Genomic DNA, 55641 nt, shown 5'->3' with positions numbered 1-55641 from the left:
CGCACCGCTTCGAGCCCGTCCTCCCAGACCCGCTTGCCGCCAAGGATGCGCACGATCACCAGATCGGCGCCGTCGAGCAGTGCGGGCAGGTCCTCGACCAGCAGCCGAGCCGGATTCCCCCACCGATACTCGGCACCGCTCGCACGTGCGCTCAACAGATCGGTGTCGGACGTCGACAGCAGCAAAATCACAGGTGGCAGCCTTCCTCGGGTGACGCGCCCATCGGGTACGGTGCTCGCCGGAGAGGGTCTGGCTGTTGACAGTGGCGCGACCGCACCGGAGTTCCACCGGTTTCCTCATCGCCCGTCGAGCACCCAGATGCTATCTGGTGCCGAATCGCGGTCCGGGCGACGCACCCATACGAAGCCCTAACCGCACCTGCGGACCGATAACAGTCCAGCCGGTTTCGCTCAGATCAGGTCAGCGTTTCCGTCGATGACCTTCAGGTGGTAGTGGAATTTGTCGACGCGCCAGCCCGCATCGGTGCGCTCCGCGCCGATGGTGTAGCTGCCGACAAAGGTGCGGGTCTTGCCATTGGCCGCATCGTTCTTCACATGGACGGCGATGGCGTCGGCGTGGATCTCGGCGTGGTCGCCCTGGATATCGACCAGATAGTTGCCCGCTTGGTGATGGACGCCGTCGAGGTCGTCGAGACCTGCGCGCCAATCGCCGACGATATCGGCCGTGGGACGCACCGCCACCGGCCCACCGAAGCCGCCATCGAAATCGACCTTGCCGGTGAACACCTCCGAGAGCAGGTCATCCCACCGTTTCTGGTCGGTATAGACGAACATCCTGGTGACCACGTCGATAATCGCGAGTCGGTCGGCAACGGTGGAGATTTCAGTCATGCGCTCACCCTAGAGCGCCGACCGAGATCGGCGCAGAGCACGCTGATTCGACCGCAACGCGCCGGGCAATGGCGCCGTCGCATTCGCCGCCCGATGAGTCCGGTGTCGCCTGGTCACTTAGGCTGGATGGGTCATGACGCGTACGAATCCCGATTCCTGCCCCGGCGTGCTCCGGCTGCATCAGGCAGCCGATGGGCCACTGGCTCGGATTCGGCTGCCCGGTGGGCGGCTGGAGCCTGGACAATTGCAGGTGTTGGCCCAGGCGGCCGAACTCGGCGATGGAAATATCGAGCTGACCTCACGGGGCAATGTGCAGTTGCGGCAGATGCATGATGCGGCGGCGCTGAGCGAGCGATTGGCGGGTGCCGGGCTGCTGCCGAGTCGGACCCATGAGCGGGTGCGCAATATCGTCGCCTCGCCGCTTTCGGGCCGGATCGGTGGACTGTCGGATGTGCACGGGCTCGTTCCGGTGCTCGACACGGGTTTGCAGGCCGCCGCGCAGCTGGCCGAACTGCCCGGCCGGGTGCTTTTCACCCTCGACGACGGTCGTGGCGATATCAGCGGACTGGCTGGCGATATCGGCGTACACGCCACTGGCGCAGACGAATTCGCGCTGGTGCTGGCCGGTCGCGATACCGGCATTCGCATCTCCCCGGCCGATGCGGTGCCGGTGATGCTGGCCGCCGCACACGGCTTTCTCGACCTCGGCTCCGGCCAGTGGCGGTTGCACGAGGTGGATGACGGTGTGCGGCGAGTGATCGAGATACTCGGCCTGTCCCCCGGCCCCGACCGCCTGGAATTCGGTGCCGCCCAGGACCTTCCGATCGGCTGGCTCGGCCAGGACAACGGTCTGGTCAGCCTCGGCGCGGCCGTTCGCCTCGGTTCCCTGCCCGCCCGGACCGCCGAATTCATCGCCGCCATCGAACATCCCATCTTCATCACCCCGTGGCGCAGCCTGGTGATCACCGATCTGGAGGAATGGCCCGCCGAACAGGTCGTCCGTGTACTCGCCCCCATGGGCCTCATCTTCGATGCCAACTCCCCCTGGCTCCAGGTCAGCGCCTGCGCGGGCCGACCCGGCTGCGCAAAGTCCAATACCGACGTCCGCGCCGACGCAGCGGCCGCTGTCGAATCGGGCCGCGTGCTGTCTCCCACAGCCGCGAACCCGCCCGCCGGAGACACCGAGATCGGCGGCCACCCGCTCGACTCGACGGCCACCGACCTCGCGGACTCCGGTGCGGCGATAGATCCTGCTCGGACCATCGAAATCCGCAGCGCCGAGGATGTCACGGTGGCGGGCCGTCAGCACTGGTCCGGCTGCGAACGCCGCTGTGGCCGCCCCCGCGGACCGGTCACCGACGTCGTAGCCACCGAGAACGGCTACCGCATCGACTGAGGTGCGATCACCTGACCATGGGGCATCGCATCGATGCGTCGATAGCGTTCTCGGCTTCGAGCAGCCGTCCCCGAGGATGAGCGATAGGCGGGCCGTCCAGCACCCGACGCCATCCGGATCTCTGGCTCGCACCCCCTGCCCACCGCACCCGTGAACGCAGTGGCCAACTCACATGTTCCGATGACAATTGGATCGCGTCGCCCGTGTCAACGCGGTATGCCGACCGCGCCCTTCACAACTCCCGCGCCCATCCGGTCCAGCACCGATGCCACTCGGGTCGCTGGATCTCTGGCTCCGCCCGTGGCACGGTGAGCTCAGCGGCTGACTCACGGAGGGAGTATTCCGATGACGATTTGGCGGCTCAGTGATGAGGAGATCGACGCGATGTCCGCCGACGAGCGGCGAGCATTGATTCGGCGGCTGCAGTTGCCGCCGGAGCGGGTGCTGCCGCGGCCGGAGATCGTGCGGATCCATCGGCGAGTGCGGTTGACCTTGATGGTGGGCGGATCGATCGTATTGATCCCGTGGATCGCGTACCTCGCAGTGTCGCTGCCGCCCGACTATCAGGCCCACAACTGGCCGCTCACCTGGGTCGGATTCGACAGTCTGCTGGTCATCATGATGGCGATGACCGCCTACCTCGGCTGGCAGCGCAGGCAACTGCTGCTATTACCCGCATTCGGCACCGGCCTGCTACTGCTCGTCGATGCCTGGTTCGACATCACGACCGCGAACCCCCGCGACGTCTGGCTCTCCATCGCCATCGCCTGCGTCGGCGAAATCCCCCTCGCTATCCTGCAGATCACCGGCGCGCTCCTGCTGTTCAAGTTCGTCACCGAGGCCCACCCCTTGGCCGATCCCGAAGTCAGCGCCTGGCGCACCAAACTCCCGTTCTGACACCGCTTCGAGGCATGCAGCCGCTTGGACCGCCTCGAATGTTCCGGTCAGCCGAGCCGCCACCACTTGATGCGCAGCGCCGGTCCTCGAGCCCAGGAGCAATCGTGCGTCATTGCACGAAAGGCCCTTCGCGCTGAATATTTCAGGAAGCAACCGCGGTCGGCGCGCGGCGCGGATCATCATGGATCTCCAAGGTGCAGCACTTCACGCCACCGCCGGCCTTGAGCAGTTCCGACAGGTCCACACCGACCGGGTTGTAACCCTGTCCGCGCAACTCCGACGCCAGATTGTCGGCGCGGCTGCTGATGAAGACGTTCAGACCGTCGGAGACGCCATTCAGACCGAGGACCACCGCGTCGGCGTCGGTCGCGCGGATGGCGTCGGGAAACAGACCAGCGAGGATGACCTGGCTCTCGGCGCTGAACGCGGGCGGGAAGTAGGCGACATTGGTGTCATCGAGCACCATCAGCGCCGTATCCAGGTGGTAGAAGCGCGGATCGACGAGTTGGAGCGAAACGACCGGAAGGTCGAAGTAGTGCTCGACCTCGCGGTGCGCGGCAATCGAACTCCGGAATCCGGTCGCGGCCAGCATGCGGTCACCTACGAGCAAGAAGTCGCCCTCACCCTCGTTGACTTCCTGCGCACCGACCAACTCCGTCAGACCCCGCTGGGCGAACCAGCGGTGATACGCGGGACCTTCGGCAGCCCGCTCGGGATGGGTGAATCGCGCCGACATCGCCCGATCCCCCACGATCAGGCCGCTGTTCGCGGCGAAGACCATATCGGGCAGCCCCGGCTCACCCGGCACCACCTCGATGCGGTGACCGTACTGCTCGAAGGTCGCACGCAGCACCTCCCATTGCGATAGCGCGAGTGCGCGATCGACGGGTTCCTGTGGATTCATCCACGGATTGATCGAGTAGAAGACGTCGAAATGGTCCGGACGGCACATCACGAACTGCCGTTGGGTCGGCTGTCGTGCGGGCTCGATGCGGAGCGTGGTTACAGAGGTCAACGTGTCTCCCGGAGGTAGCGCGGATCGTTCCGCTGCCACGAAGGTAATTCGCCTACTATTGCGTCAGAAACAACGATTCATTGCGCATGATCGACCGAATTCAGCGAATCATTGTGCGACGAGAGAGCGAGTGTGGCATGGACGACATCGATCGGCGAATCCTCGCCCATCTGCTCAAGTCCGCGCGCGCCTCCTTCCAGGAGATCGGCGCGAGGGTCGGACTCTCAGCCCCCGCGGCCAAGCGCCGCGTAGACAAGATGGTCGCCAGCCGCCAGATCACCGGCTTCACCGCACTCGTCAACCCCGCCGCACTGGGCTGGACCACCGAGGCCTACGTCGAGGTCTACTACCGCGACAACATCACCCCCGCCGAACTCCGCCGCACCCTAGAACCCATCCCCCAGGTAATAGGCGTCTGGACCATCGCAGGCGAGGCAGACGCCCTGGTCCACGTAATGGCCACCGACATGGCCGAAATCGAATCCACAGTAGAACGAATCCGCGAAAACACCCGAGTAGGCCGCACCCGCTCCTCCATAGTCATGTCCCGAATCCTCGAACGCCCGAGAACCTGAGAATGCGCTCATGCAGGTACCGACTCGACGTTTACCTGCGTCAGCGCGTTCTCGCTGGATGTGCCCCGGGGGTTTGGGGGAGGTGGGGGGCTTTTAGGGTGGGGCGCATGGGTGGTTGGTACCTGAGTGATGGGGCCGAGATTTATCGGCGGTCGTTTGCGACGATTCGGGCGGAGGCGGATCTTGGTGGGTTTCCGCGGGATGTGGCGCAGGTGGTGGTGCGGATGATCCATGGGTGTGGGCAGGTGGATCTGGCGGGGGATGTGGCGTTTTCGAGTGGGGTGGTGGCGGCGGCGCGGAAGGCGTTGCGGGGTGGGGCTCCGATTCTTTGTGATGCGCAGATGGTTGCGTCTGGGGTGACGCGTAAGCGGCTGCCTGCTGAGAATGATGTGATCTGTATGCTTGCCGATCCGCGGGTGCCGGAATTGGCTGCGACGATGGGAAATACGCGCTCTGCGGCGGCGGTGGAGTTGTGGCGGGATCGGCTCGATGGCGCGGTGGTCGCGATCGGGAATGCGCCGACCGCGCTGTTCCATCTGCTCGACATGATCGATGCGGGGGCGCCGCGGCCTGCCGCGATCCTCGGGATTCCGGTCGGATTCATCGGGGCCGCGGAATCGAAGGACGCGCTGATCGAATTCGGCGGGGTCGAGTATCTGACCGTGCGTGGACGGCGTGGTGGCAGTGCCATTACCGCGTCGGCACTGAATGCGATTGCGAGCGAACAGGAATGAGCAGCGGGAAGTTGTGGGGTGTCGGGCTCGGCCCTGGCGATCCCGAGCTGGTGACGGTGAAGGCGGCGCGGGTGATCGCGGCGGCCGATGTCATCGCCTTCCATAGCGCGCGGCACGGTCGCAGCATCTCGCGCGCCATCGCCGCGCCCTATATGCGTGCGGACCAACTCGAGGAACACCTGGTCTACCCGGTGACCACCGAGACGACCGATCACCCCGGCGGCTATCAGGGGGCCATCGACGAGTTCTATGCACAAGCGGCCGAACGCCTTGCCGTACATCTGGCGGCGGGCCGGTCGGTCGCGCTGCTCGCCGCGGGCGATCCGCTCTTCTACAGCTCCTATATGCATATGCACCGCCGGTTGGCCGACCGGTTCGAGGCCGAGATCATCCCCGGCATCACCTCGGTGAGCGCAGCCTCGGCCGCCCTCGGCACACCGCTGGTCGAGGGCGAACAGGTACTGACCGTCCTGCCCGGCACCATGCCCACCGATGAACTCACCCGCCGCCTTCGCGATACCGACGCCGCCGCCATCATGAAGCTCGGCCGCACCTATCCCGCTGTGCGCCAGGCTCTCTCGGACTCCGGCCGCCTCGCCGACGCCTACTACATCGAGCGCGCGAGCAGCACTCGCGAACGCGTCCTCACCGCCGCCGAGGTCGACGATGCGGACGTACCCTATTTCGCCATCACCCTCGTCCCCGGCCCCCAGCCGACAACCCCACTGCGCCTTAAGAATTCAGGACGCGATCAGCGGCACACGACCGAAGCAGTGGACGCGTCCGGGCTCAGCGCGCCGGGCACCACCGCACTGACCATTCCCGCTCCAACGCATGCAGCCACGCCCGACCAACCCCTCATTGCCGAACCTCAGACGCCCACTACGGATGCATCGACGCCGTTGGCGCGCGCAGGCACCGTCACGAACACACCACGCGTGGTCTCGCACGATCGGTCCCGAGTCTCGGATGTCTATTCGGCGGCACACGTTTTCAGTCGGGAGGATGTCACCGATTCGGGATCCGGCGCAGCGGGCGGCGGCGTAACTGCCACCGACCCCGCCTCGGGGCTCGGCGAGGTCGTGGTGGTCGGGCTCGGTCCGGGGTCGCCCGAGTGGACCACGCCCGAGGTCGAACGCGCACTTGCCGAGGCAACCGATCTGGTCGGTTACACGACCTACATCAATCGGGTGCCGTCGCGTCCTGGGCAGCGCAGGCATGCCAGTGACAACCGGGTGGAATCCGAACGTGCCGCCATGGCATTGGATCTCGCGAAGCAGGGAGCCAAGGTCGTCGTCGTGTCCTCGGGTGATCCCGGGGTGTTCGCGATGGCGGCTGCGGTGCTGGAGGAATCCGCCGATCCGCAGTGGCGCGAGGTGCCGGTGCGGGTGTTGCCGGGACTTACCGCGGCCAATGCCGTCGCCAGTCGAGTCGGCGCGCCACTCGGTCACGACTACGCGATGATCTCGCTTTCGGATCGGCTCAAGCCGTGGGACGTCGTCGCGCGACGGCTTTCGGCGGTTGCCGAGGCGGATATGGCGATCGCGATCTACAACCCGGCCTCCAGCCAGCGCACCTGGCAGGTCGCCGCGATGCGTGACGTACTGCTCGAGCATCGCAAGCCCGACACCCCGGTGGTACTCGGCCGCGATGTCGGCGGGCCCACCGAATCCGTCCGCGTCGTGACTCTCGCCGAGCTGGATCCGGCCGAGGTCGATATGCGCACCCTGCTGATCATCGGAGCGTCCACCACCGCCGTCATCGAGTCCGAGCAGGGCACCCGGGTATACACCTCGCGCCGCTATCAGCGCTGATTCCGGTCCCGGAGTGAAACCGTAAACATTCCGAAAACGGTTTCGGCCAAGCTGAACGCACAAACAACAGCGGGCCGCACGGACCCGCGACAACCGGAAGGCAGTACCGCCCATGCGCAAGCTCAAGCTCCAGGTTCAGACCACCATCAACGGGTACATGTCCGGCCCGAACGGCGAGATGGACTGGATGACCTTCCCGTGGTCCGATGACTTCGCCGCCCGCGTCGCCGCCATCACCGCCGAATTCGACACCATCGTGCTCGGCCGCAAGCTTGCCGAGGGCTTCATCCCGCACTGGGCCGCCAAGCCGGAACACGAGCCCCAGGAGGCCATCGACAAGATGAACAACACACCCAAGGTCGTGATCTCCAACAGCCTGACCGAATCGCCGTGGGAGAACACCGTCGTCGCGGGCGGTGACCTCGCCGCGACCATCAATGGACTCAAGGCGCAGCCGGGTGGGGACATCATCGTCTACGGCGGTGGCACACTCGTCGCGAACCTGATCGCCGAGGACCTGATCGACGACCTGCACCTATTCGTCAACCCGACCGCGATCGCCGCTGGCCTGCCGGTCTTCCGCGGCACCACCCGGCTCGACCTCGTGTCCGCCACCGGATTCGAGTGCGGTGTGACCGAACTGCACTACCGGCCGAAGAGCGCCTGATCGCGCTCGCGGACTTGCCGAAGATGCCGATCAATACATTGATCGGCATCTTCCACGTTTGTGGCGGTCCTGCTGACTTCCCCGCGGCCTACCGCGTGACCCGCCTACTGGTCCACGACATCCCGCCACCGGGCTGAACCGCTCGACCACGCCGAACGGCTCGACATCAACCCCTTCGAGCGCGCGATATCGATCAACTGTGTGAGAACTTCAACCGCGCCAGTCCAGAATGCCGTGCCTCCACCGACCACGCCGAGCTGAACGACCACTCGGACACCAGACCAAACGACTACTCAGGACCCGCCAACCGCGCCGATCCGTTGGCCCAGCAAGTCCTACGGCAACCGGAGCTCTTATCGGGAGCGATAGTTCCGGGCCACGAGCGCCATGCATCCGGCCGCACCTACGGCGGCGACCGCGAACATCGTCGGATAGCCAACACCGAACGACTGGTGCAGGAACGCCAGCAGCGCGGGGACACCGAAGCCGAGATAGCTGCCGGAGTAGAAAACCGCGGTCAGCCCGGCCAAGTCGTCGGGGCGGGCGATGCGTTCGATCTCCTGTAGTCCGGCCACCAGCCCGATCCCATAGCCAGCGCCGAGCACGACGGCGGTGACAATCGTGAGCGGCATGGCCAATGTGGCGCAAGCCCATGCGGCCGTGCCCATTCCGCAGGCCACCAGTGCCAGCGCAACCACTGCGGCACGGGCAGTGCCGGGCCGATCGATCCGGCGGGCCGCCGATTGGATGGCGAAACCGCAGCCGAGGGTGACCACCGTGATGAACGCGGAGAACGCGATGGGAGCATCGTGCACCTGCGGCGCCATCAGTGTGGGCATGACCGCGTAAGCCGTTGCGGCAGAGGTGAACAGCCACAGCGCGACCGGCAATGCAACACAGCGGAATCGGCGATGCACGGCCGCCGGAATCTTCAGATCATCGATCAATCGACCCGAATTACGCTGCGACGATAACGTTTCCGGTGCCCGAGCCACCCAGGCCGCTGCGACCAGACACAGCACGGCATTGATCAGATACGCCAGCGTATTCGGCAGCGGAGCCCATTGCGCAAGCACACCCGCCACACCGGCACCGACGGCGAACCCGCCGGTCACGCTCATCGCCGAACGTCGCGCCCCGGTCCCGGCCGGCAGCTGTGGCCCGAACGGCTGCTGCGAAAGTTCCTTGAGCCAACTGCTTCCCACCGCCATTGCCGATCCGAGCGCGACCCCGCAGAGCACCCGTCCGGCCGACAGCAGCGGCACCGACGCGGATCCGAAGGCCAGCAGCAGCGAACCGGCCGCGGCGATCAGCGGTGCTGGGCGCATCAGCATGCGGCGGCCGTAGCGGTCCGAGAGGGGGCCGCCGATCAGCAGGGCGGGCACAATACCGAGCACATAGTCGAACAGCAGTAGATCCACCGTGGTGACCGGCAGTCCATTGCCCTTGTACATCACCAGCAGCGGTGTGAATTCGTTTCCGCCCCAGGCGATCGCGAACATCGCGGCCGCGACACCCCACCACTGTCTCGCGCCCCGGCCCTGCTCCGACCTGGCGTCGACGGCGAGGAGCGTTGCCATTACAGGCCTCGCATTTCGAGTTGGTGCACGCCGGACATATGGTCGACGAGCGCGGTGGCGAATCCGGCCACATCGCCGGTCTCGATCAGCTCGGCCAGGCGCGTGTGCTGCTCGATGATGCGGGCGGTATCGGTCGAACCGCGATGCAGCGCAGCGCTGTTCATGCGGCGCTGCCGTTCGCGCAGCGAGTCGTAGAACCCGGTGAGCAGTGGATTGCCCGCGGCGACCACATAGGTGCGGTGAAAGTCGGTGTCCGCGACGGCGAACCGCTCGAAGTCCGCGGCGGCGGCCAGCTCGCGCTGGCGATCCAGCGACGCGTGCAGTTCGGCGATCAGTGCCGCGCGATCTGCGGTAACCACCGCGCGGACCGCCGCAGTCTCCACGACGTAGCGGGCGTGTACGACGTGTTCGGCCTCGGCGGGCGGAATCGGCACCACCAGCGCACCGCGTTTGGGGTAGAGCTTCATCCATCCCTCGACCTCGAGTCGCAGAAATGCCTCCCGCACCGGGGTACGGGACATGCCGAGGTCAGTGGCGATCTCCCCCTCGCTGATCAGCTCACCACCCGGCAACGCGCCGGTCAGGATGCGTTCCTTGACCTCGCGATAGGCGAGTTCGGCGGATGAATACGTCTTAGACACAAGTTGCATCTTAGCGACGCGACATGGGAGCCGATGCAGTGCCCGGCGGCACACGTCGTATAACATTCCACTATGGAACGTTAAGGGAAGGAGCAGTCTGTTGGCGAATACCTCGACACAACGCAAATCGCTGAACTCCACGGCGGCGTCGCTGCTCGGATTTCTGCACGACGGTCCGATGTCGGGCTGGGATCTGGTGACCGAGGCCCAGGACCGGATCGGCGACTTCTGGACCATTACCCAAAGCCAGGTCTATCGAGAGCTGGCCACCATGGACGCGGCCGGACTCGTCGAAAAGGGTGCGATCGGCGCGCGCGACCGCACGCCGTATCAGATCACCGACGCGGGGCGCGAAGCGTTCCTCGAGTGGGTGGCTCGCGATCCGGGTGCGGAGACCATTCGTGTGCCGCTGCTACTGACCCTATCGTTCGGCAAGCACGTCGATCCCGATCACCTCGATCGAATCATCGCCGCCAACAGGGAGATTCACCAGCAACGTCTGGACCACTACCTCGCCGACGAGCACACCGGCATGTCCCCCTACCAACGTGCCACCCTCGAATTCGGCATCGGCTATGAGCGCACGGTGCTGGCCTGGTTCGACAAGCTGCCGGAACTCCTCGGCCGGTGAGCAGAGCCCCCGCAGGCTTCTACGGGACTGCACGCTGGAACCGATCCCCTGGACATGTCGCGACAACCACGGCGGCGCGGCCTCGGTGATCACCGCAACCGTCGCACTGTGCCGTCCACACAAGAACGGGAAGGACTCCGGCTTCACATCAAGCGGATCGAGTCGATTACGAACGACCGGATGCGATATCCCGCAACCATTTCCACGCCTCCGAGACCGTCTCGGCGACAATCGCCGCGGCTGGCAACTCGGGTCGGTCCACGACGACGACGGGAATGTCCGCCGAGCGAGCGGCGGCGAGTTTGGCGCCGGTCTGATCGCCGCCGCTGTCCTTGGTGACCAGCACATCGATCCGGTAGTGGATGAGCAGGCGCAACTCATCCGCGGGCGAGAAAGGCCCACGCGCGAGGAGTAATTCGTGTTGCGGCGGCAGCGCGCCGGCGGGCGGGTCGATAGCGCGAATCAGGAACCACCGGTCCGTCAGCCCCGCGAAGGCGGCGACGCCCTGGCGGCCGATTGTCAGGAAGACGCGCTCCCCCAGTCCGGAAACCGCCTGCGCGGCCGCGTCGAGGTCGGGCACCCGGTGCCACCGATCGCCGGACTGCTCGCGCCATCCGGGCCGCCGCACATGCAGTAGCGGCAGGCCGAGATCCGTTGCGGCACTGGCCGCATTCGTGCTGATCGTGCTCGCGAACGGATGTGTGGCATCGATGACGACCGCGATCTCGTTGGCCACCAACCACTTCCGTAAACCATCGACTCCGCCGAAGCCGCCGATCCGCACCGGCCCCTCCGGCAGCAGCGGATCACGAACACGACCGGCGAGCGAGGAAACGATCTCGAATCCTCGCTCGCCGGAAGCGATGTGGGCGAGTTCCCTGGCTTCCCCGGTACCGCCCAGAATCAGAGTTTTCAGGGTTGCCCGCTGAAGTAGGCGATGCCCGCGTTGATCAGGTTCGGGCCGCCCGCGATGAGCAGGCCGATGAGCGCGCCCACCGGCAGACCGATGCCGAAGAAGAAGAAACCGATAATGCCGCCGATGACCGCACCGAGCGACGCGCGCTGCAGTTCGCTGAAGAACCACTCCTGCGAGGAGATGGCCTCGGCGGAGGCCGTTGCCGCGGCAGCGGTCGGCTTGACATCGGGGGTCAGCGTCAGCTTCTGGGCCGACGGGTCGATGGTGGCGGCGATCGGGATCAGCTGGTCACCGACCTTCGCCTGCAGCGGGATCGAGGTGACGACCGCGCCCTCGGTGTTCTTCACCGTGACGTACTTCTGGTCGGCGTCGAGACTGAACGCACCGCCGGTGACGGCCGCGACGATCGACTTGTCGACCAACTGCACCGCGTAGTTCACGCCATGGTCCTCGCCCTGCACCGCGGGCGCGGCCTGGTTCTGCACGGCCGGAGCGGGTGCCGCCGGAGCGGCGCCGGACGTACCAGCCGCAATACCGGTGGCGGCAACGGCCATCATCGCGGTGGCGGCAAACTTCTTGTACTTCATATATCTCCCCAATAGGACACGGATCCGGCGATAACGTCCGGATCTCGGGCACCGACCCTACCGCCGGATGGAATCCGTTTCACCTACCAAGTGAGGTTTTCAGAGCGAGCCGCCTTTCACGACGACCCACTGAGTGACGGGCAGCTGCGGTCGCCAGGTCGTGAACCTGCCGAGGGCTTCGGCCCGGTAGATCTGAAACTTCCGCAGTTCACCGCCGTGCGCGGCGGACCAGTTCAGCAGCACCGCTTCGGATTCCGCGGTGACCGCATTCGCCACCAAGCGACCGCCCTGGCGTAGATGGGACCAGCATGTCTCGAGTACGCCATCTCGAGTGAGGCCGCCGCCGACAAAAATGGCATCAGGAGGCGCGGATTCGGTAGATTTTCCTACCTCGGTGAGCACCTCTGCGCGCACACCGACGTGCGGAACACCCAGGGCGGCGGCATTGTCGGCGATCTGCCGCCGCCTGTGTTCGAGTCGCTCGAAGGTGACTGCCCGACAGCTCGGATGGGTGCGGCACCATTCGATCGCGATACTGCCCGAACCTCCGCCGACATCCCAGAGCAATTCCCCGGGCGCGGGTGCCAGCGCGGCCAGCGTCAATGCTCTGACCTCGGACTTGGTGAGCTGACCATCGCCGCCGTATAGCTCGTCCGGTAGGCCGGGCACGCGGGTGGCCCGCGGGTATTTCGGATCGGCGACGCAGTCGATCGCGACGATATTGAGCGGATCACCCGCCGCAAGCTCCCACGTCGCCGCGCGATCGCGCACCACCCGTTCGCGCGGACCGCCCAACTGTTCGAGCACGGTCAGCGTCGATTCCCCGAAACCATTGCCCCGCAACAGTTCCGCGATCCGTCCGGGGGTGTGCTCGTCGGCACTCAACACCAGGACGCGCCGTCGATCCACCAACTCGGGCAATACCGTCTCCACCGACCGCCCGACCGCACTGACCACCGGCACCTCCGCCAACGCCCACCCCAGCCGCGCACAGGCCAGCGATGCGGATGACGCCTGCGGAAACACCCGCAGCCGCTGCGCCCCGAACAGCCGCGCCAATGTTACCCCGATGCCATAGAACATCGGATCCCCGCTTGCCAGCACGCACAGTTGCCGCCCGGCGTGGCCATCGAACAACGTGGGCAGCGCGGGCAGCAGAGGCGAAGGCCACTCCCGTGTGTCCGCAGCAATGGTCTCCGGCAGCAACTCCAACTGGCGCGCCGACCCGAATACCACCGCGGCTCCCGAGATCGCCTCCCGCGCAACCGATCCGAGCCCGGACCACCCATCGGCGCCGATCCCGACAACTGAGATCGGCGGTCCATCCCGGTCCGCGAGATTCTGTGCGCCGTTCACCGGGGCATCCGGCGCCAGACGGGTTGGGGCAGTAACCGGATCGCGAAGATGACCGGTCGCAGGATGCCGGGAACCCAGACGCGGCCTGCGCCGCGGCGCAGGCCGCGCACGACCGCGTCCGCCACTTGGTCGGGAGTACTCGACATCGGGGCAGGTTCCATGCCCTCGGTCATCCGGCCGATGACGAAACCACAGCGAAGCAGCAGCAGGTGAACACCGCTGCCGTGCAACGCATCCGCGAGACCGCTGGCGAAACCGTCGAGCCCCGCCTTCGCCGAACCATAGACGTAGTTGGCGCGCCGCACCCGCGCGCCAGCGAACGAACTGAAGACGACGATCTGTCCACTGCCCTGCGCGCGAAGCAGATTCGCGAGAATGGTGAGCACACTGATCTGCGCGACGTAATCGATGTGCACCACCGCGATCGCATGTGCCGGATCACGTTCGGCCCGTGCCTGATCACCGAGCACCCCGAATGCGACCACCGCAACGCCGATCCCGCCGTACTCCGCCGCGATCTTCTCCAATAGCGCCGGATGACTCACCGTATCGTCGGCATCGAACTCGACGGCATGCACCGCCCGCGCCCCTGCCGCCGCAATCGCCGCACTCTCCTCGACCAACTCCCCACTGCGCCGCGCCGCCAACACCACCACCCGCCCCGGTGCCAGCCGCCGCGCCACCTCGAGCCCGATCTCACTGCGCCCCCCGAGCACCACCACCGCCCCGTCGGCAATCCCACGCAATCCCATACCCCCAGTCTTTCACCCCACCCCCGCCCACCCCGACCGACCCACAGCCCTCAGTCCTAGGTCCAGCCCGCTCCGCCCACCCCCTCGCTGTTGCACCGCCCTCGCGGCACACCCGTCGTTGGCCCACGCCATCCTCGCGGCGCCACGCGCTCGGACCAAGCGCTGTCGCCCAAACGCAGCACCTTCGTTGCGAACCCGGCCGCAGCGACTCCTCCTGGGTCCATTCGCGCCCGAGGTCCGCGCCCCTCGTACGCCTAATGGGTGCGGAGCCCAACAAAGAGTGCGGCCGTTTGATCGGCGGCTTGCTCTGGCACGGCATTGGCTGTGGGCAGCGACTAGGGCACCGCTACTGTCGGGGGATGCCGATCAGCACTGCACAGTTGTCTCCTGCCGCGCTCGAGTTCGTTGCCGAGCGGCATCTTGCCACCTTGACCACGCTGCGCGCCGATGGGACGCCACATGTGGTGGCGGTGGGGTTCACCTGGGATGCGGAGGCGGGGATCGCGCGCGTGATCACCAATGACGGGTCGGTGAAGGTGCGCAATGTGCGGCGCTCCGGGTATGCGGCGGTGAGCCAGGTGGATGGGATCCGTTGGCTCACCCTGGAAGGACCGGCCACCGTGCTCGACGATCCGGCCAATGTCAGCGAGGCGGTCGACCGGTACGCGGGCCGGTATCGGGTGCCCCGCGAGAACCCGACCCGCGTCGTCATCGCCATTCAAGTCCAGCGCGTACTCTCCAGCAGCACCCTCGCGCACGCGCCAGCCTGAATCGACTCCTGCAGAACTCTCAGAGCACCGTCAACCCGTGCGGCCGCTGGTTCATCGACTCGCAGCCGTCTTCGGTGACCACCACGATGTCCTCGATGCGCGCACCCCAGTCGCCGCGGAAGTAGATGCCGGGTTCGATGCTGAAGGCCATACCGGGTTGCAGGGGCAGGGTGTTGCCTACCACGATGTAGGGCTCCTCGTGGACCGAGAGTCCGATGCCGTGGCCGGTGCGATGGACGAAGGCGGATCCGAGACCGGCCGCGGTCAACAGGTTTCGAGCGGCGGCGTCCACCGACTCCGCGGTGACGCCGGGACGAACGGCCGCAACGGCGGCGGCGTGGGCGCGTTCCAGTTCGGCAAATTGCGCGGCCACGGTGGGCTCGGGCTCGCCGAGGACGTAGGTGCGGGTCGAATCCGAGTAGTAGCCGGGTTCGACGGGGCCGCCGATATCGATGACGACCACATCACCGGATTCGATGCGCCGGTCGGAAACGCCGTGGTGCGGATCCGCGCCGTGCGGTCCACTGCCGACGATGACGAAGGCCGCCTCGGTATGCCCCTCCTCGACGATCGCGGCCGCGATATCGGCGCCGACCTCGGCCTCGGTGCGCCCGACCCGCAGGAATTCGCCCATCCGCGCGTGCACCCGGTCGATGGCCGCACCCGCGCGGCGCAATGCCTCGATCTCGGCCTGATCCTTGATCATTCGCAATTCCCGCAGCACCGGGGTGGCGGAAACCGGCAGGCCGCTGACGGATTCGGCCAGTGGCAGCAGATGCAGCGCGGGCATGACATCGGTGACCGCGACCCGGGATCCGACGTGCAGCGCCGACTTCACCAGCTGGTACGGATCGACGCCGTCGACCCAATCCAGCACCTGCAGACCGAGATCACCCGCGGCCGAACCCTCCAGCGAGGCCAACTCGAGCTTCGGGATGATCACCGCCGGAGTGGCGCCGTCGGCCGGGATCACCAGACAGGTCAGCCGCTCGAAGGATTCCGCCGCCGAGCCGATCAGATAACGCAGATCCGGGCCCGGCGTGATCAATAAGGCATCCAGATGGGCGGAGCGCATCAACTGCACCGCCCGCTCGAGTCGATCACCATAGACATCCGCCGCGAATCGGGATTCCGTGTGCGAGCTCATACCGCCGACGTTACCCGCCACCCCGATCACGCCGGACGCGAACGCCGATCGCATCAGGGTTGTCGGATCGGGCAGGTAGCCTCAGCGGCGTGAACGCTACGTCCGGTGGGCCCCTGCTGTTGCTCGATGGCGCGAGCCTGTGGTTCCGCGCATTCCACGCGATTCCGGAGAAGATCACCGCACCCGACGGCCGCTCGGTGAATGCGCTGCGCGGCTTCACCGACATGGTGGCCTCGCTGATCACCAAGCACAGGCCGAGCAGGGTGGTCGTATGCCTGGATCTGGAATGGCGACCCGCCTTTCGGGTAGCGCTGGTGCCGACCTACAAAACCCACCGCCTCGACACAGCGGCCGATGCCGCACCCGGCGCCGAGGATGTGCCGGACACACTGACCCCACAGGTCGAGATGATCCTCGACGTCCTCGCCGCGGCCGGGATCGCCACCGGCGGCGCGGCCGGTCTGGAGGCCGATGACGTGCTCGGCACCCTGGCCACCCGCGAGCGCACCGATCCCGTGGTGGTCGTCAGCGGGGACCGCGATCTGCTCCAGCTCGTCCGCGATGAACCGGCACCCCCGGTCCGCGTGCTCTACGCCGGACGCGGCCTGGCCAAGGCCGAACTGTTCGGCCCCGCCGAGGTATCCGCGAAATACGGTGTGCCACTGGAGAATGCGGGCCCGGCCTACGCGGATATGGCGACCCTGCGTGGCGACTCCTCCGACGGTCTGCCGGGCGTGGCCGGTATCGGTGAGAAGTCCGCCGCGACCCTGATCTGCCGATTCGGCTCGCTCGATGCGCTCACCGCCGCCGTCGCGGATCCGACCTCTGACCTGGCCCAGGGCGTCCGCGCCAAATTACGAGCCGCCGAGGCCTATTTGAAGGCCGCCGCGCCGGTCACCCGCGTGGTGCGCGACGCCGATGTGGAACTGTCCCGCCCCGACACTCTCCCCATTACCCCCGCCGATCCGGATCGCCTGCGCGAACTGGCCACCGCCTACAACGCCGAAAGCCCGATCACTCGGCTGATCATGGCACTGACTGCCGCGCGCTCGGCGTGACCGCCAGGCCACCGCACCGGTGGTCACACATAAGAATTAGGGCCCCACATGCCCGGTAACGACCTCGCAGAGGTTGCAGCTTGTGCGAGGCGTTTACAGCATGTGCATCAGCAGAGCCCACTGAAGGTTTGAGCAGCGGGGCCGCCCCACCGGCACCCGCTCGCCAACCTGTCGGCCGCAGGCTCGAACCGTCAGTTCGGGCGGCCGACCTCGTAGGTGCCGTCGTCCTTGGTGATCTTGACGGTGACCTTCTTCTGCTCGCCGCTGACCTTCAGATCACAGGTGAACGTCGCGTCGACCTTGACCTGCTGACCGGACGGGCAGGACACATCGGCGACGTCCTGGATCCCGTAGGAATCCGAGAGCACCTTCTTGACACCATCCTGGACGGCGGCCTGATCGAGTTCGTCCTTGCTGGTCAGCACGAGCACCAGCACCACGATGGCACCGATCACGGCGACCGCGAGCACACCCAGGCCGATGAACAGGCCCTTGCTCTTGCCACCACTGCTGGGCTGCGGCGCCTGCTGCTGCCATGGCTGCTGCTGGCCCTGCTGCCATGGCTGCTGGACCTGCTGCGCCGACCAGTCCTGCGTCGGCTGCTGACCCCACTGCGGCTGACTCGGCTGACCGGGCTGAGGCTGACCCCACTGCGGCTGACTCGGCTGACTGGGCTGGGGGGGCTGACCCCACTGTGGCTGACTCGGCTGGCTCTGCGGGTTCGGCTGACCCCAAGGCTGCTGCTGCGCGTTCGGATCCCCCCACTGCTGGGTCGGCTGCGCCGCGGGCGTAGCACCCCACTGCTGAGTAGGCCCGGCTGCACCGGGTGCCTGCTGTCCGCCCCATTGCTGGGTGGGATCGTTGCGTCCCTCATTGGGACCAGGGGCGTCGTTCGGTCCGTACGGGCCGCTCATCTAGTTGCCTCCACTCGCATCGTTATACACACGGTAGCCCCCCGCGTGAGACTCGTCGCACAACAGGACCAATCCGGTATGAGGCGCGATCCTGTCCGACTCCTCCGCCACGGTCGGTACGCGAAAGAAATCAAATCACAATCGAATCGGCTACGCGGCGTCCACGGCTACGACACCCCGTCGGATCGCCCGGACGGCTTTGGCCGCGGTCGCCGCGATCTCCACATCGTCTGCGGTCCCGTGGATCTGATCGAGCAGATCGATCACCTGTCGGCACCACCGCACGAAATCACCCGCCGACAGTGGCGTGTTCTGATCACCGCTGGCCAGCAACGAATCGGCCAACCCATCGCCGCGCGCCCATTTATAAACACCGGTCACAAAACCGAGGTCCGGTTCGCGGGTCGGCGGCAGCTTGTGCCGCGACTCATCGGAGCGCAACTCGCTCCACACACCGACGGTCACACCGACCGCACGCCGGATCGGCTCGGTCGGCCCGCTGGCGCCGAGATATCCACCCTCCTGGCGGGATTCGTACACCAGGATGGAGACCACGGCGGCCAATTCGGCCGGTCCGAGCCCGCGCCAGAGTCCCTGCCGCAGGCATTCGGCGACCAGCAGATCGCTTTCGGCGTAGATCCGCGCCAACCGGCGACCCTCCGAGGTCACCTCGCCCTCGTGTACGAAGCCACGCTCCTCCAGCAGGCCGAGGATTCGATCGAAGGTGCGCGCCAGCGAATTGGTGGTCGCGGCAACCTTCTGGCGCATCGTCTCGGTCTCGCGCAGCAGCCGGTTGTAGCGCTCGCCGACCCGGCTCATCTGCTCGCGATCGGGTCGGGTGTGCGCCGGATGCGAACGCAGACTGCGTCGCAGCGTCGACAGTTCGCGGTCATCGCCCGCCTTCGACCGATCGCCGCGCCGCTGCCGCCCCGGCGCCGAGATCCCGGTACTGCGCAATGCCGATGCCAGATCCCGCCGGGTGCGCGCGGTCCGGTGATCGATCTTGCGCGGCAACCGCATATGCCCCAATGTCTTCGCGGGCACCGGGAAATCGGCGACCGACACCCGCCCAGCCCATTTGTCCTCGGTGAGCACCAACGGCCGCGGATCTCCAGGCGTGGCATCGGGTTCCAGGATCACCGCGAGCCCGGCTCGCCGCCCGGACGGAATCGCCACCACATCCCCGCGCCGCAGCGATACCAGCGCATCGACCGCGGCACCGCGCCGATCCGCGCGACCCTGCTGTTCGATCTGACGTTCCCGCTGCTTGATCCGCTCCCGCAGCGAAATATATTCCAGGAAGCCGCCGTCCTCGCCGCCGAGCTGATCGCGCAACTTGCGCAACTGCCCCTCATTGCGTTCGATGCCACGCACCAGCCCTACCACCGACCGGTCCGCCTGGAACTGTGCAAAGGACCGTTCGAGCAGCGCACGCGACTCGTCTGCGCCCATCCGGTCGATCAGGTTGATGGACATGTTGTAGCCGGGGCGGAACGAACTGCGCAGCGGGTAGGTCCGCGTCGAGGCCAGACCGGCGACCGCACTGGTGTCGACCTCCGGCTGCCACAGCACCACCGCATGGCCCTCGACATCGATGCCACGGCGCCCGGCACGGCCCGTGAGCTGGGTGTATTCCCCTGGCGTCAGCTCGGCGTGTGATTCGCCATTGAACTTCACCAACCGCTCGAGCACCACCGTGCGCGCGGGCATATTGATGCCCAATGCCAGTGTCTCGGTAGCGAATACGGCCCGCACCAGACCGCGCACGAACAGTTCCTCGACGGTATGCCGGAACGCGGGCAGCATGCCCGCGTGATGCGCGGCCAGCCCGCGGTGCAGCGCCTCGCGCCACTCCCAGTATCCGAGCACCTCGAGATCACCCTTGGGCAGATCCCCGGTGTGCTTCTCGATGATCGCGTCGATCTCTTCGGCCTCGTCCGCCCTGCTGAGATCCAGCCGCGAACGCAGGCACTGCGCGAGCGCACCGTCGCATCCGGCCCGGCTGAAGATGAAGGTGATGGCGGGCAGCAGCCCTTCCTCATCCAGTTTGGCCAGCACCTCCGGCCGTGGCAGCGGCCGGAAACTGCGGTTCCCGCCGCGACCGCCGCGCGGTCCGCCCCAGCCGTTCATCCGGTCGGCGGCCTCGCGATGGCGGATATAGCGGACGAGATCCTCGTCGACGAGCACCTTCTGCTCGCTGGAATTGGTGTCGAACAGGTCGAACATCCGCCGCCCGACCATCACGTGCTGCCACAGCGGCACCGGACGGGTCTCATCGACCACCACCGCGGTATCGCCGCGCACGGTCTCCATCCACGCGCCGAACTCCTCGGCATTGCTGACCGTCGCCGACAGGCTGACCAGCCGCACATCCGGCGGCAGATGCAGGATGACCTCCTCCCACACCGCACCACGGAACCGGTCGGCGAGGTAGTGCACCTCATCCATCACCACATACGACAGTCCGCGCAACGCGTCCGAGGAGGCGTAGAGCATATTGCGCAGCACCTCGGTGGTCATCACGACCACCGGCGCGTCCGGATTGATGGACTGGTCCCCGGTGAGCAATCCGACCTGGTCGCGTCCGTGCCGCTCGGTCAGATCGGCGAACTTCTGATTCGACAGCGCCTTGATCGGCGTGGTGTAGAAACACTTTCCGCCCGCGGCCAGCGCGAGGTGCACCGCAAATTCGCCGACGACGGTCTTACCCGCGCCGGTCGGGGCACAGACCAGTACACTGTGCCCACCCTCGAGGGCCACACAGGCATTGCGCTGGAAGGGGTCCAACCCGAAAGTCAGCTCGGCGGAGAACTTGGCCAGCTCGCCCGCCTGCGACAGGTGATATGTCACCGTCAGAGGGTATCGGAGTAGTCCGACATGGGGCGCGCCGATTTCTCGGCCGGATCCATGATCGACTCGGCCGCGCTGATCGGCTCGGGTCCGGCGATCGAGGAGGCCTCCTCATCCGAGAGCGCCGCCAGGGCTTCGGCCTCCCGGCGCGCGCGGCGCCGGTCGTTGATCCGGGAGAACTGGATGGCGACCTCGAACAGCACCGTCAGCGCGAAGGCCAGCGCGAGCATCGAGAACGGATCCTGCGGGGTCACGATCGCGGCAAAGACGAAGAGCCCGAACACGATTCCGCGCCGCCACTTGGCGAGCTTCTCGTACTTGAGCAACCCGACCAGGTTCAATCCGACTACCAGCAGCGGGATTTCGAAGCTGACACCGAAGATCACCAGCAGATTGATGATGAAGCTGAAGTACTGCGAACCGCTCAGGGCCGTGATCTGCGCATTGTTGCCGATATTGAGCAGGAAGCTCAACGCATGCGCGACAACCCAATACGCCAGTACGGCACCGGTCGCGAACAGCGCACTGCCCGAGGTGACGAACCCGACCGCGTACTTGCGTTCCTTCGCGTACAGGCCCGGCGTGATGAACGCCCAGATCTGATACAGCCATACCGGGGCGGCGAGCACGACACCCGCGGTCATGCCGACCTTCAACCGCAGCATGAACTGTTCGAACGGCGCGGTCGCCAACAGGCGGCAGGCGCCGTCGGCGGTCAACACGGCCCGCGACGAGGCGGGCAGCGAACAGTACGGTCCGGTCAGCACCGATCCGAGGCTTTCGATGCCGAAGATCGTATGCGCGTACCAGAAGAAGCCGAACAGCGTGGTGACGACGACCGCGGCGATCGAAATCAGCAGCCGACGACGCAGCTCCTGCAGATGCTCGACCAACGACATGGTGCCGTCGGGATTCGTCCTGCGCTTACTGCGCCGGGGATCGAACGGGATTCGCATGGTGGTGTGTTGGCCCCTGGGGTCGAAGGTGCCCGCGGCGGTCGGCGGGCAACAGCACTACACCCGGAGCGAGTTCGCACTCACCCCGGCGGCAACGCTGGGCTCAGAGCGATTTCGGCTGTGCCTGGGGCTCTGCTTGCGGCTGGGTCACCGTCGGCTGGACGACCGGAGCCTGCGGAAGCTCGGCGGCCGGTTGCTGGGCCGGTGCTGCACTCGCCTGTGCGCTGCTCTCGTTCTGCATCTGGCTGACTTCGCTCTTGAAGATGCGCAGCGAGCGGCCCAGGCTACGGGCAGCATCGGGCATACGCTTCGCGCCGAAGAACATCACGAAGACCGCGGCGATGATCAGCCAGTGCCAGATGCTCAGACTGCCCATAATTAACCTCCAAAGAATGTGGTAGCTCTGATGCTACCGGACTATGACATGGGAGAACTCCGGCGTTGATGTGCGTTTACTCCCCCGTCTCCCCGAGCCTTTTTGCCGGTCGTAGGTGCCTCGACAGCACCGTCGCGGACCGGCGGTGGAATGGTCCGCTCAGTGCTGGGCGAACCCGACGAGTTACCCATGTGCTCACGAAATCAGTCGTTCCTTGGGTCAGCCGCCGCGCGCAGCTGATCCAGCAATTCCGGTCCGGTCCAGGTGCGCCGGTCGCCGTGTTCGGCGGCCACGATCAGTTCGATAAGGCGCTGGTTCACCGGTGTCGGCAGTCCGACCATCGCCCCGAGGCTCACGATCTCCCCGCACAACCAGGAGATTTCGGTCTTACGCCCGAGCGCGAGGTCATCGGCCATGGACGAGCGGGCCTCCGGATCAACGGCGAGGACCTTGGCGGCGACCCGGCGGAAGATCGCGTCCGGAACGGTGAGCACCCGGGCCATCAACTCCGGCGGCAGCGGTGTCAGCCGGGCCGGGCGAATACGCGCCCGCTTCATCGCGGCGAGCGCCTCGCCCTGGGTCAGGGCCAGGCAGCGGCGATAGTCGCGGTCGGCCAGCTCCTCCCGCAAGGGGCGACCCGACAGCGCATTGATGGGGTTGTTGAGGTTGAGCAGCAGCTTCGCCCATTGCACCGGTAGCAGGTCCGGATGGCGACGCAACGTCAGACCGGCCCGCGCGAAGACGTCGGTGAACGCGGCGAGCGCCGGATCGTCCGCCACCGCGAGCCCGCCGTCGGTGCCTCGATGGAATCGGCCCTCGGACTGGTGCACGACATTGAACATCACCATGCCCGCCAGCACCACGCAGGTGGGCAGGACCTCGCGGATCACCGCATCGTTGCCGATCCCGTTCTGCAGGCTCAGCACCACGGTGCCGGGACGGATCTTGCCATCGAGATCGCGCACGGCCGTCGCGGTCGCCGCCGACTTCACCGTTACCAGCACCAAGTCGGCGGATCCGGCATCCTCGGGGGTGGTCGCGACCCGGACCGCATCCCCGGCCACCGAGACATCGCCGCCGTCCAGATCGGTGAGCCGCAGCCCGGACGCGCTGATCTCGTCCACTGCCCGCTGCCGACCGACGAAGGTCACATCGGCCCCGGCCGCCGCGAGCTTCCCGCCGACGAACGATCCGATGCTGCCGGCGCCGAGGACCAGCACCCGAGCGGGCACCATCATGTCACTCACGCCGATCCAGCCTCCGTGCGTTCATCTGGTCTCCAGGAAGCCGGCCGCCTCATAGGCGGCAAGGGCGGCATTCGAGCGCTCACGTACCGCGGCGATCAATTCCGGCGGACCGAGCACGGTGACTCCGGAACCGAAGCCGAGCAGCAGCCGCGCCATCCAGTCCAGGGTTGCGAAACGCATGGTCGCCTCGATGCTGCCGTCCGGATGCACCGCCATCCGGTGCATCGGATACTGGTCGAGTACCCAGCCGTAGTCGCCGCGAATACGCAAGCGCGCCAATGGAACCGCGGGATCGTCCTGGAACAGGTCGAGCGCCGCGGACTCTTCGGTCGCATGGCTCGGCGGACGGGCGGGCTCATCGAGTTCGGTGGCCGCCTCGATCCGGTCGAAACGGAACAGCCGCACTCCCTCGGCCTGCCTGCACCAGGCCTGCAAATAGCTGTTGTTGTCCACTAGGACAATACGAATGGGATCGACGACACGTTCGGAGACCACATCGCGACTCGCCGAGTAATAGACCAGCCGCAGCGCACGCTGGCGGGCCAGCGCGGAACGCACCGTCGCAACGGCCGGTGCCTCGGTCGGCGGCAGTTGCTCGCGGGATTCGGCGTCATCGATGGTCTTGCCGCCGACAATGGCGGATTCGAGTTTGGCGATCGCCGCATGCGCCGCGGTCGGATCGACCATGCCCGGCATGTCCACGATCGACCGGAGCGCCACCAGTAGCGCGGTCGCCTCGGTGGAGGTCAGGCGCAGCGGGCGGTCGATACCCGCCGAGAAGGTGACCTCGATACTCTCCTCGGAGAACGACAGGTCGATCAGATCGCCGGGACCATAGCCGGGCAGACCGCACATCCACAGCTGGTTGAGATCGCTCATCAACTGCTTGGTCGTAACCCCCAGGTCGGCCGCGGCCTCGGCGGCGCTGATGCCCGGATTGGCGATGAAGTACGGAATCATGTTCAGCAGCCGCGAGAGCCGAACCGAGAGCCGACTGCGCTCACTCATGACTGCACCTCGCCGGCGCTCGGCTCCGTCATCAGCGAAGGATGCTCGGCTGTGCTCATCGTTCGCTCGCTGCGCTCGCTCATGCGGTGACCTCCGTATGGTCGAACACCGAACGCAGGCGCTCGACCACATCCGCGCGCAGTTCCGGTGGTGCCAGCACCACGGCGTCGGGTCCGAGCCCGGTGATCAAGCGCGCCAACCAGTCTCGGGATCGGATCGGGAGTTCGACGACAACACCGGTGCGGTCGCCGATGGACCGCTGCTCCAGTATCGGTCCGAGCCTGCGGATTTCGCGTCCGTGGCCATCGGCCACCCACACCGTCGCGGTGCCACTGACCGGGGCGCTGCCGGTGACCGTGCCGACGATCTCCCGCAGGTCGACGCCCTCGGGCTTGCCGACCGCATTCGGCGGGCCATAGGCGGTCACATCGTCGCCGATGCGCGATAGCCGGAAGCTGCGGATCGCCTCCCGGTTCCGATCGTGCCCGACCAGATACCAGCGGCCGTTATGGGTCACCACGCCCCAGGGCTCGACATCGCGCATGACGTAGGGCTCGTTGATCGCACCCCGATGTTCGAAGCGCACCGCCTGACCGGCGTCGATGGCGGCGAGCAGTTTGCCGAGCACCGCATCCGATCCGCGGGTGCGCGCTGGAACCGCGGGCACCGACGCCACCGCGGCATCGGTCTCCACATGAATCCCGGCCGCGCGCAATTTCAACAGCGCGCCCTCGGCCGCAGCGGCCAGTTCCGGCGACTCCCACATCTGCACCGCGACCGCGACCGCCGCCGCTTCCTCACTGGTCAGATCGATCTCGGGCAGCTCATAGGCATCCCGGTTGATCCGGTAGCCCTCCACTGTCGAATATCGGCTCACCTGCCCGACCTCCAGGGGAATGCCCAGGTCACGCAGTTCGTTCTTATCCCGCTCGAACATTCGACTGAACGCTTCGTCGCTGGCCGAATCCTCGTACCCCGCGACGCTGTCCCGAATCCGCTCCGCGGTCAGGAATTGCCGGGTCGACAACAGCGCGATGACCAGATTCATCAGCCGCTCGACCTTGGATATCGCCACTCGACACAGGGTAATCGGCCCGCCGCCACGACCGCGCGTCGGCGCGCGATTCCCCCCATTCCGGTTACCGCGCCGCCATCATGGACTCATGATCATCGCGTTCTCTGTGACACCACTGGGTGATGGTGTCGATGTCGGCCGCGCCGTCGCCGAAGCGGTCCGAGTGGTGCGAGCCAGCGGCCTCCCGAACCGCACCGACGCCATGTTCACCACCATCGAGGGTGAATGGGACGAGGTGATGGCCGTGGTCAAGTCCGCCACCGATGCCATCCTCGCCGTGGCACCGCGCTGCAGTCTCGTGCTCAAGGCCGATATCCGCCCGGGTGTCACGGGCGCGATCACCTCGAAGGTGGAGACCGTCGAGCGCTATCTGGCGCAGGGCTAGCCGCGCCCGTGCCTGCCCCACCTGGGTACGGCCGAACCGCCTACATCGAGGCGATCAAGCGATCCACCCGCTCGTCGACCGAGCGGAACGGGTCCTTGCACAGCACCGTTCGTTGCGCTTGGTCGTTGAGCTTGAGGTGCACCCAGTCGACCGTGAAGTCGCGGCCCGCCTCCTGAGCCGCGGTGATGAAGTCACCGCGGAGTTTGGCGCGGGTGGTCTGCGGTGGGGTGTCCACCGCGGCGTCGACAGCATCGTCCTCGGTGACGCGCTTGGCCAGGCCCTTGCGCTGTAGCAGGTCGAAGACGCCGCGACCGCGCTTGATGTCGTGGTAGGCCAGATCCAGCTGGGCGATCTTGGGGTCGGACAGCTCCATGCCGTAGCGGTCCTGGTAGCGCTGGAAGAGTTTGCGCTTGATCACCCAGTCCACCTCGGTATCGACCTTGGCGAAGTCCTGTGCCTCGACCGCGTCCAGGGTGCGGCCCCACAGGTCGACAACCTGGTCGATATTCGGGTCGCGGTCCCGGTTGCGCAGGTGCTCGACGGCGCGGGCGTAGTACTCGCGCTGGATTTCGAGTGCGCTGGCCTGCCGTCCACCGGCGAGCCGGACCGGACGACGGCCGGTCAGGTCATGGCTGACCTCGCGGATAGCGCGGATCGGATTGTCCAGGGCGAAATCGCGGAACGAGACGCCCGCCTCGATCATCTCCAGCACCAGTGCCGCGGTGCCGACCTTGAGCATGGTGGTGGTCTCGGACATATTCGAATCGCCGACGATGACGTGCAGGCGGCGGTACTTCTCCGCATCCGCGTGCGGCTCGTCGCGGGTATTGATGATGGGCCGCGAGCGGGTGGTCGCCGAGGAGACGCCCTCCCAGATGTGCTCGGCGCGCTGCGAGAGGCAGAAGGTGGCGGCCTTCGGCGTCTGGAGCACCTTGCCCGCGCCGCAGATCAGCTGGCGGGTGACCAGGAACGGCAGCAATACGTCCGAAATGCGGGAGAACTCCCCAGCACGCACAACAAGGAAGTTCTCGTGGCAGCCGTAGGAGTTGCCCGCGGAGTCCGTGTTGTTTTTGAACAGGTAGATATCGCCGCCGATGCCTTCCTCCGCGAGGCGCTGTTCGGCGTCGATCAGCAATTCCTCCAGCACGCGCTCACCGGCCCGGTCGTGGGTGACCAGCTGCGCCAAGTTGTCGCACTCTGCGGTGGCGTACTCCGGATGCGACCCGACATCGAGGTAGAGCCGAGCACCGTTGCGGAGGAACACGTTAGAGCTACGGCCCCAGGAAACTACCCGGCGGAACAAATACCGGGCCACCTCGTCGGGGCTGAGCCGACGGTGTCCGTGGAAGGTGCACGTCACACCGAATTCGGTCTCGATCCCCATGATTCGTCGCTGCACACTATCGACATTACAGCCATGTCATGCACTCGCGTGGGGCTGCGGACAACCCCGATGCATACGTCTTCACAACAATTTCGCACGTGAGCGAAACGTTCAACCGAAAACCATCGCCCATGACAAAGGCCCTCCCGATAAATCGAGAGGGCCTTCGCAGTCGCACGAACCCGGTGAACTACTCCGACTTCGGAGCGTCCTTCGACTCCTCCTCGGCCTCGGCCGCGGCCGTCGCTGCCGCCGCCTTGGCCTTACTGCCCGACTTACCGCTGGTCAGCAACTGCTCCAAGGTCGGACCGGCGACCCGCCGGAAGGCACGCCGCGGCCGGGCCTGCTCCAGGGTGGCGACCTCGAGTGAGCTCACGCCCAGGACGCGCTTGTCCTTGTCCGCGGTGCCCTCGGGCACTCCCGCCTGTAGCGCCTTGACCGCCACGGCGACGGCATTGGCCAGGTCGAGGCCGGACTTGTAGGACGCCTTCAACGCGGTCAGGATCGGCTCGGTCGTGCCGCCCATCACCACGTATTCGCGCTCGTCCACGATCGAACCGTCGAAGGTGATCCGGTACAGCACCGATTCCGGTGACTGCTCCGGATAGCCCACCTCGGCCACGCAGATCTCGACCTCGTAGGGCTTGAGCTGATCGGTGAAGATCGTGCCGAGAGTTTGCGCGTAGGCGTTGGCCAGTCCGCGACCGGTGACATCGCGCCGGTCGTACTGGTAGCCCTTCAGGTCGGCCTGCAGGATGCCGCCGCGGCGCAGTGCCTCGAACTCGTTGTACTTGCCGACGGCCGCGAACCCGACCCGGTCGTACAGCTCACTCACCTTGTGCAGCGTTGCCGACGGATTCTCCGCGACGAACAGCACACCCTTGTCGTAGGTCAGCACGATCACACTGCGACCGCGGGCGATACCCTTGCGCGCGAGTTCGGTCTTATCGCGCATGATCTGTTCGGCCGACGCGTAATACGGCAGTGTCATGCTGAGGCACTCCCCTCTTCCGCGGCCTCGCGATCGGCGACGATCGCCCGCGTGATCTCCTCCAACCGTGATTCGGTCACCTCATCGGCGCCCTCATCGTTGATCGCGATCGCCGTCGGGTAGATGCCGCGCACCAGATCCGGACCGCCGGTGGCGGTATCGTCGTCGGCCGCGTCGAACAGCGATTCGACGGCGATCCGCAACGCGCGGTCCTCATCGATTCCCTTGGCGTACAGCTTCTTCAACGACGATTTCGCGAACATCGAACCCGAGCCGACCGCGGTATAGCCGAACCGCTCCTCGCTGCGCCCGCCGACCACGTCGTAGGACACGATGCGACCCGCCTTATCCGGATCGGTGGCGTGCTGGTCGTAGCCGACCAGCACCGGAACCACCGCAAGACCCTGGAGTGCGGCAGGGAGGTTGTCGCGGACCATCTTCGACAGCTTGTTGGCCTTGCCGTCGAAGGTCAGCGAGACGCCCTCGATCTTCTCGTAGTACTCCAACTCCACCGCGAACAACCGCACCATCTCGATGGCCATACCCGCGGTGCCCGCGATACCGGCCGCCGAATAGGTGTCAGTGATGTAGACCTTCTCGATATCCCTGCTGGCCAACAGGTTTCCCTGGGTGGCCCGCCGGTCACCGGCGATCAGCACGCCGCCGCGGAACGAGACCGCCACGATGGTGGTTCCATGCGGAGCCAGATCCTTCGCGGCGGTGCCACCGGAAGTTCCGGTGGCACCCTCGATCGCGCCGAATCGGTTGGCTGGCAACAGTTCCGGTGCGTGCATGCGCAGGTGCTCGGTGAACGACGAGAGAGCGTGCCCCGGGTGGAGACGCAAGGGGTCACCTGCTGTCACTGGCCGCCCTTCTGCACATACGCGCGAACGAAGTCTTCCGCGTTCTCCTCGAGCACATCATCGATCTCATCGAGCAGGTCGTCGGTGTCCTCCGCCAGTTTCTCGCGGCGCTCCTGACCGGCGGCGTCGACGCCCTCCGGGCCCTCGTCCTCGTCGCCGCCCCCGGCGCGCTTGGTCTGCTCTTGTGCCATGGCAGCCGACCTCCTCTGTCCTCATCATGACCAGGGCTCCATTCTGAGCACGACCCTGATCATGAGCAATGTCCGTGCCCGTATCTCAACACTACCCAGCCATACCGACACTGTGCTCTGTTATCGCCCGCGCGGGCGCGGCGTGTTCGCGGCCCCTTCGCCTCGCGTCCGAGCCGTCGAGACTCGCGCCTACGGCGCATGCGCTTCGAGGACTCCGACATGAGACGGACTGCGAACTCCTCGCCCGTAAGACTCGCTCCGTGCTGCGTATGTTCCGCGATACTCGTTGCTACCTGGGCTTATTCGCCCATCTGGGCTAGGTGGTGAGCTGTTCGACCAACTCAGCGGCGGTATGCACTCCGTCGAGCAGCTTGCCGACGTGTGCCTTGGTGCCGCGGCGCGGTTCCAGGGTCGGGATGCGCACCAGAGAATCGCCACCAAGGTCGAAGATCACAGAATCCCAGCTGGCGGCGGCGATATCGGCACCGAATCGACGCAGACATTCGCCCCGGAAGTAGGCGCGGGTGTCGGTCGGCGGCTTGGTCATCGCGTCGAGGACCTGCTGTTCGTTGATCAGGCGCTTCATCGACCCGCGCGCGACCAGGCGGTTGTAGAGCCCCTTGTCCAGGCGCACATCGGAGTACTGCAGGTCCATCAGGTGCAGCTTGGGCGCGGCCCAGCTCAGGCCCTCACGCTTGCGCATGCCCTCGAGCAGGCGCAGTTTGGCGGGCCAGTCGAGCAGGTTGGCGCATTCCATCGGATCGCGTTCGAGCAGGTCGAGCACCATGGCCCAGTTCTCCAGGATGTCCTTGACGCGCTCGTCGTCGTTACCGCTGCGGGCCACGAACTTCTCCACCCGGTCCAGGTAGATGCGCTGCAACGCGAGTCCGGTGAGTTCGCGGCCGTCGGTGAGCGCCACCGTCGCGCGCAGGGTCGGATCGTGGCTGATCTGGTGCACCGCGGTGACCGGGCGGGCCAGCTGCAGATCCGACAGATCCTCGCCCGCTTCGATCAGGTCGAGCACCAGCGCGGTGGTGCCGACCTTGAGGTAGGTCGACATTTCGGCGAGGTTGGCGTCGCCGATGATGACGTGCAGCCGGCGGTATTTGTCCGCGTCGGCGTGCGGTTCGTCGCGGGTATTGATGATGCCGCGCTTGAGTGTGGTCTCCAGGCCGACCTCGACCTCGATGTAGTCGGCGCGCTGGGACAGCTGGAATCCGGCGTGGTCACCGGACTGGCCGATGCCGACCCGACCGGAGCCGCAGATCACCTGACGGGAGACGAAGAACGGGGTGAGGCCGACGATGATCTGGTTGAACGGGGTATCGCGGCTCATCAGGTAGTTCTCATGGGTGCCGTAGGAGGCGCCCTTGCCGTCGACATTGTTCTTGTACAGCTGAAGCCGCGGCGCGCCGGGCACGCTGGAGGCGTGCCGGGCCGCCGCCTCCATGACGCGTTCGCCCGCCTTGTCCCAGATGACCGCCTCCAGCGGGTCGGTGACCTCCGGCGCGGAGTACTCCGGGTGGGCGTGGTCGACGTAGAGCCGGGCACCGTTGGTGAGGATCATATTGGCCGCGCCGACCTCGTCGGCGTCGATCACCGGGGCCGGACCGTTCATCCGGCTCAGGTCGAAACCGCGGGCATCGCGTAGCGGCGACTCCACCTCGTAATCCCAGCGCGTGCGCTTCGCGCGCGGCACACCCTCGGCGGCCGCATAGGCGAGAACCGCTTGGGTGGAGGTCAGGATCGGGTTGGCGGACGGCTCGGTGGGGGTGGATATGCCGTATTCGACCTCGATGCCGATGATGCGCTGCATACGTCGAGCCTAGGCGACGCGAGCTCGCCGTCTGTCGGGACCGGCGGCATCGGCGATCGACGGTGGACCGCAATGTCATACCAAGGGTGGTACTTCCGGAGGATACGTGCAGGCCGCGACGGCCCGGATATTCGGAGCATGACCGATTCGATCGTCGAAACCACCGGGCGCAATCGCAAGCCGGACGAGCCGATCACCACCACACCGACGGCCTCGGCGCGGCTGGTCGCCCTGGACGTGCTGCGTGGCATCGCGATCCTGGGCACGCTCGGCACCAATATCTGGATCCTCACCAATGCCGAGGGCCTGGTCGGGTACCTCGACGAACTGGGCGGCTCGACAACCGGCTGGATGTGGGCCGAGCGGGTACTGCAGCAATTGACGCAGGGCAAATTCCTCGGGCTGCTCACCATCATGTTCGGCATCGGCCTGGCCATCCAGCAGGGTTCCGCGGTGCGCGGCGGACGGCGCTGGCCCGGTAGTTATCCGTGGCGGGCCGGGCTGCTGTTCCTCGACGGTGTGCTGAATTTCGTCTTCGTCGCGGAGTTCGACGTGCTGATGGGGTATGCGGTCACCGGACTTGTCGTCGCCTTCATCCTCGCGACAAGTGAACGCGCGCAACGTCGTTGGCTGGTCATCGTGGCGGGTCTGCATATCGCGATGCTCACCCTCATCGGGATCGCGATGGCCTTTGCCGATCAGCAGGATTCGACGCGACGCGACGCGGTGGACCCGAATCCCTATGCGGACGGGTCGTTCTGGGATCTGGTGCTGTTCCGGCTCGAGCATGCGGGCATGTTCCGCTTCGAGCCGATCTTCATCTTCCCGATGTCGATCGCGCTGTTCCTCGCCGGTGCGCGGTTGTTCCGGGCCGGAGTGTTCCGGCCGGAGGGCGCACGCCTGCGCCGCCGACTCATGATCGTCGGTTTCGCGATCGCCGCGCCGATCGATCTGGCGGTTGGCGTGCTCGGCGGTGATCTGGTGTTGCTGACCAGGTATGGCAGCGCACCGTTCGTCGCCTTCGGCCTGCTCGCGTCGGTCGCCGAGTTCTACCTGCGCCGTCCGCGCGTCGGATTCGTCGGCAGGCGGCTCACCGAGGTCGGCCGTACCGCGTTGAGCTGCTATATCCTGCAGAATCTCGTCGCTTCGATCCTGTGCTACGGCTGGGGCTTCGGGCTGGCCGCGCACGTGTCCGCCGATGCCAGGGTGCCGTTCACGGTGGGTATCTACCTGACGGTCGCGCTGATCATCGTGACCGCCGCACACCTGTGGCTGCGCCGGTTCGAGCGCGGTCCGGTCGAGTGGATGTGGAATCTGAGCTATCGAGCGTTGGCCCGCGAACGCTGAGTCAACCCCGCGCTGATATATAACGCCGCAGCTCGAGGAACGGAAATCCGGAAAATGGCGGCCGTATGCGGCCGAGCGCGCGCCGGAAGGAACACGAGTACAGGACTACTCGTGTTCTTTTCGCGTGGGTGCCGGATTCTGACGCTGCGTCACCAAAACTGGGTCGGCGTATCGATTTCAGTTGTATCGGAGGTGCGTCGTGTCGGAACCGGCCCGAGCAATGAGTAAGGACCACGCATTCGCCGAGCTCGAACGACTCGCGAGCGAGGACCTGATCCGCTTCGACGGGCACGGATCACCGGCCCTGGTCGGATTCGCCGGATTCGACCCGCACTCGGGGCGGCACCAACCCGGTGGTCTCGCCGGGGTGATCATCCGCCGCGGCAACACCCCGGCCACTCCCAAGTACCTGGATCCGCGAAATGCGTTGGCGCTGGTGCGATTCTGCCGTTTCCTCGCCGCCAACTTCGGCGTCACCGAGCTGTCGGCGCTCGGGATGGACGGCGGCGGAAGGTATCTGGACGGCACCCCGCGCGTCGACTGTCACGGCCAGGGCCGCGCCATGGATTTCGCCGGGGTCACCATGCCGGTCGGTGATGTATCGCGCAGGATCACCGTGGCGTCGCACTGGGGCACGGTCGAGACCGCCGTGACACCCGGTGGCAGCTGGCCCGGCGGCACCCAGATGCGCTATCGACTCGACGAACCCGATGCAAGTCCGCTCGGCGACCCGGACGGCGATCTCTTCGTCGCCGACTTCTTCCGCAGCGTCTACGATTTCGCGGCCAGTGAATGGCAGGACTGCTCCGACAGTCCCGATCCCGCGTGCGCCATCTCCACCATCGGCGATCCGAGTTTCATCCGGCATCCCGACCATCCCGGCACCCGCTCCGTCGACCACATCCACTGCCAGATCGGCAAGTCGGGAACCGAGTGAGTGGACTAGCGTCGACGGTGTGACGCTGGCCGACCGATATCCGTTGCTGCACACGCCGACCCGCTGGGAATGGGGCGGTCTGGACGTCCGGTTCTCCACCGATCTGCCGCCCGACGAACTCGTCACCAATATCCATGTCATCTGCTTCGTCGGCACCGATATCGTGCTGTGCCGCGACGATCGCGATATCTGGATCGTGCCCGGCGGCACCCGGGAAGCGGGTGAATCGATCGACGACTGCGTGCGCCGCGAACTCATGGAGGAGGCCGGTGCCCGCCCGAACGGACCGGTGCGCTCGTTCGGAGCCCACCACACGACCACCGATCGCCCTGCGCCGCATTATCCTTGGCAACCGCATCCGCACAAGGCATGGCTGTGGTGTACGGCGGATGTGGTGCTGGATTCCGCGCCGACCAATCCCGATGATGCGGAGAACATTCTCGAGGTCGGCACATTCGCGCCCGATGAAGCAATGCGCCGGTCCCGAAGCGACGGCGACCATATGGCCGAATTGATCGCCCTCGCAATCGAATTCCATCGAACATGATCACTCCGGTGCGCGAAATCCACTGAGCAGCCTGGCGATATCGGCCGAGGCGTGCTCCGGCCGCAGCGGTGCGTGTTCGACGAGCAGGCGGTACCAGAACGGCCCGAAGATCAGGTCGGTGGCGTATTCCACATCCAGGTCGGCGGCGAGCTCACCGCGCGTGACACCGCGGTTCAGTATGCGAACCACGACGTCTCGCCGGGTCTGCACCCAGGCTCGGAACGGCTCGGCGAAGTCCGGGTCCAGCTGGGCCTGGGCCATCAGCCCGCGCAAAGCCTTGACCCGCAACGGATAGTCGACGACTCCGTAGAGCGCCTCGAGGAAGACCGTCAGGTCCCGCTCGGCCGATCCGGTGTCCGGGTCCGGCATGCGCGCGGTGACCGCGGCGCCTTGGGCATCCATCACCAGGGTCGCCTTCGACTTCCACCAGCGGTAGATCGTGCTCTTGGCGACGCCCGACCGGGCCGCGACACCTTCGATCGTCACCTTGCCGAAGCCCTGCTCCTCCAGCAACTCGGCTGCTGCCCGCAGCACCGCATCGCGCGCGGACCGGCTGCGAATCCGCCCGCCGGTGCGCGGCGCCGCGCTGTCGTCCGCATCACTTCCGCTGGCCATGCCGATCAGTGTATCGTTTGCAAAACGCTACGTAGCGTTTCGATTCAGGAGTGGAGTTACCAATGAGTGCGATCGTCGTCAGCCATGGCCTCGGAGCTCGCAGCGACAGTGTGTGGTTCCCCTACTTCGCGGCGGAGTTGGCCGCACATGGGCATGCGGTGACGATCCCGAATCTGCCCGAACCCGAAGCGCCCCGGCTGGATTCGTGGCGCAAGACCTTCGCCGAGGCGGCGGCAGCGGCGGGTCCGGCGCGCGATACCGTGCTGGTCGGCCACAGCATCGGCGGCGTCAATGTGCTGCGGATGCTCGAACAGCACGATCTCGCCGCGGCCGGGCAATTCGCCGGGGTAGTCCTGGTATCCACCGCTGCGCACGAGGTCGGCTATGACCTGCTGGCCGAATTCTTCGACGGACCGTTCGACTGGACGCGCATCCGCGGCGCGGCGCGTGAGTTCCGGGTGCTGGCGGCCGCCGACGATCCGGTCAACGTGCCCGATCCGGTCGCACATGTCGGACTGCTGGTCCGCGGATTGGCAGCCAGCGCGGTGCTCACCGCCACCGGTAGCCACCTGGGCAACTATCCCGACGATCACATCGAATTGCCCGAGGCCGTTCGGCTGGTCGACGAAATCCTGGCGGCCACCAAATGACTCAGCAGCAGACGAACGAAAACCCCGGTCCTGCTACGCATTCCGTAGGGCCGGTCAAATGGAAACTGTGGCTGCTGACGGTAGTCGGGATCTACCCACTGCTCACCGTTCTGGTGACGGCTACCGGCCCATTGCTCGAGCCGCTGGCGCCGCCGCTACGGCTGGCGATCATCGTTCCGATCGCCGTCGCGGCCATGGTGTGGGTCGTGATGCCGTTCCTCACCCGCCGCTGCGCGCGGTGGCTGACGCGATGACAACGGGTTCCGCACAGCCCTCGTCGCACCTCCCGCTGTAGCGGAACCCCGACGGATCGGGCACGTCGAGACCGCGGTGGCCTGGGTGAAATCAGGTTGCGCCACATGAACTTTCGGATGTCGTGTACGAGATGACGCACCGAGGTTCGGCTACGACCGGGTCCGCGACACTACGACCTCACCGTGCCAGCGGATCGTGAACCAGCACACGAGTATTCGGGGCCCGCACTGCTGGACGCCCCTGGCACGGAGGTTCCAGTAGAAGTCACCCTCAGCGGATGGCCGGGCGCAGGAGCCAGGCCTGCAATGCCGCGGTGACCTCGTCGGGGCGTTCTTCCATGATGAAATGGCTGCCGTCGATGCGGACGAGCGTGGCGTACGGGATGCGGTCGGCGAGTTCCTCGGCGGTGCGCATGGGGATGGCCGGATCGCGGTCGCCCCAGATCACGGTCGTCGGGCAGTCGATGGCATCGAGTCCGGCGGCCAATTCCGGCCGGATCCGGGCGCGGTAGCCGGACCAGAAGTGCGCGTACCAGCGGCGGCCCGCGGCAGTATTCAGGAAAGCGAGGTACCGGTCCAATTGAGCGGTGTCGAAGGACCCGTTGCGCACGTAGCTTGCGAGACCCATGCGATGCACCCAGCGGATCGGTCGCGCGGTGAGCAGCGCACGCAGCAGTGCAGTGCGTGCAAACACCGTCAGCAATCCGAACAAAATGTAGTACGGCAGCGTAAAAACGCCATGGGCCCGCGAATTCAGAATCGCGAAGCGGCGCACCCGTTCCGGATGACGCTGCACAAAACCCGATCCGAGAAAGCCGCCGTAGTCGTGACAGGCCAGGTCGACGCGATCCAGGCCGAGGGCATCCAGCATGCGGCCGATACGTTCGACCTCGCTGTCATAGTCACAACTGAGCGCCTCATCCCGGTCGGAGGCACCCCATCCGAGCCAGTCCGGCACGATGACCCGGCGCGATAAGGCGAGCGGCCCGATCTGGTGTCGCCACGCGGCGTGGCTTTCCGGCCAGCCGTGCAGTAGCACGAGCGGATCACCCTGCCCGATATCGACATAGCGCAGCCGCGCACCGTCGACTGTCACCTCCCGCAGTTCGAAGCTCGACTCCGCTTCGCTATCCAGCTTCATCCTTGATCTCCTGTCTGTCCTGCGTCTTTGGGTATCGTCGCGGATATGACGCGGTCGGCACTTCCAGAAACGTGCGCTCTCGACACGGCGATCACTCCGGCGCGGCTGTGGCTACGGCTCGGGCACGCGATCTACATCGGGCCCGGGATGGCCCTTGGGGCGCACTCCACCGCGATCGCCAGTCTCGGGGTGGGACTGGACGGCCCATTCCGCGTCCGCGTCACCGACGCTCCGGATATCAGCGCCCGCAGTTTTCTGTTCCGCGCCCGGGTCACCCACCACGTCCTGGATACCGACGTCCCCAAGCTCTTCTGCTTCTTCGACCCGACCTCGACCAGCATGGCCCGCTGCCTCGGCGGCATGCGGCGCACCGTCAATGGATACCGCACCGACCACCGGCACGAGGCCGAGTTGATCGAACTGTGCGCCGATCCGGCACCGGATATCGACCGGCTACTCGACCTGGCCAGCATCCCGGTCCCCACCATCCGCGATCCCCGCATCGCCGCCGTCGCCGAGGCCATCCGCGCCGATCCGACCCAACAGCAGCGTGCCGCCGAAAAGGCAAGTGCCGCAGGACTATCCACGTCCTACTTCCTGCGCACCTTTGCCGAACAGACCGGCACCAGCTTCCGCCGCTATGTGCAATGGGCGCGGATGCTCCGCGTTGCCAAGGCCTATGCCGCGGGCCATGACCTCACCCGAGCCGCCGTCGACGCAGGCTTCGCCTCCCCGTCACATTTCAGCGACACCTTCCGCGCCATGTTCGGCCTCACCCCCACCGCCTTCACCACCATCAATGGCGAACTGCATATCGACTGATCCGGTACGGGCCTATACGTCGAAATAGAGTTCGAATTCGTAGGGGTGCGGACGAACGTTGATTTCGGCGATCTCGTTGTCGCGCTTGAGCCGGATCCAGGTTTGGATGAGGTCGTCGGTGAAGACATCGCCTTCGGTGAGGTAGTCGTTATCGGCTTCCAGACGGTCGATGACGCTGTCGAGGCTGGGTGGGGTTTGGGTGACCTCGGCGGACTCCTCGGGAGTGAGTTCGTAGAGATCCTTATCGATCGGCGCGGCGGGTTCGATCTTGCGGCGAATACCGTCCAGACCGGCCATCATCATGGCGGCGAAGGACAGGTAGGGATTTCCGGAAGAATCGGGGCAGCGGAATTCGAGGCGCTTGGCCTTCGGATTGGCACCGGTAACCGGAATGCGGACGGCCGCCGAGCGATTGCGCTGGCTGTAGACGAGATTGACCGGGGCCTCGAAGCCCGGAACCAGGCGCTTATAGGAGTTCACGGTCGGGTTGGTGAAGGCGAGCAATGACGACGCGTGGCGTAGCAGGCCGCCGATATAATGCCGGGCCAGATCGGACAGACCCGCATAGCCCGACTCGTCGTAGAACAGCGGCGTTCCGTCCAGCCACAGGGACTGGTGCACGTGCATACCGGAACCGTTATCGCCGAACAGCGGTTTGGGCATGAAGGTGACGGTCTTGCCCTCGGCCCACGCGGTGTTCTTGATGATGTACTTGTACAGCTGCAGATCATCGGCGGCGGCCAGCAGGGTGTTGAATTTGTAGTTGATCTCGGCCTGGCCCGCGGTGCCGACCTCATGGTGCCCCTTCTCCAATTCGAAGCCCGCGTTCTGCAGATTGGTGCACATCCGATCGCGCACGTCGACGTCGGCGTCGTAGGGAGCCACCGGGAAATAGCCGCCCTTGGCGCGCACCTTGTAGCCGCGGTTGATCGAGCCGTCCGGATTGTATTTGGCACCGGTGTTCCAGTCGGCGGAGGAAGAATCCACCTCGTAGAAGGCACCGTTCATCTTTGTGTCGTAGCGCACGGCATCGAAGATGTAGAACTCCGCTTCCGGGCCGAAATAGGCGGTATCGGCGATGCCGGTGCTCTTCAGATACTCCTCGGCCTTGCGCGCGATATTGCGCGGATCACGGCTATAGGCCTCATGGGTATGCGGATCGTGGACGAAGCAGTTCAGATTCAATGTCTTCGCGGCACGGAACGGATCCAATTGCGCGGTGCGCAGGTCCGGCAGCAGCAACATATCCGATTCGTGGATCGACTGGAAGCCGCGCACCGACGAACCGTCGAAGGCGATCCCGTTATCGACCAGATCCGCACCGAACGCTACGGCCGGAATCGAAAAATGTTGCTGTACACCGGGAACGTCGCAGAATCGAATATCGACGTATTCGACTTCTTCGGCGCAGATATATTCCAGCACTCCCTCGGTGGTTGCAGTCAAGGCTGCTCGCTCTTCCAGCACGGCTCGCTCCTCGCTCTCGCGGCGCAGGTTTTTCTATCCGCGGATGGCGAGGCGACCGTCCCATCACAACCGGACCCGTTCACGGGGTCACGGCAGGTCCTGCTCGCCGAGTCTCACGATACGACTTCGGCATCGGCGGCGGACCCGAATCCAGGCGAGAAGCAGACCGATCCGGCGTGTCCGCAACTCCGGTACGGCCCAGGTCACCGCCGTATCGACCGATAATCTCGCCGAGAACGTCAACGAACCGTCTGGGTAGCCCGGGCCGAAATTACCTGTCCCCCAATACCGCAGCAGCGCTGGCCATCTCTCAACCGGCTCACTGCGACCACCTTCGCCGAATTGGCGAAGAATCCGGAGGTCTTGGCGGCAATCGAGCAAGGTGCGGCCGCCGCCGATGGCAAACTCTCCCGGGTGGAGCAGATCAAGAAGTGCATCGTGCTACCCGAGGTGCGGGAGCCGGGCAGCGATGTCCTGACGGCGACCGGCAAACTCGAACGCACCCCGATCGCCGCCCGCTACCCGGCTACGATCGAGCGCTTGTACTCGTAAGTCCGGGACGGAGAAGTTCATATGATGCCAACGCGGACCCGAGCCTTCGATGATCTGCACCGCAGAGCCGCAGCACTGGTCGACGGGTTCTACGCGTCGATGCCGCCGTATCCGCGGCTACCGCAGTCACTGGTGCAGACCGATTTCGCGCGCGGCACCAAGCTCAATGTCGATCTGTTCTTCGAGTATCTGCGCGGGGGCACCGACCCCTCGGAGGAGGACACCAGGGAGCTCGTGGAGTTGGCCATGGACCGGCTCCGCGATGGCACACCCCTGCCGGAAGTCCTGGACCGCTATCGCCTCGGCGCGGCCTTCATCTGGGAGCGGCTGCGCGAATCGGCCACCGCCGCCGAGCTGGACCTGATGCTCGATGCCGCACTGGTGCTGCTGAAGTACATCACGCTGGTGACCACCCGCATCGCCACCGCGGCCACCCAGCGCGTACACGATCCGCGCTGGGAACTGGTGGAACGGCGCCGCGGCATCGCCGACGCCCTGCTCACCGGGCGCGACCCGGTCGAGTGGGCCAATGATCCGGTCATTCCGGTCGCCGATGCCTTTCTCGTCGCGGTCTTCCGCCTGTGCGGCACCCGTGGCGGGCGCGCGTCGGCGCTGCGGCACCGGGTGGAGGCGATTCCGGGAGTCTTCCTGCGGCTGGACGCGGGCGGATGGACCGCGCTGATCTCGCTGCAACCCGGCGACGACGGCAGTGCCGCACTCGGCGGCCTCACTTCGCGACTGCCCGCTCATCAGCCCGATCAGTCGCCGCCGTACTGGGTCGGTGTCGGCGCGGCGGCGAGCAGGGCGGAGATTCCGGCAAAATTCGCCGAGGCGCGGGTGCTCGCCGAATTGGGCCGCTGCCTGGAACGTCGCGAAATCCTTTGCCGCCGAACGAATTTGCAGTTCGAGTACACGGTCGCGGTCAGCGATGCGGCCCGCCCGGGCCTGGCCTCGGTGCTCGCCCCCCTCGACACCCAGCCGATGCTGGCGGAGACACTGGAGGTGTTCGTCGACAGCGGGTTCAACCAGTTGGCGACGGCGCGACAACTCAGCGTGCATCGCAACACCGTGACCTACCGGCTGTCCCGCGTACACGAACTCACCGGCCTGGACCCGCACCGTCCCGCCGATGCCATGACCCTGTCCGCGGCCCGGCTGGCCCGCCGTCTCGAGTCTGCCGACTTCGCCCCCTGACTGCCCGAACGCGCACTCGGCCGACCCCGGCTATGGTGGCGCGACTTCCTGCACAAACGCGGGCGGCGACCTCCCGCATTTCCCGCGCGCCCGATTCCCGGACCCCCTACTGCCCGTGCCTTGATCGCCGAGTTCCTCGAACCCGTCGCCGTTACCCTGACAGCGGCCGTGTGACCGGGATAGTCTCCGTGAGGGATCCGATTCGGGATTCGCAGTCACCCGGGAGCGTCCGATGATGAAGGCTCTGGTTACCAACGGGGCAGCCACCTCCGCCCGATCCGTGCACTATGCCTCCGGGACTCCCGGTGAATTGCATTGGGAAGGTACCGCACTGCTGCGCGCTGGCGTGTTGGCCTTCGGCGGCAGCATCGGCCCCACCGCATTGCACGCCCACCACGCCGTACAGGTGCTCGCCGCGTACACGCCGGTGGTCGTGGTGGATGCCAGCGGCAATCGGCATCACGGCACCCATGTGATCGTGCCCGCCGACGCACCGCATCGCATTGCCTCCGGCGCCGAACGCGGCACCGCCATCTATCTCGACCCCGAATCCGTCGCGGGGGCGGCCGCCGACCGCAGGGCCCACAACTACGGCTGGGCCGACAGCGCTCATTCGCTGCCGATCGATCCGGAGCGGGAAACCCTGGCAGAGCTGGTCGCCGAGGTCGTCGACGATCTCGAACGCGATGATTCGCAGAATATCGAGCGGGGCCGCCACGAGGCGGTCACCGAGGTGCTCGAGCTGCTGCCGTCGCTGGTCGGCGACGGACCGATCCGCGGCGCGGAGGTCGCGCGTCGGGTCGGCATCTCCGCGACCAGGCTCACCCATCTGTTCACCGAGCAGGTCGGAATTCCATTGCGCCCGTACATACTGTGGCTCCGACTACATGTGGCGATCTCCCGCGTCCGCTCCGGCGACGACCTGACCGCCGCCGCCCACGCCGCCGGATTCGCCGACAGCTCCCATCTGACCCGCACTTGCCGCCGCACCTTCGGTCTGCCCCCGTCGGCACTGAGCCGCCACGTCCAGTGGGATCTCGGCGACGCACCCTAGGTCGACCGAATCGTTCAAGTGATCGCGGGCCTCGCCGACCAGGCTTGGCCCCATGACCACCGTTATCCGCACCCCCATACGGCGTCTGGCACGCTACGGGTACGTGCCCTTTCTGCTGATCGGCCTGAACGGCATCGGCATCGCACTGAGTTCGATTGGTGCACCGAAGTTTTGGCTGTTGCTCGTGCTCGCGGTCGCGATCATCGCGTCATTTCTGGTGGAGCGGGTGATTCCGTACCGGGCCGAGTGGAATCACGACCTGAACGACACCCTGCGCGATCGCATCCACGCCTTCGTCAATGAAATGCTCATTCTGCTCAGCGTCGCCGCGATCCCGTTGCTCGCCGCCATCGTGCCCGCTCCCGGCATCTGGCCGATATCGTGGCCGTTCCTGTGCCAGGTCCTGATCGCCATCCTGATCGCGGATCTCGGCATCACCCTGGTGCATCTGGCCAGTCACAAGATCGGGTTCCTGTGGCGCTTCCACGCCGTGCACCACAGCGTCAAACGGTGCTACGGCCTCAATGGTCTGATGAAACATCCACTGCACCAGACCGTGGAAATGGCGGCCGGTGTCGCACCACTCATCCTGATCGGGCTACCGTCGAATGTGGCTGCCGCCCTTGCCCTTTCGGTAGCGATCCAACTGCTGCTGCAGCACTCCAATGCCGACTACCGCAGCGGACCGGCCAAATACCTGCTGGCGCTGAACGAGGGCCATCGCTTCCATCACCTGAAGTTCGCCGGTATCGGCGATGTCAATTTCGGCCTGTTCACGCTGATCTGGGACCACCTATTGCGCACCTACTCCTATGACCCGGCGCGACGTTTCGGCACTGAAGACCTCGGCATGGCCGCAAAACCCGATTACCCGACCGCCTACGTCGACCAACTCGTCTACCCGTTCACAGCGGACGGCGGCTGCGAAATGTAGTCCCTACGTGGCCGATCGATGCCGCAGGAACCAGGCCGTGGATTCGCGCTTGCACAGCAGCACGATGATGGCGAACGACAGGCACAGGCCCGTCAAACCCGGCAGCGGGCCGACGGCCATCAGACCGAGGCACAGGGTTCCGGAAACGGCCGCGAGCGCAACGCCGACCACCTGCACAGTCCGGCCTACCATGGCGAAGGCGAAGGCGACACCGCCGAGCAGCCAGGCGGACAGATAACCGAATGCGATCGCGCCACCGAGATCCGGATTCCCGGTAATGATCGAGACGCCGACCAGTGCCACACCGAGTCCGGCCAGGAACCAGGACAGGGCTCGGGCCATGCGGACCGATGGGGGCATGATCTCCGGTGATCCCGCGAAACCGTAGTGGCGCGGGTCGTAGTCGGCATATTCGGAACTCGCCGGGTCATCGGAGAAAGAGTCGTACGAATTCACGGCACTGCTCCTTCGATAGATGAGGACATCATCAATTCGGTGAGCGCCGGGTCACTATATCGCCGGGATGGGTCGACGGCCGGTAAGCTCTTGGCATGTTCTCGCGGGTACATCTGGTGGCGTTTGCGGTTGTCGCACTCGTCGTCCCCGCATTCGCCCTGACGGCTCCGGCGAATGAACCGGCGGCACTGGCCGTCTTCGGTGTCATCGCCGCATCGCTGGCCCTGACACTGGTCGCATTGCGGAGCCCGCAGCTGCCGGTGGCGCTGGCCCACTCGGGTCCGCCGCCGTCGGCGCAGCGCCGCCGCCGGGGTTCCTTCCTACGCCAGAGCAATCCCGACACCGCGGGACGGCCGCGCCCCCGAGCACCCGGATCCGCCGCCGCGTAGCGACTGCTCGCGAGTCGCTGCGTACCGCCTGGTCTTCAGGCGATCGGCCGACCTTTCCCATCGACGTGCGCACATTCGCACAGTCAGGTGCTCCCATGCTCGACTTCATCTACTATCCGGTGTCCGCCATTCTCTGGGTGTGGCATACCGCCTTTGCCGCCGCCCTCGGCCCCGCCAGTGGCATCGCCTGGGTGCTCGCGGTGATATTTCTCGTCATCACACTGCGGGCCGCGCTGTTCTTTCCATTCCTGAAACAGGCCCGCACCCAGGCGGTCATGCAGCGACTGCAGCCGCGCGTCAAAGCCATTCAGCAGAAATACAAAGACGATCCACGTCGCAAGAACACCGAAATCCAACAGCTGTTCACCGATAACGGCGTCAATCCCTTCACCAGCCTGATTCCGCTGGTCGCCCAGGTATTCGTCTTCATCGGACTGTTCCATGTGCTGCGCTCATTCGACCGCACCGGCACCTTCGACTACCTACCGGTCGGCCGTGCCGCGGCCATGACCGCCGAACAGAATGCCGCCACCGCGAATTATCTCTTCGGCCCCACCGATGTGCAGTCGTTTCTGCACGCCGACCTGTTCGGTGCGCCGCTGTCGGCAACGCTCGCCGGTGCGGGCGAATTGCTCTCCACCGTGGCGATCGTGGCGCTACCGCTAATGCTGATCGCCGCTGTCGCAACGCATTTCACCGCACGCGCGGCAATGGGCCGCCAGACCGGGACCACGGCGATTCCCTTCATGCGCACCCTCAGCCTGTGGGTGTTCCCCGCCGCCGCGATTGTCGGCGGCGCGATGCTGCCGGTGGCGATCCTGCTGTACTTCGTCACCAACAATGCGTGGACGCTGGCGCAACAGCATGTCGTCTACCGGCGCCTCGATGTCGAAACAGCCGCCGAGGCAACGCAGGTCGCCGCGCGTCGTGTTGCCGCGGCCCCGAAACCCGGTGTGAAACCCGAGCGGCAGCGGCGGTAATAAATCATTCGCGCGCCCCGGTCGTGATGCCTATGGTTGTCGAAGATCGAGTCAAGGGGCGCACCGGAATCTCCGGCCCGCGTTCCCCGTGTCGGGCTCGTTCTCGCACCTGGCGAAGGGCGAAAAGCCTGGATGGGGTTCGATTCCTCTGCGATGCCACCCGATTCCGGTCGGATACGGCAAGCGGCTCTGCGGGCTCCGCGGCTCCGGCCGCGGGACGCCCCCGCCGCGATTCCGTGACCGGGACCGGGTGACATTCGAAATAGCAAGGCAGACAGCGACACACACCGCGGGAGGAGTGAGAATATGTACACGACGGTTATGGCATGGCAGCGGACGCTGCTGTACCGGGACGGCACACTCGAGCGAGTGCTCGAGCCGGGACGCCACCGCTATGACAACAGGCGCTGCACACTGATCGTCGTGGATATGCGCCCCCGGCTGCTGACCGTCAGCGGCCAGGAACTGCTCACTCGCGACGGTCTCGCGCTGCGGGTCAGCTATGCGGTGAACTGGCAGGTCACCGCCCCGGAGCAATTCACCACCGGCGCACAGTACCCGGAGCAGGTGCTCTATGCCGCGGTGCAGGATGCCGCACGCCGAGCGGTCGCGGGCCACACCCTCGATGAGCTCGTCGCCGACCGCGGGCTGCTCGTCGGTGATCTCGTCGAAATCGCCACGGCCGTGACCGGACTCGGTGTGCGCGTGGACGGGGTCACTGCCCGTGACCTGATGTTGCCGGGTGAATTGCGCAGGGCGGCATTGGAAACCGTGCTCGCCAAGGAGCGCGGCCGTGCCGAACTCGAACGGGCCCGTGCGGAGGCGGCCGCGCTGCGCTCGCTCGCCAATACCGCACGCCTGCTGGAGGAGCACCCGGCGCTGCTGCGGCTGCGCACCCTGCAGGTCGCGGCCACGCCGGGCGCGCAGGTAGTGCTGGATCCGCGCGAGCGCGTCTGAGGCGCTATCGATGCCGAAACCCCCTGCCCACTGGGACAGCGGGTTTCGGTGATTCGACAGGGGCTGCTTACGCCTGACGAGCCTGCAAGTAGTAGGTGGCCGACATCACCTTCAGCGCCTGCCGGATGACCGGTGGCGCCCACCGCGCCGACGGGTCGTTCTGCACCACCGGATCGATGAGCAGCACGACCGTGCGCTTGGTCTCGAGCTCGAAACCGCCTGCGGCCGTGATGTTCTTGACCCAGTCGACATCGCGGCCGTAGGTCAGCGCGATGCGGTAGACGCCGTCGCCGTCGAACGCCAACACCGGAGTTCTATAGGGGCGCCCGGATTTTCGTCCTTTGTGGACGACCATGCTCATCGGCGGAACCCGACCGGCCAATCGGCCCAGGATCGGATTGGTGACATGGCGGTTCAATTTCGCAAGTGCTCGCGGAAGCACCATCGGGAGCGGTCCTCTCTCAGGGTGGAGTGCGGTGATCAGGTTACCCTCGACCGGTGGCTGTGCACCCTCACTCGGAGATGATCGCCGTCTATGACGCCGCGGGCCGCGAGATCGGCTCGGCCGACCGGGCCACCGTCTATCGCGACGGGATCTGGCATGCCAGCGCGGGCGTGCTGGTGCGCTCCGGCGACGGTGAACGGATCTATGTGCACCGCCGCACCGAGACCAAGATGGTGTTCGCTGGCATGCACGACTGCCTGGCCGGTGGTGTCGTCGATCCGGGCGAGACCCCGGCGCAGACCGCGGTGCGTGAACTCGCCGAGGAACTGGGCATCATGCTGCCCGCCGACGCGCCCCCGCTATCGCTACGGGCCCGCGCGTCCTGGGACGGCAGCTGGCAGGGCGCACCGATGCGCTGTCATCTGTTCGCCTATGAGCTGCGCTACGACGGACCCATTCGCCACCAGCCCGAGGAGATCGCGGACGGCTGGTGGTGGACCGATGCCGAACTCCGCGCGCATCTGGCCGATCCGACGTGGTCGTTCGTACCCGACACCCGCATCCTCACCGGCCAACTTCTCGCCTGATGTGGCATCGGCCCATCAGGTCGTAGACCTGATGGGCCGATGAGCCGCAAATCCGTCAGGCGGCGCTGCCGCTCATAGCACCCATGACCTGGGTAAAGAGGTTTGCGACGACTTCGAGGAGCTCCATGTACATTCCCTTGCTGGACCCGATATGAAAGTTGCAGTCTGCATGATCGAGATGTCCAGCAGGTAAGGAGACCGTGAAGTCGGGCGACTACCCCGAGGACGCCACCGATCCGGCCCAGGCGGCGAAGGCGCCCGGATTGCGGGTCTGCAGCAGGACCCGGCCGGGTCCGGTGAAGTCGAAGACGAAGCCCTCGCCCGACTTCAGCGACTGGATGGACCGCCCGGAGACCGCGCGCCGGATGGTGAAGTTCATGGCCAGGTCATAGGCCACCACATGCCCGGTATCGATGGTGACCGGCTCACCCGGCTGCAGATCGATAACATCGATCGCGCCGAACACACCGACGACCACCTCACCGTCGCCGTGCGCGCGCAGACCGAATCCGCCCTCACCACCGAACAGGTTCGCGAAACCACCCCACTTGCCCTCCACCTGCACGCCGTGCGAATTCGCGATCCAGCCGCCGCGGCTGATGAAGAACGGTCGATCGGGCGTGATCTGCAGATTCAGCATGTCACCGGGTAGCGCGGGCGCCACGTCCACCCAGCCGCCCTGCGGCGGTGCGGTGAAGGTCGAGACGAAAAACGATTCGCCCGCGAGCACCGAGCGCTTCAGCCCGGCGAGGATGCCGCCTTCGGCCTTGGCCTGCAACGAAACTCCCGCCGAATGCGCGACCATGGCGCCGCTCTCGACCCGCATCGGCTCACCGCCCGCGAGGAAGCACCGAGCGACCGCAGAGGCCGGACTATGACGCAGTTGTACCTTCATACGCCGACCCTACCGGCTGATTCGCACCGAAAGGCGGGCCGAATCGAGGCCGATATCAGGGGTTTCGGATCAGCTCAACGAACGCAGCGTTTCCTCGTCCCGCGCGACCACCGCGCCACCGTCCGGGGTGAGCACGATCGGGCGCTGGATCAGCTTGGGATGTGTTGCCAGCGCCTCGAGCCACTTATCCCGATCGGCCGGGGTGCGTCCCCATCCGGACATGCCCAGATCCTTGGCGATCTCCTCACCTGTCCTGGTGATGTCCCACGGCTCGGCTCCCAGCCGCTTCAGCACGGCGCGCAGTTCCGCAGCGGTCGGCGGATCGTCGAGGTAGCGCCGCACCGTGTACGCGACGCCCGCCTCGTCCAGGCGCGTGGTCGCGTTGCGGCTCTTGGTGCACCGCGGGTTGTGCCAGATCTCGGTCTGCCCAGATGTCATGGCTTCCAATTAACCATGGCCGCCGGGTTTCGGTCCGCACCGGCCGACCGAAACCCGGCGCACCTGGGGCGCGCGACTGAACCGATTACAGGTGCATCCAGTTCGGCCACACCTCGGACCACGAATGACGCAGGCCGGTGCAGGTCCATACCGTGACGTCCTGGGTGTTGCCCGGGTAGCCGATTCGGCTGTCCACCTTGGCGACCGGTGCGCAGTTGTCGAAATCCCAGTGCAGGAGGCCATCGTTGACGCCGACGGCGATGACTGCCGACGCGGTGTCGGGGGGTGTGCCGAAGTATCCGAAGCCGCGGCTGGGGCTGTAGATCGGGGGCAGGTTGGCGCGCTCGAATTGGTCCAGCGCGCTGGCTTGCCAGTAGGTGTCGGTGACGATGATGGCGTCGGTGCGTTCGGCCGGGGTGAGCGAGTCATAGGCTTTGCTGACGGCGGAGGTCAGCTCCGGCCAGCCGAATTCGCCGTAGACGCCGATATTGATGGCGGCCTCGGCGGCATTGGCGGGCGGCTCGACCTGGGCGGCGCCGCGCCATGGAGTCGACCACAGCAGAAAGCCCGTGGCCACCGCGGCGAGCGCAGCACCGGCACCGGCGACCCAGCGTCGCGGTACGGGATCCAGTCGACACGCCAATTCATGGAGACCGACCGCACCGGCGGCGAGCACCACGCCGTACATCCCGGCCATGTAGTAGATCCGCCCGCCGACCACCAGAAAGGTGGCGACCAGTATCAGCAGGGTCGCGCCGAGGAACAGGTACGGCCGCAGCGAGGTATGGAACAGCAATGCCCACACGCCGTACATCAGCAGCACCGCGCCGAAGTACCCGGCCAGCAGGACCGCGAGCGGCACGAACATCACCCGACCGCCGAGAATGCCCTGCTCGCTGCTGATCACCCCGCCCATCGACAGCTGCGGCCAATCCTGGCGTGCCTGCCAGATCAGTGACGGCACCGTCGCCGCGACCACGATCGCCCCGCCGAGCCACAACAGCGGCCGCCGCACCAGTTCGCGCGGGCCGCAGATCAGCGAAGCCACCGCGACGGCGATCCAGAAGAACGGAATCAACCATTTCACCTGCATATCGACCGCGGTCACCAGGGACGCGCACAGCAGCAGGCGATCGCGGCGGGTCCGCACCCAGCGCACGATCAGCCAGGTGATGATCACCCAGAGCACGGTATCGACCGCATTGGTCGTCAGCATCTTGCCCTGGAGCAGCAGGTACGGCGAGGTCGCGTAGCCGATCGCGGCGAAGATCTGCGCACCGCGGCCGCCGCCGAGTTCCCGCGCTATCACCGCGCACAGCACGACACCGAGCACGGTCAGCGCCACCACCGGCAGCCGCAGCACGAAGAAATTGCCCGGCGCGATCGTGTCCATCAGGCGCGCCAGCATCGGCAGCACCGGCCCCTGATCGGCGTAACCGAACGAGGGCCGCCGCCCCGCCGCGAGGAAATACAGCTCATCGCCGAAGTAGTCGTACCGACTCGCGGAGAACAGCAGGACCGCGAGCGCCAGCGCCGCGACCGCGCCGACACCCGCGAGCGCCAGCGCCGGACGCTCCTCAGGCGAGGTGGCCAGCTTCTGACGATCTTCGATATCGGTCACGCCAGCTCCTGGAGGAGTTCCGAGGTGGACGTATCGAATCTAGCGGGAAATGGCCGTCGCGGACTACCCGCATGGTCGGTCCGCGCGGCCTGCCACTACCGTACGTATTCGTCGGCGATATCGAGCACCTCGTCGACAATATCCAATCCGGTGCGCAGCTCATCCGCCGTCGTGGTGAGCGGCGGTGCGATCTGAAAGCGGTTGCCCGCGTTGAACGGCCACAGCCCGCGTTCCTTGGCGGCGGCGGTGACCCGGTTCATCGGTTCGGCGGCCGAACCCGCGGCGGCGAACGGAATCAGCGGTTCCCTGGTCTGCGGGTCGCGCACCAGCTCCAGCGCCCAGAAGAATCCGAGACCCCGCGCCTCGCCGACACTGGGATGGCGAGATGCCAAGTCCGCCAGCCCCTTTCCGAGCACATCGGCGCCGACCGAGCGGACATGGTCGAGAATGCCGTCGCGTTCGAAGACACCGATCGAGGCGACGGCCGCCGCGCAGGCCAGGGGGTGGCCCGCGTAGGTCAGCCCGCCGGGATAGACCGTATTGTCGTAGCGCTGAGCGATCCGCTCGGCCATCAGCACACCGCCGAGCGGGACGTAGCCGGAGTTCACGCCCTTGGCGAAGGTGATGATGTCGGGTGCCACGCCGAAGGCCTGCACCGCGAACCACTCGCCGACCCGGCCGAATCCGACCATCACCTCATCGGCGATATAGACGATGCCGAATTCGTCACACAGCGCCCGCACACCGGCGAGATATCCGGGCGGCGGCACCAGAACACCGTTGGTGCCGACGACGGTCTCCATGATCAGCCCAGCGATGTGCTGCGGCCCCTCCAACTCGATGACCTGGCGCAGATGCCGCAGCGCCGCCGCCGTCTCTTCCTCGGGAGTTGTTGTTTCCCAAGGAGATCGGTAGGGATACGGCCCGAAGAAGCGGACCACGTCGACATTGGTCGGCTCCGCACCCCAACGCCGCGGCTCACCGGTCAGACCGATGGCGACACCGGTGCCGCCGTGATAGGAGCGATAGGCGGCCAGCATTTTGGTGCGGCCAGTGTAACTGCGTGCCAGTCGCACCGCATGTTCGACGGCCTCGGCACCACCGGTGGTGAACAGTATGCGATTCAGCTCGCCGGGTGCGCGTTCGACGATCAGCCTGGCCAGTTCGCTGCGCGCCTCATTGCCGACGGTCGGCGAGATGGTGGTGAGCTTCTGCGCCTGTTCGATGATCGCGGCGACGATATCCGGATGCTGGTGGCCGATATTGACATTCACCAGTTGGGAGGAGAAGTCGAGGTAGCGCTTACCGCTCTCCTCCCAGAACCACGAACCCGACGCGCCGACGATCGGGACCGGATTCAGTGTGGCCTGGGCGCTCCAGGGATAGAAGACATGATCGACCACCTATTTGCCGCCTTCGGTCAGCGTCACCTGCTGCGGCGTGAATCCCGATCCGGTGACGTCGGTGCCACCGGATTTCAGCAGATCCAATGCCTTGGTGACGTATTCATTGGTGAACGCGCCCGCGTCGGGATCCTTCTTCAGCACCGTGACACCCTCCTGATTCTTGGTCTCCTTGGCGATTTTCACGGTGCGGTCCCACGCGGTCTTATCGATCATGCCGACACCGTTGGGCGAGGGCCAGATCAGCTTGTTGACCTCATTGATCTGCCACTGCTGATGGGTCGAGCCGAGGGTGCTGCCCGCGGCCACCGTGATATCGCGGCACTTGTCGACATGGTCGCGGCAGAACACCCAGCCCTTGAGCGAGGCCGTGATGAATTTCACGGTCTGGTCCTGGTATTTCGAATCCTTCAGCCGCTCCGAATTCGCCCAGATCGCGTCCTGCAGCATGGCCACGCCCTCATCGTTCCAGTCGATGGTGGCGAAATCGTCTGCGGTGTAGAGCTTTCCGGTAGCCGGATTCTTTGTCTCCAGCAGCTGGGCGTACTCGTTGTAGGACATGGCCTGGGCGGCATTGATGTCCTTGGCGAGGAAGGCGTTCATATCGAACTGCTGCTGGACCAGCTTCACGTCCTTGGCCGGATCAATGCCCGCCTTCGTCATTCCGGCGAACAGCTCGAATTCATTGCCGTAGCCCCAGTTTCCGACGGTCTTGCCGCGCAGTGCGGCCGGGCCCGAGATATTGTCGGACTTGAACGAGACCTGCTTGGTGCCCGAGCGCTGGAAGACCTGGGCCACTTCGGTAATGCCCGCCCCGGCCTCACGGGAGGCGAGCGCCTTGGGCACCCAGGCGATCGCGTAATCGGCTTGGCCCTGCGCCAGCACCGTCTGCGGCACGATATCGGTACCACCGTCGAGGATTTCGACGGATAGGCCCTGCTCCCGGTAGAAGCCCTGGTCCACGGCGGCCAGATAACCGGCGAACTGGCCCTGTTTGAACCACTGCAGCTGTAACCGGACCTTGGTCAGCCCTTCGGCGGTGGTCCCCGAGCTGTTGTCGGTGGTGCTGCAGCCGGTCAGCGCGGCCGCCACCAACGCCGCCAGCGCGAGACAAGCACGCAAACGCCCTGTGTTACTTCTCATTTCGATCTCCCAAAGATATTACGAATCACGATGGTCCGAGGTCGGCGGGTCAGTTGTTCGAGGATCAGCACGACGGCGAGGAAGAGCAGGCCGACGATCATGGCGCCGACCACATAGGCCCACGCACGTGGATAGGCGGTATTCGCCGCGGCCGAGGTGATCCGACTGCCGAGTCCGTTCTGCAGGCCGCCGAAGTATTCGGCGATGATGGCCGCGATCACCGCCCCCGGCGCCGCAATGCGCAGACCGGTGAACAGGTACGGCAGCGCGGCGGGCAAGCGCACCATGCGAGTGATCTGCCAGCCGCCCGCCGCATACGAGGTCATCAGATCGGCATGCACCTGCGGAACCTGCCGCAGACCACGCGCGGTGCTGACGAACATCGGGAAGAACACCACAATCGCGACCACCATGCGGCGCGGAATGTCGGTGGTGGTCGAGTACATCGAATTCAGCAGCGGGGCGAGCGCGACGATCGGTACCGCGGCCGCCGCGGCGGCCAGCGGCGTCAATAGGCCCTCGACCAGCCGGAACCGCACCGCCAGCATGGCCGCGACAATGCCGAGGACGGCGCCGACCAGTAATCCGATGAGGGCATTGGTGCCGGTGGCGGTGGCGGCATCGACGATGCGGTCGAAATTCTCGCTGAACTGTTTCGCTATCGCGGAGGGTGCGGGCAGCAGGAACGAGGGCACGCCGGCCACTACGGTCAGCACCTGCCACAGCGCCAGGCCGCCGACGCCGAAAACTACTGGTGGTAGCCAGGTTCTCATCGCATATCCCGTCCCGCCACGATGATGTCGGTTGCCTCGTGTCCACCGCGCAGCGCGGTGCGAACCGCGGCGACGGCCTCGAAAAAGGCCTCGCTGGAACGGATATCGTCGCCGCTGACGCCCGCCTCACGGCCCCAGCCGCCGGTCGGCACGATCTCGGTGATGCGGCCCGGCCGCGGTGACATGACCACCACGCGGTCGGAGAGGAAGACCGCCTCGGGAATCGAGTGCGTCACGAAGACCACCGCGGCACCGGTCTCTCCGGCGATGCGCAGTAGCTCGCCCTGCATGCGTTCGCGGGTCATTTCGTCCAACGCGCCGAATGGTTCGTCCATCAGCAGCAGCGAAGGCTTGCGGGCCAATGCCCTGGCGATCGCCACGCGCTGTTGCATGCCGCCGGACAGTTCCGCCGGATAGCGGTGGGCGAAATCGGTGAGACCGGCCATTTCCAGGAGTTCCGCACTGCGCTTGCGTCTTTCGGCCTTGGGGACCCGGTGCAGTTCGAGGGGCAGTTCGACATTGGCCTGTACGGTGCGCCAGTCGAGCAGGCCGGCCTGTTGGAAGGCGATGCCGTAGTCCTGGTCGATCCTGGCCTGCCGAGCGGATTTGCCGTGTACGGTCAGGCCGCCGCTGGTCGGCTGTTCCAGATCGGCGATGATGCGCAGCAGGGTGGATTTACCGCAGCCCGACGGCCCGATCAGCGAGACGAACTCCCCCGCGCGCACTTTCAGCGATACATCGGCCAGCGCGGTCACCGAACCCGCGTCGAAGATCTTCCCGACATTCGTGAGGTCGACCGCCGCGACATCATCGGCCTCGACGCCGACCGGATCCGATGCCTCGATCGGCTCGTCGGCCGCCTCGGTGTGCGTGGCGGCCGATTCCACTTTCCCGGTCAACGGGTACCTCCTGAAGAGCCGCGCGCCCCGGCGGGACGGCTGTAACGACGTAGTGCCAGTTCGGCCAGGCCGACGACGGCGGTGACGGCAACACCGAGCAGTGCCGCGGCGAGCACGGCCGCGTACAGCCGGGCCGCGTCGCCGGTGGCCTGCTGTGCGAAGACAATGATCTGGCGGCCGATACCACCCGCTGTACCGGTGGAGATCTCCGCGACCACCGCACCGATCACCGATGCCGCCGCGGCCAAGCGCAGTGCGGGCAGGAAATGCGGCACCGCGGCGGGAAACCGCAAGTGCACCAATGTCTCCCACCAACTGGCCGAGTAGCTGTGCAGCAGTTCCACCGACGCCTTCGACGGTGCCTGCAGGCCGCGCAGCATGCCGACCGCGACCGGGAAGAAGGCCAGATACGACGCGATGACCGCGATACTCATCCACGGCCGCCACGGCTGCCCGGCGATGACGATCTTGCCGCCCCATCCGGCCACCAGCGGCGCCAGCGCGATCAGCGGAACCGTCTGCGAGACCACGATATAGGGCAGCAATCCGCGCTCGACGAAGGCGAAGCGCTGCATCACCACCGCGAGGGCTGTGCCGACCAGGGTGCCGATCGCCAGTGCCAGCATCGCGAGCCCGAAGGTGAATCCGGCCGTGCGCAGCAGTGTCGCACCGACGGTGCCGGTGCCGTCCTTATCGCCGAGTACGGTAATGACCGACCAAACATGCGGCAGCGCAGCATCACTCGTGCGCGGCAGGATCCGGGTGTCACCGATGCTCACCCCGCGCTCGGGCACGAAGTACTTGACGAGCTCCCAGACCGCGATGACCAGCACCGCAACGCCGACCGCATAGCCGACCTGCCGTGCCCGCATTGCTCCCGCTCTCATCGATCACCCGCCGATACCGCAACCGGCTCCGCCGCGGACTCCGCGAGCGCGAGGGTCACCACCATCGCGGCGATCACTCGGCGCCCTCCGTCGCGGTGACCGGATGCGCCAACCGCGGTAGCACCGACTCCCCGTACGCCTCCAGCGTGGCCGTCTTGGCGTCGTGCTGGAGGTAGACCGCGAACTGGTCGACGCCGAGCTTCTCCAGTTCGTGCAGCCGGGCCAGTTGCTCGTCGGGCGTGCCGATCAGGCAGAAGCGGTCCACGATCGCATCCGGCACGAATTCGGCGTGCGCATTGCCCGCCCGGCCGTGCTCGTTGTAGTCGTAGCCGCGGCGGCCCGCGATGTAATCGGTGAGCGCATGCGGAATATCGCCGTCGGTACCGTATTTCGCGACGATATCGGCGACGTGATTGCCGACCATGCCGCCGAACCAGCGGCACTGTTCGCGGGCGTGCGCCATCGCGGCGGCGGATCCGTCGGTGACGTAGGCCGGTGCCGCAACACAGATCTTCACCGATCCGGGATCGCGGCCCGCCTGCTCGGCAGCAGCACGGACCCGGGCGATCGTCCACGCGGTGATATCCGGATCGGCCAGCTGCAGGATGAATCCGTCCGCAACCTCACCTGTCAGCTCGAGCGCACGCGGCCCGTATCCGGCCACCCACACTTCCAGCCGCGAGGCACTGGCCCACGGGAAGCGCACGATGGTGTCGTCGACGCGGGCGCTGCGGCCATTGCCGAGTTCCCTGATCACCTCGATCGCTTCGCGCAATGTCGCCAAGGTGGCCGGTTTGCCGCCGAGGGTGCG

General features: G+C 66.1%; 60 protein-coding genes (2 of these 60 only partly in view). 24 read left to right on the top strand and 36 right to left on the bottom strand.

The features are described from left to right. Both cobN and ACWEO2_RS01315 read right to left on the bottom strand, forming a co-directional pair. A protein-coding gene (gene cobN, locus ACWEO2_RS01320) for a cobaltochelatase subunit CobN (protein ID WP_452403498.1) crosses the window boundary here: on the bottom strand, positions 1 to 191 show its start. 3511 nt of this gene lie to the left of the window's left edge; only the first 191 of its 3702 coding nucleotides appear in the window; it begins with the start codon at positions 189 to 191; the stop codon falls past the left edge of the window. Between the two features lie 219 nt (positions 192 to 410). Further along, the gene (locus tag ACWEO2_RS01315) at positions 411 to 851 is read right to left on the bottom strand and encodes a nuclear transport factor 2 family protein (RefSeq protein WP_452403497.1); all 441 of its coding nucleotides are present in this window, start codon (positions 849 to 851) and stop codon (positions 411 to 413) included. A gap of 133 nt (positions 852 to 984) precedes the next feature. On the opposite strand from ACWEO2_RS01315, the gene ACWEO2_RS01310 reads away from it, so the two are divergent. Both ACWEO2_RS01310 and ACWEO2_RS01305 read left to right on the top strand, forming a co-directional pair. Continuing rightward, positions 985 to 2247 (top strand): precorrin-3B synthase, encoded by a 1263-nt coding sequence (locus ACWEO2_RS01310; protein WP_452403496.1) that lies wholly within the window; start codon positions 985 to 987, stop codon positions 2245 to 2247. Between the two features lie 345 nt (positions 2248 to 2592). After that, a complete protein-coding gene (locus ACWEO2_RS01305; protein WP_354961839.1) occupies positions 2593 to 3144 on the top strand; it encodes a hypothetical protein in 552 nt (183 codons plus the stop codon). Positions 3145 to 3286: 142 nt separating this feature from the next. Here the strand turns inward: ACWEO2_RS01305 and ddaH are convergent, their stop codons facing one another. Further along, positions 3287 to 4159 carry a dimethylargininase gene (ddaH, locus tag ACWEO2_RS01300; RefSeq protein WP_452403495.1) on the bottom strand — a complete coding sequence of 291 codons (873 nt, stop codon included), beginning with the start codon at positions 4157 to 4159 and terminating at the stop codon, positions 3287 to 3289. 137 nt (positions 4160 to 4296) lie between these two features. On the opposite strand from ddaH, the gene ACWEO2_RS01295 reads away from it, so the two are divergent. From ACWEO2_RS01295 to ACWEO2_RS01280, 4 genes are all read left to right on the top strand, one after another. Next, complete coding sequence (locus ACWEO2_RS01295) at positions 4297 to 4734, top strand: Lrp/AsnC family transcriptional regulator (protein WP_452403494.1); 438 nt, start codon at positions 4297 to 4299, stop codon at positions 4732 to 4734. Positions 4735 to 4841: 107 nt separating this feature from the next. Further along, on the top strand, positions 4842 to 5468 hold the full coding sequence (locus ACWEO2_RS01290; RefSeq protein ID WP_452403493.1) for a precorrin-8X methylmutase: 627 nt from the start codon (positions 4842 to 4844) through the stop codon (positions 5466 to 5468). Beyond that, positions 5465 to 7282 (top strand): precorrin-3B C(17)-methyltransferase, encoded by a 1818-nt coding sequence (cobJ, locus tag ACWEO2_RS01285; protein ID WP_452403492.1) that lies wholly within the window; start codon positions 5465 to 5467, stop codon positions 7280 to 7282. Before ACWEO2_RS01290 ends, cobJ begins: the two co-directional genes overlap by 4 nt. Positions 7283 to 7394: 112 nt before the next feature. Further along, positions 7395 to 7949, top strand: coding sequence for a dihydrofolate reductase family protein (locus ACWEO2_RS01280; RefSeq protein WP_452403491.1), 555 nt, complete (start codon positions 7395 to 7397; stop codon positions 7947 to 7949). A gap of 353 nt (positions 7950 to 8302) precedes the next feature. Here the strand turns inward: ACWEO2_RS01280 and ACWEO2_RS01275 are convergent, their stop codons facing one another. After that, entirely contained in the window at positions 8303 to 9529 is a 1227-nt protein-coding gene (locus ACWEO2_RS01275; protein WP_452403490.1) for an MFS transporter, read from the bottom strand. After that, complete coding sequence (locus ACWEO2_RS01270; protein ID WP_452403489.1) at positions 9529 to 10170, bottom strand: GntR family transcriptional regulator; 642 nt, start codon at positions 10168 to 10170, stop codon at positions 9529 to 9531. Before ACWEO2_RS01270 ends, ACWEO2_RS01275 begins: the two co-directional genes overlap by 1 nt. Positions 10171 to 10270: 100 nt before the next feature. Here ACWEO2_RS01270 and ACWEO2_RS01265 point away from each other — a divergent pair, with 100 nt between their 5' ends. Then, complete coding sequence (locus tag ACWEO2_RS01265; protein ID WP_452403488.1) at positions 10271 to 10801, top strand: PadR family transcriptional regulator; 531 nt, start codon at positions 10271 to 10273, stop codon at positions 10799 to 10801. Between the two features lie 166 nt (positions 10802 to 10967). On the opposite strand, the gene ACWEO2_RS01260 is transcribed toward ACWEO2_RS01265, so the two are convergent. The 4 genes from ACWEO2_RS01260 to ACWEO2_RS01245 form a co-directional block, all read right to left on the bottom strand. Next, positions 10968 to 11717: a cobalt-precorrin-6A reductase gene (locus tag ACWEO2_RS01260; RefSeq protein WP_452403699.1), complete on the bottom strand. Its 750-nt coding sequence runs from the start codon at positions 11715 to 11717 to the stop codon at positions 10968 to 10970. After that, on the bottom strand, positions 11714 to 12304 hold the full coding sequence (locus ACWEO2_RS01255) for a hypothetical protein (RefSeq protein WP_354961946.1): 591 nt from the start codon (positions 12302 to 12304) through the stop codon (positions 11714 to 11716). The genes ACWEO2_RS01260 and ACWEO2_RS01255 overlap by 4 nt, the downstream gene beginning before the upstream one ends. A 99-nt stretch (positions 12305 to 12403) precedes the next feature. After that, on the bottom strand, positions 12404 to 13660 hold the full coding sequence (cbiE, locus tag ACWEO2_RS01250) for a precorrin-6y C5,15-methyltransferase (decarboxylating) subunit CbiE (RefSeq protein ID WP_452403487.1): 1257 nt from the start codon (positions 13658 to 13660) through the stop codon (positions 12404 to 12406). Continuing rightward, complete coding sequence (locus ACWEO2_RS01245) at positions 13657 to 14412, bottom strand: SDR family NAD(P)-dependent oxidoreductase (RefSeq protein ID WP_452403486.1); 756 nt, start codon at positions 14410 to 14412, stop codon at positions 13657 to 13659. The genes cbiE and ACWEO2_RS01245 overlap by 4 nt, the downstream gene beginning before the upstream one ends. A 359-nt stretch (positions 14413 to 14771) precedes the next feature. On the opposite strand from ACWEO2_RS01245, the gene ACWEO2_RS01240 reads away from it, so the two are divergent. Continuing rightward, positions 14772 to 15182, top strand: a complete 411-nt coding sequence (locus ACWEO2_RS01240; RefSeq protein ID WP_452403485.1) for a PPOX class F420-dependent oxidoreductase — start codon at positions 14772 to 14774, stop codon at positions 15180 to 15182. 19 nt (positions 15183 to 15201) lie between these two features. Here ACWEO2_RS01240 and ACWEO2_RS01235 read toward each other — a convergent pair whose 3' ends face one another. Then, positions 15202 to 16329 carry a M24 family metallopeptidase gene (locus ACWEO2_RS01235; protein WP_452403484.1) on the bottom strand — a complete coding sequence of 376 codons (1128 nt, stop codon included), beginning with the start codon at positions 16327 to 16329 and terminating at the stop codon, positions 15202 to 15204. A gap of 89 nt (positions 16330 to 16418) precedes the next feature. Between ACWEO2_RS01235 and ACWEO2_RS01230 the strand changes: the two genes are divergently transcribed. Continuing rightward, positions 16419 to 17387: a 5'-3' exonuclease gene (locus ACWEO2_RS01230; protein WP_452403483.1), complete on the top strand. Its 969-nt coding sequence runs from the start codon at positions 16419 to 16421 to the stop codon at positions 17385 to 17387. Between the two features lie 191 nt (positions 17388 to 17578). On the opposite strand, the gene ACWEO2_RS01225 is transcribed toward ACWEO2_RS01230, so the two are convergent. From ACWEO2_RS01225 to ACWEO2_RS01195, 7 genes are all read right to left on the bottom strand, one after another. Then, the gene (locus ACWEO2_RS01225; RefSeq protein ID WP_452403482.1) at positions 17579 to 18301 is read right to left on the bottom strand and encodes a DUF4333 domain-containing protein; all 723 of its coding nucleotides are present in this window, start codon (positions 18299 to 18301) and stop codon (positions 17579 to 17581) included. Positions 18302 to 18451: 150 nt separating this feature from the next. Further along, positions 18452 to 21151: a DEAD/DEAH box helicase gene (locus ACWEO2_RS01220; protein ID WP_452403481.1), complete on the bottom strand. Its 2700-nt coding sequence runs from the start codon at positions 21149 to 21151 to the stop codon at positions 18452 to 18454. A 2-nt stretch (positions 21152 to 21153) separates the two neighbouring features. Continuing rightward, positions 21154 to 22107 (bottom strand): twin-arginine translocase subunit TatC, encoded by a 954-nt coding sequence (gene tatC, locus ACWEO2_RS01215; protein WP_452403480.1) that lies wholly within the window; start codon positions 22105 to 22107, stop codon positions 21154 to 21156. A 103-nt stretch (positions 22108 to 22210) separates the two neighbouring features. Then, positions 22211 to 22483, bottom strand: a complete 273-nt coding sequence (tatA, locus tag ACWEO2_RS01210; protein WP_354957970.1) for a Sec-independent protein translocase subunit TatA — start codon at positions 22481 to 22483, stop codon at positions 22211 to 22213. Between the two features lie 203 nt (positions 22484 to 22686). Then, entirely contained in the window at positions 22687 to 23721 is a 1035-nt protein-coding gene (locus ACWEO2_RS01205) for a 2-dehydropantoate 2-reductase (RefSeq protein WP_452403698.1), read from the bottom strand. 30 nt (positions 23722 to 23751) lie between these two features. Next, positions 23752 to 24738 (bottom strand): helix-turn-helix transcriptional regulator, encoded by a 987-nt coding sequence (locus tag ACWEO2_RS01200; protein WP_355178984.1) that lies wholly within the window; start codon positions 24736 to 24738, stop codon positions 23752 to 23754. A gap of 79 nt (positions 24739 to 24817) precedes the next feature. Continuing rightward, positions 24818 to 25813 (bottom strand): helix-turn-helix transcriptional regulator, encoded by a 996-nt coding sequence (locus ACWEO2_RS01195; RefSeq protein ID WP_452403479.1) that lies wholly within the window; start codon positions 25811 to 25813, stop codon positions 24818 to 24820. Positions 25814 to 25901: 88 nt separating this feature from the next. Here ACWEO2_RS01195 and ACWEO2_RS01190 point away from each other — a divergent pair, with 88 nt between their 5' ends. Further along, positions 25902 to 26198 carry a thiamine-binding protein gene (locus ACWEO2_RS01190; protein WP_433723223.1) on the top strand — a complete coding sequence of 99 codons (297 nt, stop codon included), beginning with the start codon at positions 25902 to 25904 and terminating at the stop codon, positions 26196 to 26198. A gap of 40 nt (positions 26199 to 26238) precedes the next feature. On the opposite strand, the gene pafA is transcribed toward ACWEO2_RS01190, so the two are convergent. The 5 genes from pafA to dop all read right to left on the bottom strand — a co-directional run bounded on the left by pafA (position 26239) and on the right by dop (position 31443). Next, a complete protein-coding gene (pafA, locus tag ACWEO2_RS01185; RefSeq protein ID WP_354957974.1) occupies positions 26239 to 27597 on the bottom strand; it encodes a Pup--protein ligase in 1359 nt (452 codons plus the stop codon). A gap of 175 nt (positions 27598 to 27772) precedes the next feature. Continuing rightward, complete coding sequence (prcA, locus tag ACWEO2_RS01180; protein ID WP_452403478.1) at positions 27773 to 28573, bottom strand: proteasome subunit alpha; 801 nt, start codon at positions 28571 to 28573, stop codon at positions 27773 to 27775. Beyond that, positions 28570 to 29436 (bottom strand): proteasome subunit beta, encoded by an 867-nt coding sequence (gene prcB, locus ACWEO2_RS01175; protein ID WP_452403477.1) that lies wholly within the window; start codon positions 29434 to 29436, stop codon positions 28570 to 28572. Before prcB ends, prcA begins: the two co-directional genes overlap by 4 nt. After that, entirely contained in the window at positions 29433 to 29627 is a 195-nt protein-coding gene (locus tag ACWEO2_RS01170) for a ubiquitin-like protein Pup (protein WP_014351559.1), read from the bottom strand. The genes prcB and ACWEO2_RS01170 overlap by 4 nt, the downstream gene beginning before the upstream one ends. Before the next feature lie 316 nt (positions 29628 to 29943). After that, the gene (gene dop, locus ACWEO2_RS01165) at positions 29944 to 31443 is read right to left on the bottom strand and encodes a depupylase/deamidase Dop (RefSeq protein WP_354957977.1); all 1500 of its coding nucleotides are present in this window, start codon (positions 31441 to 31443) and stop codon (positions 29944 to 29946) included. Between the two features lie 138 nt (positions 31444 to 31581). On the opposite strand from dop, the gene ACWEO2_RS01160 reads away from it, so the two are divergent. The 3 genes from ACWEO2_RS01160 to ACWEO2_RS01150 all read left to right on the top strand — a co-directional run bounded on the left by ACWEO2_RS01160 (position 31582) and on the right by ACWEO2_RS01150 (position 34274). After that, positions 31582 to 32790 carry a DUF418 domain-containing protein gene (locus ACWEO2_RS01160; RefSeq protein ID WP_452403476.1) on the top strand — a complete coding sequence of 403 codons (1209 nt, stop codon included), beginning with the start codon at positions 31582 to 31584 and terminating at the stop codon, positions 32788 to 32790. 220 nt (positions 32791 to 33010) lie between these two features. Beyond that, the gene (locus ACWEO2_RS01155) at positions 33011 to 33727 is read left to right on the top strand and encodes a hypothetical protein (protein WP_452403475.1); all 717 of its coding nucleotides are present in this window, start codon (positions 33011 to 33013) and stop codon (positions 33725 to 33727) included. Positions 33728 to 33746: 19 nt separating this feature from the next. Continuing rightward, entirely contained in the window at positions 33747 to 34274 is a 528-nt protein-coding gene (locus ACWEO2_RS01150) for an NUDIX hydrolase (RefSeq protein ID WP_452403474.1), read from the top strand. On the opposite strand, the gene ACWEO2_RS01145 is transcribed toward ACWEO2_RS01150, so the two are convergent. Then, positions 34275 to 34889: a TetR/AcrR family transcriptional regulator gene (locus ACWEO2_RS01145; RefSeq protein ID WP_452403473.1), complete on the bottom strand. Its 615-nt coding sequence runs from the start codon at positions 34887 to 34889 to the stop codon at positions 34275 to 34277. It abuts the gene before it with no gap. Between the two features lie 62 nt (positions 34890 to 34951). Between ACWEO2_RS01145 and ACWEO2_RS01140 the strand changes: the two genes are divergently transcribed. Continuing rightward, on the top strand, positions 34952 to 35539 hold the full coding sequence (locus ACWEO2_RS01140) for an alpha/beta fold hydrolase (protein WP_452403472.1): 588 nt from the start codon (positions 34952 to 34954) through the stop codon (positions 35537 to 35539). After that, positions 35536 to 35793, top strand: coding sequence for a hypothetical protein (locus ACWEO2_RS01135; RefSeq protein WP_452403471.1), 258 nt, complete (start codon positions 35536 to 35538; stop codon positions 35791 to 35793). The genes ACWEO2_RS01140 and ACWEO2_RS01135 overlap by 4 nt, the downstream gene beginning before the upstream one ends. Before the next feature lie 271 nt (positions 35794 to 36064). Here ACWEO2_RS01135 and ACWEO2_RS01130 read toward each other — a convergent pair whose 3' ends face one another. After that, complete coding sequence (locus ACWEO2_RS01130) at positions 36065 to 36934, bottom strand: alpha/beta fold hydrolase (protein WP_452403470.1); 870 nt, start codon at positions 36932 to 36934, stop codon at positions 36065 to 36067. A gap of 45 nt (positions 36935 to 36979) precedes the next feature. Here ACWEO2_RS01130 and ACWEO2_RS01125 point away from each other — a divergent pair, with 45 nt between their 5' ends. After that, positions 36980 to 37756 carry a helix-turn-helix domain-containing protein gene (locus tag ACWEO2_RS01125; protein ID WP_452403469.1) on the top strand — a complete coding sequence of 259 codons (777 nt, stop codon included), beginning with the start codon at positions 36980 to 36982 and terminating at the stop codon, positions 37754 to 37756. A 12-nt stretch (positions 37757 to 37768) separates the two neighbouring features. Here ACWEO2_RS01125 and glnA read toward each other — a convergent pair whose 3' ends face one another. Continuing rightward, on the bottom strand, positions 37769 to 39202 hold the full coding sequence (gene glnA / locus ACWEO2_RS01120) for a type I glutamate--ammonia ligase (RefSeq protein ID WP_452403697.1): 1434 nt from the start codon (positions 39200 to 39202) through the stop codon (positions 37769 to 37771). Positions 39203 to 39565: 363 nt separating this feature from the next. On the opposite strand from glnA, the gene ACWEO2_RS01115 reads away from it, so the two are divergent. The 4 genes from ACWEO2_RS01115 (at position 39566) to ACWEO2_RS01100 (ending at position 42957) form a co-directional block, all read left to right on the top strand. Then, complete coding sequence (locus tag ACWEO2_RS01115) at positions 39566 to 39775, top strand: fatty-acid--CoA ligase (protein ID WP_452403468.1); 210 nt, start codon at positions 39566 to 39568, stop codon at positions 39773 to 39775. 21 nt (positions 39776 to 39796) lie between these two features. Then, positions 39797 to 40969 (top strand): PucR family transcriptional regulator, encoded by a 1173-nt coding sequence (locus ACWEO2_RS01110; RefSeq protein ID WP_452403467.1) that lies wholly within the window; start codon positions 39797 to 39799, stop codon positions 40967 to 40969. A gap of 235 nt (positions 40970 to 41204) precedes the next feature. After that, entirely contained in the window at positions 41205 to 42023 is an 819-nt protein-coding gene (locus ACWEO2_RS01105) for a helix-turn-helix domain-containing protein (RefSeq protein WP_452403466.1), read from the top strand. Positions 42024 to 42075: 52 nt separating this feature from the next. Beyond that, entirely contained in the window at positions 42076 to 42957 is an 882-nt protein-coding gene (locus ACWEO2_RS01100; RefSeq protein ID WP_452403465.1) for a sterol desaturase family protein, read from the top strand. Positions 42958 to 42960: 3 nt separating this feature from the next. Here ACWEO2_RS01100 and ACWEO2_RS01095 read toward each other — a convergent pair whose 3' ends face one another. Beyond that, positions 42961 to 43413 carry a hypothetical protein gene (locus tag ACWEO2_RS01095; protein WP_452403464.1) on the bottom strand — a complete coding sequence of 151 codons (453 nt, stop codon included), beginning with the start codon at positions 43411 to 43413 and terminating at the stop codon, positions 42961 to 42963. A 95-nt stretch (positions 43414 to 43508) separates the two neighbouring features. On the opposite strand from ACWEO2_RS01095, the gene ACWEO2_RS01090 reads away from it, so the two are divergent. The 3 genes from ACWEO2_RS01090 to ACWEO2_RS01080 all read left to right on the top strand — a co-directional run bounded on the left by ACWEO2_RS01090 (position 43509) and on the right by ACWEO2_RS01080 (position 45739). After that, the gene (locus ACWEO2_RS01090) at positions 43509 to 43802 is read left to right on the top strand and encodes a DUF6412 domain-containing protein (protein ID WP_452403463.1); all 294 of its coding nucleotides are present in this window, start codon (positions 43509 to 43511) and stop codon (positions 43800 to 43802) included. Between the two features lie 95 nt (positions 43803 to 43897). Next, positions 43898 to 44782, top strand: coding sequence for a membrane protein insertase YidC (gene yidC / locus ACWEO2_RS01085; protein WP_452403462.1), 885 nt, complete (start codon positions 43898 to 43900; stop codon positions 44780 to 44782). Positions 44783 to 45088: 306 nt separating this feature from the next. Next, positions 45089 to 45739: a slipin family protein gene (locus ACWEO2_RS01080; protein ID WP_452403461.1), complete on the top strand. Its 651-nt coding sequence runs from the start codon at positions 45089 to 45091 to the stop codon at positions 45737 to 45739. Positions 45740 to 45806: 67 nt separating this feature from the next. Here the strand turns inward: ACWEO2_RS01080 and ACWEO2_RS01075 are convergent, their stop codons facing one another. Then, positions 45807 to 46184 (bottom strand): nitroreductase family deazaflavin-dependent oxidoreductase, encoded by a 378-nt coding sequence (locus tag ACWEO2_RS01075; protein ID WP_452403460.1) that lies wholly within the window; start codon positions 46182 to 46184, stop codon positions 45807 to 45809. A 77-nt stretch (positions 46185 to 46261) separates the two neighbouring features. Here ACWEO2_RS01075 and ACWEO2_RS01070 point away from each other — a divergent pair, with 77 nt between their 5' ends. Continuing rightward, positions 46262 to 46771: an NUDIX hydrolase gene (locus tag ACWEO2_RS01070; RefSeq protein WP_452403696.1), complete on the top strand. Its 510-nt coding sequence runs from the start codon at positions 46262 to 46264 to the stop codon at positions 46769 to 46771. A 214-nt stretch (positions 46772 to 46985) separates the two neighbouring features. On the opposite strand, the gene ACWEO2_RS01065 is transcribed toward ACWEO2_RS01070, so the two are convergent. From ACWEO2_RS01065 to ACWEO2_RS01025, 9 genes are all read right to left on the bottom strand, one after another. After that, positions 46986 to 47666, bottom strand: coding sequence for a TIGR00266 family protein (locus ACWEO2_RS01065; protein WP_354957996.1), 681 nt, complete (start codon positions 47664 to 47666; stop codon positions 46986 to 46988). A 69-nt stretch (positions 47667 to 47735) separates the two neighbouring features. Continuing rightward, the gene (locus ACWEO2_RS01060; protein ID WP_452403459.1) at positions 47736 to 48104 is read right to left on the bottom strand and encodes an arsenate reductase family protein; all 369 of its coding nucleotides are present in this window, start codon (positions 48102 to 48104) and stop codon (positions 47736 to 47738) included. A gap of 85 nt (positions 48105 to 48189) precedes the next feature. Then, positions 48190 to 49725, bottom strand: a complete 1536-nt coding sequence (locus tag ACWEO2_RS01055) for a glycosyltransferase family 39 protein (protein WP_452403458.1) — start codon at positions 49723 to 49725, stop codon at positions 48190 to 48192. Between the two features lie 95 nt (positions 49726 to 49820). Next, entirely contained in the window at positions 49821 to 51128 is a 1308-nt protein-coding gene (locus tag ACWEO2_RS01050; protein WP_452403457.1) for an aminotransferase class III-fold pyridoxal phosphate-dependent enzyme, read from the bottom strand. Further along, positions 51129 to 52271, bottom strand: coding sequence for an ABC transporter substrate-binding protein (locus ACWEO2_RS01045; protein WP_452403456.1), 1143 nt, complete (start codon positions 52269 to 52271; stop codon positions 51129 to 51131). Beyond that, positions 52268 to 53044: an ABC transporter permease gene (locus ACWEO2_RS01040; protein ID WP_452403455.1), complete on the bottom strand. Its 777-nt coding sequence runs from the start codon at positions 53042 to 53044 to the stop codon at positions 52268 to 52270. Before ACWEO2_RS01040 ends, ACWEO2_RS01045 begins: the two co-directional genes overlap by 4 nt. After that, a complete protein-coding gene (locus tag ACWEO2_RS01035) occupies positions 53041 to 53943 on the bottom strand; it encodes an ABC transporter ATP-binding protein (RefSeq protein ID WP_452403454.1) in 903 nt (300 codons plus the stop codon). The genes ACWEO2_RS01040 and ACWEO2_RS01035 overlap by 4 nt, the downstream gene beginning before the upstream one ends. Then, positions 53940 to 54815: an ABC transporter permease gene (locus ACWEO2_RS01030; protein WP_355178935.1), complete on the bottom strand. Its 876-nt coding sequence runs from the start codon at positions 54813 to 54815 to the stop codon at positions 53940 to 53942. Before ACWEO2_RS01030 ends, ACWEO2_RS01035 begins: the two co-directional genes overlap by 4 nt. Before the next feature lie 88 nt (positions 54816 to 54903). Continuing rightward, positions 54904 to 55641, bottom strand: the 3' portion of a protein-coding gene (locus tag ACWEO2_RS01025) for a TIGR03842 family LLM class F420-dependent oxidoreductase (RefSeq protein ID WP_452403453.1). Its footprint extends 300 nt past the window's final position; 738 of the gene's 1038 nt are visible here — the last part of the coding sequence; the start codon falls outside the window, past its right edge; its stop codon occupies positions 54904 to 54906.

The organism is Nocardia sp. NPDC004278 (genome assembly GCF_053602975.1).
The sequence above is the reverse complement of the archived record's forward strand: the minus strand, read 5'-3'. Positions and strand labels throughout refer to the sequence as shown.

What these genes read in the sequence shown, in the direction of transcription:
- ACWEO2_RS01315 (WP_452403497.1), bottom strand. Translation starts at nt 851, where the DNA reads ATGACTGAAATCTCCACCGTTGCCGACCGACTCGCGATTATCGACGTG.
- ACWEO2_RS01310 (WP_452403496.1), top strand. Translation starts at nt 985, where the DNA reads ATGACGCGTACGAATCCCGATTCCTGCCCCGGCGTGCTCCGGCTGCAT.
- ACWEO2_RS01305 (WP_354961839.1), top strand. Translation starts at nt 2,593, where the DNA reads ATGACGATTTGGCGGCTCAGTGATGAGGAGATCGACGCGATGTCCGCC.
- ACWEO2_RS01295 (WP_452403494.1), top strand. Translation starts at nt 4,297, where the DNA reads ATGGACGACATCGATCGGCGAATCCTCGCCCATCTGCTCAAGTCCGCG.
- ACWEO2_RS01290 (WP_452403493.1), top strand. Translation starts at nt 4,842, where the DNA reads ATGGGTGGTTGGTACCTGAGTGATGGGGCCGAGATTTATCGGCGGTCG.
- cobJ (WP_452403492.1), top strand. Translation starts at nt 5,465, where the DNA reads ATGAGCAGCGGGAAGTTGTGGGGTGTCGGGCTCGGCCCTGGCGATCCC.
- ACWEO2_RS01280 (WP_452403491.1), top strand. Translation starts at nt 7,395, where the DNA reads ATGCGCAAGCTCAAGCTCCAGGTTCAGACCACCATCAACGGGTACATG.
- ACWEO2_RS01275 (WP_452403490.1), bottom strand. Translation starts at nt 9,529, where the DNA reads ATGGCAACGCTCCTCGCCGTCGACGCCAGGTCGGAGCAGGGCCGGGGC.
- ACWEO2_RS01255 (WP_354961946.1), bottom strand. Translation starts at nt 12,304, where the DNA reads ATGAAGTACAAGAAGTTTGCCGCCACCGCGATGATGGCCGTTGCCGCC.
- ACWEO2_RS01245 (WP_452403486.1), bottom strand. Translation starts at nt 14,412, where the DNA reads ATGGGATTGCGTGGGATTGCCGACGGGGCGGTGGTGGTGCTCGGGGGG.
- ACWEO2_RS01240 (WP_452403485.1), top strand. Translation starts at nt 14,772, where the DNA reads ATGCCGATCAGCACTGCACAGTTGTCTCCTGCCGCGCTCGAGTTCGTT.
- ACWEO2_RS01235 (WP_452403484.1), bottom strand. Translation starts at nt 16,329, where the DNA reads ATGAGCTCGCACACGGAATCCCGATTCGCGGCGGATGTCTATGGTGAT.
- ACWEO2_RS01225 (WP_452403482.1), bottom strand. Translation starts at nt 18,301, where the DNA reads ATGAGCGGCCCGTACGGACCGAACGACGCCCCTGGTCCCAATGAGGGA.
- tatC (WP_452403480.1), bottom strand. Translation starts at nt 22,107, where the DNA reads ATGCGAATCCCGTTCGATCCCCGGCGCAGTAAGCGCAGGACGAATCCC.
- tatA (WP_354957970.1), bottom strand. Translation starts at nt 22,483, where the DNA reads ATGGGCAGTCTGAGCATCTGGCACTGGCTGATCATCGCCGCGGTCTTC.
- ACWEO2_RS01205 (WP_452403698.1), bottom strand. Translation starts at nt 23,721, where the DNA reads ATGATGGTGCCCGCTCGGGTGCTGGTCCTCGGCGCCGGCAGCATCGGA.
- ACWEO2_RS01200 (WP_355178984.1), bottom strand. Translation starts at nt 24,738, where the DNA reads ATGAGTGAGCGCAGTCGGCTCTCGGTTCGGCTCTCGCGGCTGCTGAAC.
- ACWEO2_RS01190 (WP_433723223.1), top strand. Translation starts at nt 25,902, where the DNA reads ATGATCATCGCGTTCTCTGTGACACCACTGGGTGATGGTGTCGATGTC.
- prcA (WP_452403478.1), bottom strand. Translation starts at nt 28,573, where the DNA reads ATGACACTGCCGTATTACGCGTCGGCCGAACAGATCATGCGCGATAAG.
- ACWEO2_RS01170 (WP_014351559.1), bottom strand. Translation starts at nt 29,627, where the DNA reads ATGGCACAAGAGCAGACCAAGCGCGCCGGGGGCGGCGACGAGGACGAG.
- dop (WP_354957977.1), bottom strand. Translation starts at nt 31,443, where the DNA reads ATGCAGCGCATCATCGGCATCGAGGTCGAATACGGCATATCCACCCCC.
- ACWEO2_RS01160 (WP_452403476.1), top strand. Translation starts at nt 31,582, where the DNA reads ATGACCGATTCGATCGTCGAAACCACCGGGCGCAATCGCAAGCCGGAC.
- ACWEO2_RS01155 (WP_452403475.1), top strand. Translation starts at nt 33,011, where the DNA reads ATGAGTAAGGACCACGCATTCGCCGAGCTCGAACGACTCGCGAGCGAG.
- ACWEO2_RS01145 (WP_452403473.1), bottom strand. Translation starts at nt 34,889, where the DNA reads ATGGCCAGCGGAAGTGATGCGGACGACAGCGCGGCGCCGCGCACCGGC.
- ACWEO2_RS01140 (WP_452403472.1), top strand. Translation starts at nt 34,952, where the DNA reads ATGAGTGCGATCGTCGTCAGCCATGGCCTCGGAGCTCGCAGCGACAGT.
- ACWEO2_RS01135 (WP_452403471.1), top strand. Translation starts at nt 35,536, where the DNA reads ATGACTCAGCAGCAGACGAACGAAAACCCCGGTCCTGCTACGCATTCC.
- ACWEO2_RS01130 (WP_452403470.1), bottom strand. Translation starts at nt 36,934, where the DNA reads ATGAAGCTGGATAGCGAAGCGGAGTCGAGCTTCGAACTGCGGGAGGTG.
- ACWEO2_RS01125 (WP_452403469.1), top strand. Translation starts at nt 36,980, where the DNA reads ATGACGCGGTCGGCACTTCCAGAAACGTGCGCTCTCGACACGGCGATC.
- ACWEO2_RS01110 (WP_452403467.1), top strand. Translation starts at nt 39,797, where the DNA reads ATGATGCCAACGCGGACCCGAGCCTTCGATGATCTGCACCGCAGAGCC.
- ACWEO2_RS01105 (WP_452403466.1), top strand. Translation starts at nt 41,205, where the DNA reads ATGAAGGCTCTGGTTACCAACGGGGCAGCCACCTCCGCCCGATCCGTG.
- ACWEO2_RS01100 (WP_452403465.1), top strand. Translation starts at nt 42,076, where the DNA reads ATGACCACCGTTATCCGCACCCCCATACGGCGTCTGGCACGCTACGGG.
- ACWEO2_RS01090 (WP_452403463.1), top strand. Translation starts at nt 43,509, where the DNA reads ATGTTCTCGCGGGTACATCTGGTGGCGTTTGCGGTTGTCGCACTCGTC.
- yidC (WP_452403462.1), top strand. Translation starts at nt 43,898, where the DNA reads ATGCTCGACTTCATCTACTATCCGGTGTCCGCCATTCTCTGGGTGTGG.
- ACWEO2_RS01080 (WP_452403461.1), top strand. Translation starts at nt 45,089, where the DNA reads ATGTACACGACGGTTATGGCATGGCAGCGGACGCTGCTGTACCGGGAC.
- ACWEO2_RS01075 (WP_452403460.1), bottom strand. Translation starts at nt 46,184, where the DNA reads ATGGTGCTTCCGCGAGCACTTGCGAAATTGAACCGCCATGTCACCAAT.
- ACWEO2_RS01070 (WP_452403696.1), top strand. Translation starts at nt 46,262, where the DNA reads ATGATCGCCGTCTATGACGCCGCGGGCCGCGAGATCGGCTCGGCCGAC.
- ACWEO2_RS01065 (WP_354957996.1), bottom strand. Translation starts at nt 47,666, where the DNA reads ATGAAGGTACAACTGCGTCATAGTCCGGCCTCTGCGGTCGCTCGGTGC.
- ACWEO2_RS01060 (WP_452403459.1), bottom strand. Translation starts at nt 48,104, where the DNA reads ATGACATCTGGGCAGACCGAGATCTGGCACAACCCGCGGTGCACCAAG.
- ACWEO2_RS01045 (WP_452403456.1), bottom strand. Translation starts at nt 52,271, where the DNA reads ATGAGAAGTAACACAGGGCGTTTGCGTGCTTGTCTCGCGCTGGCGGCG.
- ACWEO2_RS01040 (WP_452403455.1), bottom strand. Translation starts at nt 53,044, where the DNA reads ATGAGAACCTGGCTACCACCAGTAGTTTTCGGCGTCGGCGGCCTGGCG.
- ACWEO2_RS01030 (WP_355178935.1), bottom strand. Translation starts at nt 54,815, where the DNA reads ATGCGGGCACGGCAGGTCGGCTATGCGGTCGGCGTTGCGGTGCTGGTC.